The following is a 57,671-nucleotide window of genomic DNA, read 5'->3' on the forward strand; positions in this document are numbered from 1 at the left end:
TGTCCGAGTCGCAGGAGATCCTCGCCCGCCAGCTCCGGAATCTGCAGAAGCGGCAGGCGGACGCATTGGCCGCGCTGGAGGCGGCGCTGGCCCCGTGCGCGGACGAGGACCCGACCCTGCACGCGGTCCGGTTGGACAAGATGGTCACGTTCCTGGATGCCTTCGTGAACAGCCTCATCCAGGAGGCGAGGGATCAGCTCGTCATCCTCAAGGGCAGTGAGGCGCTGAACCGGGCGGACCAGGCCTTCGGCGCGGAGGCGGGCGTGGCCCGGCCGCTGGGCGTGGCGGCATCCGGAACGGACACGCTCTATCTGCCGCCGCTGACGGATGCCTCCGGGCTCACTTCGCAGGAACCGCCGGTGCGGCCAGGAGACTGGTTCGTGCTGGCCGAGGACGTGGAGCGCCTGGGCCCCGGCGGAGCGAAGGGCACGGAGCGGATCTACCGCGAAGCGCTGCGCGTGCTGCGAGTCCGCAAGGAGGTCCCGCCCGGTCAGCGCACGCCGATGACGCAGGTGACGTTCCAGCCGCCGCTGTCGCGCGCGTACGCATTGGACCGCGTGGTGCTCCTGGGCAACAACACGCTCGTCAGCGAGGGCGCCATGGTGGAGGAGGTCGCCGTGCCCGCGTTGGATCTGCGCACGGTGCCCCTGCTGCATGCGCCGGTGACGTGGCTGCGCGACCCAAGCCGCGCGGGAGGCCGCCGGCCGGAGGTGTCCCTGACGGTGGGGGGACGCGCGTGGCATCCGGTGGATTCGTTGTTGGACGCGGCGCCGGATGAGCTGGCCTTCGCGGTGGAGTCGCTGCCAGCCGGGGCCGCGAGGCTTCGCTTCGGGGAAGGGGAGCACGGTTCGGCGTTGCCCCTGGGCGCGGAGGTGAGGGTCCGCTACCGGGTGGGAAGAGGAACGGGAGGCAACCGGACCGCGCTGCGCCTGCTCGCAATGGCGAGCCCGCACCCGTGCGTGGAGAAGACGTTCAACCCGTTGCCGCTGGCCGGAGGAACGGATCCAGAGGCACCGGCGCTTTCGCGCGTGAGAGGGCCCGCCACGGTGGGCGCGATGGACCGCGCCGTGTCGCTCCCGGACGTCCTGGCGCTGACGTTGGTGTTCGACGGAGTGCACCGGGCGAACGTGTTCCGGGATGGCGTGCGCCGCCGTTCCTTGAAGGTGGTGGTGTCCGGGCCGGAAGGAGCGGCCCTGGGCGCGTCCGACCTGGAAGCGCTCCACGCGCACCTGGCGGCACGGGTGGCGCCGAAGGTTGAGTTGCACCTGATCAACCGGCAGCGCGTGGAGGTACGGCTGCGGGTGTTGCTGCGGGTGGTGAAGGGCGCGGATCCGGTCGCGGTGCTCCAGGAGACGCGCCTGCGGCTGGGCGTGGACCGGGACCCGGAACGCGACCTCGGCCTGCTGGACCAAGACCGCGTGGAGTTGGGACAGGACCTGCAACTGTCGGACGTGTACGGAGCGCTCGCGGGAATCACAGGCCTGCGGTCGGTGGTGGTGCAGCGGCTGCATCGCGAAGGCACGCCCCCAGCCCTCTTCGAGCGCATCGTCACAGCGCCCGGCGAACTGCTCGCATGGGCCCCGCCGTCCGGCGAAAGCGACGGAGTCGCGCTCACCTACGAGGAGGCCCAGGACCTATGAGCCCCGCCTCGATGCGCCAGAGCACGCCCCGGTTCGCGGACTCCGTGCTCTCGGATGAGCAGGTGTCGTCCTGGCAGGGCCGCCCCCAGTGCGGCACGCCGTACGAACCTGTCGGACAGTCGGAAAGGTTTGGATGGCTTCGGGCGGCTCCTCGGGCCCGTCTGGCTTCCCCGGACGTGGCCTATCGGACCTGCCGTGCCATCCGCTGTGGCTGGGGGGCGCCTCCTGTCCCGCCGGGCCGCGGAAACCTGTCCGACTGTCGGACAGGTTTTGACTCCTTCGGGCGGGAGGGGGGCCGCATTGGGGGCGGGGGGCCTGGCGCGCGACGCCATGCCGGGGATGACGCGCTGACCTGTCCGACAGGAAGTTCAGGACCTCTGAGCCATTCCTCGCCGTGCTGCGCCGATGACCATTGCGCGAGGACGGACCACCGCGGCTGCGACGAGACGCTGGTTCTCGTGGAGGCGCGGACCCCATGAGCCGGCCCTCCCAGCGACTGATCCAGCTACTCCCTGGCCTTTACACGGCGCGGGACTCCACGCTCGCGGACCAGCCGCTCCTCAAGCTGCTCGCGGTGCTGGGCATGGAGCTGGACGCATTCGCCCGGGCGGTGGAGCAGCTCTGGGATGATCATTTCGTGGAGCGCGCGGGCCCTGAGACCCTGCCGTTGCTCGCGGAGTTGATGGGCGCGCGGCTGATCACCGACGACCCTCGCGTGCAGCGCGGCGTGGTGGCTCGTGCGGTGGCGTGGCGCAGACGGAAGGGCACGCTCGCGTCGCTGGAGGAGGTGCTCTCCGTCACCAGTCTGTGGGACGCGGAGGTGGACGAGTCCTTCCGCTCCCTGCTGGAGACCCAGGACCTCAACGACCTGCTGCCCTGGCGCGGTCGCAGCGCTGTGTTGTGGGATCCCATCGGCCTCGCGGATCCGCTCACCCGCCGCTCGCCTGGCATCGAGCGTCCCCGCGAGGGTATCCCGGAGCGTGGGCCCTTCATCGGCATCGCGCCGGGAGAGACGCTCGACCAGGCCTTGCGCCGGCTGGGAAGCGCGGATGCGGGCCGTGTCGCCGCGTCGCCGCGCACGCTGGACCTGCTGGGCTGGGCGCGGCCGGACGTCGCCCTCATCCGCACCGCGCGCCTGACGCCGGTGGAGTTGGAGGAGGTCACCCCGGCCTCCGTGCTCCCGCTGCCCAACGGCTACCGGGGGTTCCGCGTGGATCCGCTGGACCGGGATGGTCCCCTGGTATGGCTCAAGCCGCTGGAGCGCGCGGACCTCACCGGAGGCCTCACCGCGCGTCATGAACCCGCGCCTCCGTCGCTCGCCACTGGACGTACGGCGGCGATGCTGCTCACCCCCACCGCGCTGGCCGAGGATGCCGATGCCGCCGAGCGCGCGGATGCCATCACCGTCTCCGTTGACGGCATTCCGCTGGTGGGACCGGAGACCCTGCCGCTCCTGCGCGGCCCCCTGCCCACCGCGCCCGTGGGGCCTTCGCCCACGCTGCGGTTCGCGGACCGGAGCCGGCCTTCACCTGGAGACACGTGGCGACTGACGCTGCTCGCCGCACGTGAGAACTCGGACACGGTGCTCCTGTCCACGGAGCTGGTACCGGGCGCCCTGAACACCGTCACCGTCACGCCGGAAGCGAACCAGATCCTGGGCGGCACCACGGCGGCGCTGCTCGTCGAACGGGTGAGCGGCGAGCCTCGGCTGCGCGACGTGGATGGCACGTGGCGCACTCTCGCCGCCGGTCTGCGACAGGGACTGCCCCGCAGCAATGCCGTCCGAGTGGACCTGGCCGGTGCGCCGTGGGTCGTGCGCATCGAGCAACATCTCGCGGACGGCAGCCTGCGTCTTGCCCGCTTCGATGCCAGCGCCGACGGTGCTCCATGGCAGGTCACGGAACTCATCAACGCACTGCCTCCGGACGGTCCAGGCATGTCGCTGGCCACCGCTGGTGGTTCGCTGTTGCTGGTGGCACCGGACGGCACGGGGAAGTTGGGCGTGTGGTCGGTGACAGGCCTGGACAGCGCGACTCCGACGGGGACGCGGCTGGACACCGCGAGTCCCCGGCAGCCCGCGGCGCGACTGGCCCCCAGTCTGTGCGTGCGCGGCGGCCGGCTCTTCGTCTTCGGCGGTGACCTGGGCGGCGCGCCCACCGGAGATCTCTGGTCGCTGCCGGTCACGGGCGGACCGTGGCGGCCCCATGCGGTGCGCAACCGCCAGGAGCGCAAGGCCGCGACGCTGCTGAGCACGGCGCAAGGACTGATGCTCCTGGGCGGCGAGGCCGTGACGGGAGAACTGGCCGTGCCGGTGATGTCCTGTGACCCGGCCTCCGCGAGCCCGGCCTGGCGTCCCCTGGCCCCCCTGCCCATCACCGCGAACCTGCCCGGAACGCTCGTGGCCACCACCACCGCCGATGGCGCGGAGGCGCTCGTCTGGGCGGACACGACGCGTCCTCAGTTGATGACGCTGAAGACAGGCGAGGGTGCCTGGATCGCGGGAGCGCTAGAGCCTTCGGGGTCGAACCCGCCGGTTCCGGGCGAAGCGCTGTACGTCGATGGTCGCGTGCTCCTCGTGGAGCCAGTGCCGCTGCCCGCGTCGGAGGTCGTCTTCTCTCTGGGCGGGCGCGGCTACCTGGCCTTCCTGCCGGAGCTGGCCCTGCTCCCGGATGAGCTCCTGCGCTTCAACGTCGCCAACGACGGCGCCGTGTTCATCGAGCCTCGCGAGGGCCAGCCGCTCCCACTCGATTCCCGGCCCGGTGGCGCGTACCACTCACGGGATGCCTCCGTGGCTGGCGGCGCGCGGCGCTACTCGGTGCCGGGACGGCTGCGGCGCCACCCGTTCACGTTGCGCCAGCGAAGCCTGGGCCCGTGGACGACGCTCGCTCCGAGCATCGCGTCCGGCATCGTCGCGGTGGATCCGCGCCTGGGCCGCGTCGTGCTCCAGGACGACGCGCCCGTGGGCCACGTCACCGTCTCCGCGCGGGTAGGGCGGGGCGCTTCATTGGGCGCGGGGCTGCTGCCGCCGGACCGCCGTCCGCCCGCCGCGTGGGCGGAGCCGGACTTCCCGTTCAACGACCCGCCGGACCGTCCAGGCGACCGATCCGCCACCGGCCTTCCTGTCACCGCGTGGATCTCCCCAGCGCGGGCGGGCGGAGTGCTGGCGGCTGGAGGCCAGACGCGGCCCATCGTCGCGACCATCGCGCAGGGGCTCAACGTCGGCGCGCCCTCGGTGCTGGCTATCGGAGGCCAGGCGCGGCCCGGCGGCGCTACCGGCTCGCAAGGTCCTGGCGGGCCCCCGGTCCCGGCGACTGGTGGCAAGGCGCGGCCTGGCGCGCAAGGCCCCAACTTGGGCGTGCCCTCGGTGCTGGCGACTGGTGGCAAGGCGCGGCCTGGCGCGCAAGGCCCCAACCTGGGCGTGCCCTCGGTGCAGGCGACTGGAGGCCAGGAGCGCCCCGGCGTCGCAACCAGCGCGCCCTCGGTGCAGGCGACTGGCGGCCGGGCGCCGTCGGACATCGCGAACATCACGGAAGGGAGCCTGGTCGGCGCGCCCCCGGTGCTGGGCCTCATCGGTTCGCCGCGTCTGGCTCCGGAGCGTCTGTCTCAGGGACTGGACAACGGGCTGTCCCTCTTCGCCGCGGACACGGGTGCGGCGCCCTGCATCGGCGCGGATGAACATGGCCTCTCGCTGGCGCTCTATCCGGGCTTCGGCGGCAGCGCGGCCACGCGCGTGTGGCTCGCGGGCCTGTGGCTCGCGGGTCGGCTGGACCTGGTGCTCGCTCGGGGGCAGACGGACCTGCGCTGGTGCAATCTGGGCGTGCCCGGACAGGTGGGCCTGTGGATGCCGGGCGGTGGGCACCAGGACATCAGCGCGCGGCGTTCACTGCCTCCCGCCGACGTGGAGCTGCGTCTCTACGGCTGCATGGTCGGCATCATCGAACTGCCGCCGTGGGTGCACCTCATCGCCGCGGGCTGCACCTTCGACGCGGGAGACCGTGACGCCGTCGCCATCCGCGCCGCGGGCGCGAGCGTGCGGCTACGCCACTGCACGGTGCTGGGCGCCACGGAGGCGGGCGTGCTGGAGGCGTCCTCCTGCGCCTTCGCCGGTGAGGTGCGCACGGACCGGCCGGACCTGGGATGGCTGCGCTACAGCCTCCATGCGCGCGGCGGACAGCCTCCGGTGTCGCACCAGTCGCGGGTGCACACCGTGTCCTTCCAGTCGAACCGCCAGACGGACCCGGGCTACCTCGTCCTCGGCGACAACAACGGCCCCGAAGCGCTCCACGCCTCCGAGCGCGGCGGAGTCCCCGGTGCCCACGACGAGCGCTCCGATCACGAGCGCGAGCTGTACGCGCGCACGGACGACAGCATGCCCATTGGCATCACGCCCTTCCACGCCGACCGCAGCCAGGACGACCTCATTCGGATGAGCCGACCATGACCGTGAAAGCGTACACCTCCAGGTCCCGCTTCGACGAAGCCCGTCGGTTCTCCGGCGTCTATCAGCAGATGGGGCGCATGAGCCTCGACGCTGACTGGAACGAGGAGGTGCGGCTGCGCACCGTGGACGCGCGCCGCCGCTCCGCCGACGTCGTCGAGGGCTCGCCCGACGACGGCTTCCGCATCGTCGACACGTACCTCGTGGACCCCATCCGCAACGTGCTCGGCTGGACGGGGCAGGGCCTGCCCGCGGACGACGAGCGCACCATTCCGCGCGAGCTGCGCCTGGACCGCTACGACACGGAGACGCTGCCCTTCGTGGTGCGCAGCCGGGGCCACATCGCGCTGCGACGCACGCTGCCCACGCCGTTGGATCTCACGGCCGTACCGCGCTCGGACGGAACGGCTTTCACCGCCTCCGCGCTCGTCATCAGCCTGCGCTTCGAACGGCCGCCCACCGACGACGAGTTCATCAACCTGCAAGTGGTCGTCGCGGACACGGACGGGAACGAGACGGTTTTCTCCGCCGGCCTGGGACAGCGGCCCACGGGCTGGAACGACGTGCGCTTCCCCGTCGCCGCGTTCGCGAGCGTCGACCCGTCAAAGCTGCGCTCCTGGGGTGTGCTGGGCCTGCCGCCCGTGGCCCGCACGTGGGTGGCCGCGCTGCGCGTGGAGGACGCGGCGCTGGGCGCCGATATCATTATCAGGGGCGGTGACGGGACGCTGCCGGGCGCGGGCCGCATGCTGCTCGACGGCGTGCGCGTCTTCCTGGAGCAGGACCTGCGCTACTCCGCGCAGCCAGACCTGCCGGAGGCGGATCCGCTGGCGGCGCTGCCCACGGACGGCTCAAGGCATCACTTCTTCTTCCTCGACTGCTGGGAGCAGACCACCACCCAGTACGACGACGCGTTCCTGGAGGAGCCCGCGCTGGACGGCCAGGACACCACCGTGCGCCTGCGGCTCGTCACCCAGGTGCGCGCACTCCAGGGCCTGGCCGCGACCGACGCGGAAGACCTGCCCACGCCCACCAGCGGCGCGCGCCTCACCACCAACATCCCGAAGGGCGCGCTCCCGGACCGTTTACCACCCGAGCCGCTGGACCCCTGCCGCGACCGCTGCCTGTCCACGGAGAACGCCTCCACGGGCGAGGGCTACACGGGCTCCGACAACCTCCACTTCCGCGTGGAGTTCTTCCGGGGCGGAGCGCAGCCGGTGGTGCTGTGGTCGCGAGACAACGGCTCCACGGTGCTCCCGCTCACCGCGCCCGCGGCGGCGGATGCGATGACGCTCCAGGTCTCCCCCGCGAGCGCCGCGAAGCTTCGCGCGGGAGACCTCGTCGTCATCGAGGACCGGGTCACCCGGCTCCAGCCGGAGGGCCCCTCACTGCCGGTACTGCGGAGGCTGCGAGGCGTCCAGGCGGACACGGGCAAGCTGGAACTGGCGGACGCGAGCGACGTGCTCACCACGGACCCCGTGCCGCTGCCCGTGGGAGGCACGCTGGGCCGGGCCTTCAGTCCGGAGCAGGGCGCGGTGGTGCGCCGGTGGGACGGCGGGGACCTGCTGGTGCCCAACGTGCGCTACCGCTTCGAAGACGGCATCACGCTGGCCTTCGGCAACACGGAAGGGCGCGCGACCGAATACTGGTCCTTCACCGTGCGAGTGCGCGCGGCGGACGGCGCGGCCAGGGGCGAAGTCGAGCAGCTCACCGACGCGCCCGTGCACGGCCCGGTGCACCACCGCGTGCCTTTGGCGCGAGTGACGGGCGGCGCGACGCGAACCTTCGAGGACCTGCGCCCGCGCTACCTGCCGCTCGCCCAGGTGCGAGACCGGTTGGTGGAGCTCTCCGAGCGGGTCATCGGTCCGGGAGTCTTCACGGTGGTGGTGGGCGACGGCGTGCGCAGCTTCGGCGATGTCGACCAGGACCTGCTCGAAGGCATCACCGGCGACGAGGCGCTCCAGGCCGCGGTGGACAGCCTGGGCGGGCAGGGCGGCTCCATCTTCGTGCGAGCCGGCCGCTACAAGCTCGAGCACCCGGTGCTCCTGCGCAACCTGTCCTCCGTGCACCTCCTGGGCGACGGCGAGGCCACCGAGCTGCGAACCCAGGGCTCCGGCGGCGCCTTCTTCGTGGACCGGTGCGGCCTGGACGGCGACCTGCGCATCGAGGACTTCAAGCTGGTGGAGGCTCCCTTCGAGGATGTCGTGATTGGCGGCGGCCTCCAGCCCGTGGTGAAGGCCGTGAAGGCGAGCGTGGCCATGTCGAACGGTCAGCGCTTCGTGCCGTTGGTGGAGGTGGACGACGACCGGGTGCTGGAGGAGGACGACGTGAAGCACCCGGCCGCCGAGGCCGACTTCGTGGACGTGGTCGTCGACCGCATCAAGGCCATCGTCCCGGGCCAGGGCCGAGCGGCGGGCTCCGTGGTGGCCACGCTGGTGCAGTTGCGCAAGCTGCAACGCCAGCATCCGGGCCAGCCGCTGGAGGACGTGCCGGAAGCGAAGCCGCTGCTCGACGCGCTGGCGACGCTGCCACACGGCGTGGTGACGCTGGCGGACTCCAGCGGCGTGACGCTCCGCCGCTGCCTCATCCAGGCGAACCAGGCAGGCTCCGAGGCGACCGGCGTGCTGGTGACGGGCACCTGCGCGCGCATCGTCATCGACGAGAACCGCGTCGGAGCGGCGACAGGCATCGCCGTGGCGCCGTATGCCCCGTACCTCGCGGAGCGCTTCCTCGCGTCCTTCCCGCGCGCGGGCCTCTTCGTGGACGCGCTGGCCATCACCAACAACCGGCTCCAGCCGCTGGGAGACGCGACCACGGGCATCCACGTGGCGGACGGGCGGCTGGCGGGCGTGGAGGTGCGAGGCAACCGCATCCAGGGCTTCCACGTGGGCATCCTGGTGCAGGACCTGGCGGAAGGGGGACTCGCGGGGCCGGTGGACCGCGTGGTGGTGGCGGAGAACCAGATCCTGGGCTCCGCGGCCGTGGGCATCCAGGTCGCGGGCGACGGCGTGGACATCGTGGGCAATGAGATCCGCAACGCCGTGTCGGACGGCCTGTTCCAGGTGGGCATCCAACTGGCGGGCCGGGCGCTGCGCGTGCGCGAGTCGTGGATCTCCCTCCCGGCCATGCCCGCCGCGTCGGTGCTGGGCGTGGTGGCCGGCATCGTCGTGGGTGACGGCCTGGATGACGGCGCGTCCAACGGCCGCCCCGCCTCGGACGTGGAGGTGGTGGACAACCGCATCGAAGGCGACGGCGAGTCCACGCCGGGCTTCGGCATCCTGCTGGGCGGTCCGCAGCCGGTGTTCGACGTGCGCATCCGGGGCAACGTGGTGCGCGCGCTGGGGGACTCGGCCGTGCGCACCTGGGGCACCGGCGGCGCGGTGGGGCGCCTGCGCGTGGAGGACAACCGCTTCGAACAGGTGGCGCTCGCGGACGTGCCGTCCCAGGAGGACAACACGCTGGCGCTGTCCCGCCTGGACCCGGGCCTGGAAGCCGTGCTGAGCGCGGACGCGAAGGCCCGGCCCCGGCCGCTCGTGGAGGCGCTGCTCGCCAACGCCACGACCCGCGTGCGAGCCCCCCTGGACGCGGCGCTGCGCTGGCTGGAGCGGCTGACGCTCCGGGGCGCGGTGGTGCTCGCGGGCGTGGACGAGGCGCAGGTGCGCGGCAACCGGCTGCTCCAGGTGGGACGCACGGAGGCCTATGCCGCGCCCGGTCTCCCGGACGCGGAGGTGCGGGCGGCGGGCATCGCGGTGGTGTCCGGCTCCGGCATCACCGTGGAGGGCAACGAGGTGGACGGCGTGCACGCGCCGGTGACGACGACGCAGCCGCCGCCGGTGACGGGGCCGGTGAAGCTGCCGCCCATCACCGTGGTGCTCCAGCAACTCAGTGTCACGAGCACCGCCGTCCGCCCGGAGCGCGCGGACGTGCACGGCGCCGTGGTGGGCATGTACTCCACCGTGTTGCAGTACACGGGCGCGAACGTGGACGGGCGCCAGAAGATCGGCCGGGGCCTGTACGGCCCGCTCGACACCCTGGTGGTGGCGCTGGAGGACCTGGGGACCGTTCCCGACTCCGTCCTCGATGCGCTGGTGACCGACGTGGCGGAGCTGCGCACCGCCCAGGGCTTCAACGATCACACGCAGACCTCGCACGCGGTGCGCTCGTCGCTGGCGCGCGCCTCCAGCTTCACCGCGCCGGACCCTTTGTCCCAGGAGGCGTGGGACATGGTGGCGCAGTTCGACCTGGCCACCGTGTCCGGCAAGGACGCCGTGGCGACCACGGCGGACCGCATCAAGGGCGCCTTCGACTCGCTGGTGCAGGGACTGCCCTCCGACACGCAGGAGTTCCTCCTCAAGGCCCTGGCCCGGGTGCAGGGCGGGCCGGGGGAGCTGACCGCGCTCGTCACGCTGGCGGGGGCGTTGAGCCAGGTGGCCCGGCTGCGCGAGGCGCAGGCGCAGCGCGCGCGGCAGCCTGTCATCGGCCAGGCGGCGGGGCCCAAGAAGACCATCATCGGCACCTTCGCCCAGGCCGCGTTGCAACAACTGCCGCTCCAGCCGGGCACCCGCGGTGCGCAGGCCAACACGGACGTGCTCGTGCAGCTGCGCCTGTCCAAGGACGCCCTGACGGATCAGCTCCAGGAGCTCCACCCCGCGCTGGCCTCGCAGGTGGAGGCGGACTACCGCGACGTGGAGCGCACCGGAGGCCAGCTTCAGCCGGTGGTGGACCGCATGCGCGCCACGCTCAAGCAGGTGCTGGACTTCACCACCGGCGTGCTGCCCACGTCGGACGTCACGCCGGAGGACGGCGCGCGCGTCGCGGCGCAGGGGATCACCGCCACCATCGGCCTGTACGCCACGAACCTGGACCGGCAGGCGGCGGGCCTCGTCACCGAGTCCGACGACACGGTGCAGAAGCAGCTACGCGCCTTCGGCACCGCGGTGGGACAGCTGGGCGAGCTGGTCAGCGGCGACGCGGAGCTGTCCGCGCTCTCGTTGCAGGCGCACCAAGCGGTGCTCAACGCCATCGCCCAGCCGCAGAATCGGCTGGAGCAGGTGTCCATCGCCCGGGGACTCCTGGACCGCATCCGGGTGCGGACGCTGGACGTGCTTCCGGTGCCCACGCCCCTTCCGCCCGTGCCGGTGAAGGCGGAGCCGCTGGAGCGCTGGGTCTCCGCCCTGGGCGCGCTGGTGCTGGCGGTGCGCGGCATGGCGCCGGGGCCGGTGCTCAGCGGCTCGTTGCAGCTCTATCTCTCCCAGTACGACCGCGTGCTGGACATCGTGGGCATCCAGGGGAAGCTCCGCACGCTGGCGCTCCAGCGCGTGACTGACGCCATCACCGCGCTCACCAGCGGCAACGCCGGTGTGCCCGCGCGCCAGGCCCTGCACCTGCTGGTGGACGAGCCCGCCACCACCGCCGCGGAGGCCGTCGCCAAGTCCAGCGCGGTGACGGCCGAACTGGACGCCGCCGCGGTCCTGCTGCGCGCCGTGGAGCAGGCCCTGGACCCCGCGGAGGACGACGCATCCCGAGTCACCCGGCTCCAGGAGTACCTGCGCCAGCGCGCCGACAAGGTCTCCGCGTCGCTCGTCGCCGTCGTCACCGGCATGCAGGAGCTGGACACCATCCTGGACATGCTCCGCAAGTCACTGGAGCAACTGGCTCGCGGCGAGGCCCCGGACCCCGGCGACCTGGTGGACCCCGTCTTCGACACGTTCCCGCTGCCCGCGGACGGCCTCTTCGTGTCCGGCGTGCAGGGCCGCGTGCGGCTGGCGGATAACACCGTGCGCGACACCGTCACCGGCATCACCGCCCTGGGCGCGGCGGGGCACCTGCTGACCGAGGCGCCCACGGATCCGGGCTCGCTGCTGGACGTGGACGGCAACCGGCTGGAGGGCTGCGCGGTGGCGGGCCTGCGGCTCTTGCCGGACCTGTCCGTGACGGTGGTCTCCGACAATCACCTCTTCGCCTGCGCGGGCCTGCCCACCGCGGGCGAACCTGGACTGGGTCAGGCGGTGGCCTCCTTCGTGGGCTCCGGCGAGCTGGTGGTGAAGGGCAACGTCTTCCTGGAGAGCGGCAACACGCTGCCGCAGGCGGTGCTCCACGAAGTCGCCATCGACTGGCGGGGCGAGACAGTGGTGCGCGGCAACACCGTGCGCCACGCGGGCGGTGGAGGCGGCGGCGCGGGCGTCCTCGTCGTCACCGACACGCTGCCTCCGGACCTGGTGGCGAAGCTGTCGCGCGTGCCCTTCCTCGCCACGGATCCGGTGCCCAAGCTGACCACGGATGGCCGCGCGGTCCTCGGCAAGTCCGCGCCATCCGCAGTTGCCACGCTGGCGTCGGTGCCTCGCGTGGAGGACCTGGTGCAGCTGGGCTCGCTGAAGCAGAAGTTCGCCACGGGGCCGGTGCTCAACCGCGCGCTCACGGTGACGGCCGCGGACTTCGCGTCCACCCAGAGCGCCAGCGCGGCGGCCTCACGCTACCTCACGGCGGCGACGGCGCAGGTGCAGCCCGCGCTGGTGGACTTCCTCGTCAAGCCCATCCCCATCCTCCCGCGCCCGCTGGTGAAGGCGAAGCGGGGCGTGCAGGTGGAGGGCAACGACATCACCGCGCGAGGCCCCGCGCTGCTCCTCCTGGGCAACGGCGGCGCGGTCATCTCCGCCGCCGTGTCCGGCAACGAGCTGCGCAGCGAGGGCGGCGTGGGCGCGGTGTACCTGCGCCGCGCGGACTCCACCGTCTTCAGCGGCAACCGGTGCCAGTGCCTGGACGCGGTGAACGTCGTCGTCCTGCGCGTGGAGCGCGCGCCGGTGACGTTCACCGGCAACGTGGTGCTGGGCGCGGAGACGGTGACGCCGCCCCGCCCGGTGCTGCGCCCGCAGTGGACGATGCCCGCGGACAAGCTCACGCTCCAGATTCCCGTGGGCGGAGGCTCCACCCTGGGCGTGCCCCTGGATCAGGAGCTGCTCCTGGGCGGCCTCCAGCGCCGCCGCGACGTGGCCAGCGACGCCTTCTCCACGCTGCTCGCGGAGCTCGTCACCCGGCCCGTTCCCCTCCCGCCCCAGGCCGTGCCGGAGTTCCCCTCCAAGGGCGTGCTGGACGTCCCCACCATGCAGGACGTCCGCTCGAAGCTGCCCGCGACCATGGACGTGACCCTGGCGGCGCGGACGCTCTACGGCATCGCGGTGACGAAGGATGACTCGCCCACGAGCGCGCTCAGGGATCTGGTGGACCGCGTCGCGATGCACGCGGAGAAACCCGAGGACGTGCAGGGCCAGGTGCGCTCCGTGCTGGCCGCGGCGGAGGGCGACCCGAAGAAGGCGCTCCAGTTGGTGGACAAGAGCGTGCTCGGCATCGACTCGGCGGCGTCCACCGTGAAGGAGAGCATCCTCAATGTCTCCGTGCTGCACGAGGTGCTGGCGGACTCGTTCTACACGAACGGCTCCACCGGCCCCAAGCCGGTGCAGGACCTGGGCATCCAGCCCCTCCCGCTGGAGCCGCCGCCGGATCCATATGCCCACTCCGTCATCATCCTGGGTGGCTCGCGCGTGGCGGCCGTCGGCAACGCGACCACCTCCGGCGTGCACGTCCAGGAAGCCGACGCCGTGGTGGAGCTCAACCCGTAGCGCTGGAAGTGCCTTCCACAAGGACACCCCCATGCCCGATCCCTTCGCCCTCAGTGGCCGCGTCGCCCTCCAGCGCACCGCGCTGCCCGAAGTCACCCTCTCCGCCACGCCGGACGCGCCCGACGCGAAGGCCGCGGCGCTGGAGAACCTGGCCGGCACGCGCGCGAAGCTGGACCTGGACACCTCCGTGCTCCGGGCGCTGGACGTGCGCATCTCCCGCCTGCCACCGGTGCCCACGGTGCCCGTGACGCTCCAGGACCTGGTGCGCGCCGCGCGCCGCAGGCTCGCCTCCGAGCGCCAGCGCGACGTGGGCATCTGGGTGGACACGCGCGTGAAGCTGGCCACGCGGCTGGTGCAGAAGCTGGAGGAGTGATGCGCAAGCTGCTCGAAGCCAGCATGGGGCAGCGCTGCTACCTCTTCACCACGCTGGGCCAGGTGTACGTGGGCCTGGTGGTGGAACTCATCGACGACGTCGTCCACCTCACCGGGCCGGATGGCGCCACACCCGTCTACATCAACCTGTCGGACGTCTCCGGCGTGCGTCAGTACGACGAGGACGACGACCTGCGGAGCGCGCGATGATCGAACAACTGCTGCAGCAGCTCATCGAACGCACGGAGAGCCGCTACTTCGGCAAGTACCGGGGCTATGTGACGAACGTCTCGGACCCCCTCAACCTGGGGCGCATCCAGTGCGTGGTGCCGCGCCTGATGGGGGACGTGGCCACGGGCTGGGCCATGCCGTGCACGCCGTACGCGGGGCCGGACCAGGGACTCTTCGTGGTGCCGGACGTGGGCGCGGGCGTCTGGGTGGAGTTCGAGGGCGGAGACCTGTCCCAGCCCATCTGGAGCGGCATGTGGTGGGGGCAGCCCGCGCTCGCGGACCTGGGCCAGCCGGACTCCACCGCGCGCGTGGCCCCGGACGTCAGTGAGATCCCCAAGCACGACTATCCACCGCAGGCCGCGGTGCCGGGCGTGCGGATGCTCAAGTCCGCCACGGGCCATTACATCGTCCTGGACGACCGGCCGGAGACCGCGCGCGTGGAGATCCACGACCGGCAGGGCAACCGCGTCATCCTGTCCTCGGAAGGCCTGGACAGGCTCATCAGCAACGAGCGCACGGTGAACGAGGGCAACCGCTCCGCGGAGGTGGACGGCGACGACCGGCTGGAGGTCGCGGGCAAGCAGGACGAGTCGGTGGACGGCAGCCACACCCGCGACGTGGGCGGAGACGTGTCGCTGCACGTGACGGGGTCGCTGACGGAGAAGGTGGACGTGGCGGGCTACTCGCGCACGGTGGGAGGCAGCGGCCTGAAGGAGGTGGTGGGGGGCCCGCGCGAGGACCGCATCCAGGGCAGCCACACGCGCGTCATCTCCGGCGCGTCACAGGAGACGGCGGTGGGGGGCTACGGCCTCACGTCCGGAGGCAACGTGAACATCGCCGCGGGCAAGGCGGTGAAGGTGGCCTCGGCGATGCCGGACCTGCCGGGGCCATCCCTGAACGCGGTCTCCATCGACGCGCTGGCGGGCAACGTGTCCATCAACACGATGCTGGGCGTGTGCCAGGTGGGCGGCATCTCCGCCATCTCGCCCATGGTGTTGGGGGACGGGCTGGCCATCCACTTCACGATGCTGGCGCAGATCCTCAAGGCGGTGAACCCGCTGACCGTGGCCGCGTACGGGCCGCTCCTGGATGTCTGGGCGGCGATGACGCCAATGCTGGACTGGTCCTACTTCGGCTTCGTCAAGCGCATGCCGGTGGGGTGACGCGATGAAGGATCCCGGCTGGAAGCCCCTGGAAGCGTCCGTCCTGCGCGAGCGGCTGGAGGAGGTGAAGGCCTTGCTGCTCCAGGCGGCGGCGGTGGGCGTGGCCCAGGACGCCGAACGGCTGGAGAGGCTGATGGAGCTGGAACAACGCACCCGGGAGGACGCGCGTGGCCGAGTTCAACGACGCCGCTATCGCTGAGCTCCACGGCGCGCTGGAGGCCTGCTGCGAGGATCTGGCGAAGGCGCTGGAGGAGGCGGAAGGCACGGACGCCACCGGAACCGGGGCCGCGCCCGCGTGGCGGCCGCTCTTGATCGGCGTGCCGCCGGGGCTTGAGCAGCTGGTGGGCATCGTCAAGCCGCCGCTGCAGATCATCATCGCGGTGCTCCAGTTCGTGCAGGCGCTGCTCCAGGCGCTGGCGGCCATCCTCCTGGGGCTGCCGGATCCATTCCGGGCGCTCATCCTCGCGGCCTACGAACTGCTCAAGGACATCATCAACGACCTGCTCAACGCGGGCGCGTACCTCTACGCGGACGCGCCGGGCATCGGGCCCACGGAGACGAACCTGGCGGAGACGGGCTTCATCCCGAACATCCCCAAGGACTTCAAGGCGGGCTTCGCGCTGGAGCGCCCGCCGGTGACGCCGGACGGCTTCGCGCGCTGGGCGGGGCGGTTCGTCGCGTCCTTCGATGATCCGGGGGACGACTCACGCCCGACGGTGACGGACGGCGCGCCGGTGCAGGCGGTGTTCATCGTGATGGCGGCGCCGTCGCTGGATGCGCTCCGGCAGGCGCTGTACCTGCTGGGCAAGCTGCTCAACATCACCGCGTTCAAGAAGGCGTTCGAGAAGTACCCGAAGGGCGCGTTGGATCCGCGTCGCAGCCGGGCGCGGGGCCGGTCGGTGAAGCCGGACTGGAAGTCCGCGCGCATGCGCGACCTGTTCCCGGACATGGAGAAGCTGCTCATCCTCCCGGAGGCGCTCAGGGCGCTGCTCCTGTCGGTGGACAACCTGGCCACGCTGCTCCGGAGCCTCGCCGCCGCGATGCAGGACAAGGTGCAGGTGTTGATGAAGCTGGCGCAGGCGGTGCAAGCCATCATCGACCTGCTGAACGCGCTCAAGTCCGCGGGCATGTACGCGCTGCCGGTGTCCACGACAGGCGGCGTGGCGGGGTTGAAGGAGGCCTTCCTCACGGCGACGAACCGGCCCCCGGGCGGCTACGTGGGAGGCATCTGCCTGCTGGCGGCGGGGCCCAACCTGGCGAAGGCCGCGATGCTCTGGGAGCTGCTGGGCCTGTCCGCCGCGATGGACCTGGCGTCGGGGGAGCTCACGCTCCAGGACGTGAAGACGGCCCTGGAGGAGAGCAAGGCGGCGCAGGTGCTGGAGGCGAGCGCGGACGAGGTGAAGGACGCCTGGGGCAACCTGAAGACGACGGCCCAGAAGCAGGCGGACAAGTTCGTGAACGCGGTGGAGAAGGCGCCTGAGAGGTTCGTGAAGGCGGTGGGCCGCACGCCGGAGGAGCTGAAGGCCGCCGCGGAACGGGGCCGCTCCACGCTGGTGGAGGTGCTGGACCAGTCGAAGGAGCACGTGGAGGAACAGAAGGAGATCCTGGAGGGCATGCTGTCCACGAAGCACTCCCAACGCCGGGGAGGGCGTTCGCTGGCGATCGGCTTCGGAGGGCCCGGCGCGTCCGAGCGACCGCCGGGTCCACAGCCTCCCGCGACTGACACGACCCCGCCGCCGAAGAAGGGAAACAGCCCGTGAGCGCGGTGACGCGCCTGAGCGCGGAGCTGGACGGCTGGCAGGCGGCCTGGAAGCAGTTGGAGGCGTTCCTGGACCGCATGGACGGCGTGGCGGATCAGGACGCGCCGTACGTCCAGACGGTGTGCGCGCTCCTGCCCGTGTTCAACGTCATCGAGCGGGCCCGCCGTCGCGCGGTGGGCATCGCGCTGGCGCCAGCCCTGGCCGCCGCACCCCGAGGCGAAGGACTGCCGACGGTGTCCGTCGGTTCGCTCGTGGGGAGCGAGAGCCGGCTGCCGGGAGTGGAGGAGCTGGAGTTCGCGGTGGGCACCATCGGAGCGGATGGAGACGGAAAGCTCACGGGAGCGGCGTCGCTCGCGGGAACGGTGACGCTGTTCGCGTTCCGAGACGAAAAGCACGGCGGCGAAGTCGCGGTGCGAGTGCCCACGTATGACTTCGGGCCCCTGTCGGCGAGCGGCACCGTGGACGACGCCATCGACGCGGGGCTCTTCACCACGGACCAGCGGAAGGACGCGGCGGAGAGCGGCGTCGCGGAGCTGGGGACCTGGACGGGCCTGCGCACCGCGAGGCGGGCGGAGCTGAAGACGACGTCGGAGACGGTGTCCCTGAGCAGCGTGCTGGATGGGCTGTCCGTCTCTTCGGCGTCCACTGCGTTCGATCCGGTGGCGTCAGGGGCAGCAGCGCGCCAGGGCGAGTGCCTCTCGGACCGGAACGTACTGCTCCAGGCGAAGGCCACGTTGGAGGAGCAGGGCGCGGCCCCGGAGCTGACGGATGCGCTCCAGCGAGCGGCGGATTCACTTCAGGCATCCGCGACGGACTACGGAGCGGTGGCCACGGCGCTCCAGCCGCCACGCACCGTGATTGCGTCCGTGTCGGGGCTGGCGTCGTTGAAGACCACGCTGAGGAGGGCGGATTCCCCTGGCATCCCGGGCCAGCTGTCCAACGAGCTGACGACGTTGGACATCCAGGCGGGGACGGGAATGGACGAAGCAGTGGCGTCGCGGCTGGCGTATCCGGACGGGTCGCTGCGGATGCTTCGGACGTTGGAGTGGTCGCTGCGCTTCCACTGGGTGTTCCGTCAGCGATGGTTTGACGCACGCAACCGGGCCGCGTTGGCGCCGCTGCTGCGGCAGGTGCTGAAGCCATTCTGCGACAGCCTGACGCGGGTGCTCGCGGGACAGCCCACGGGAATCCCGCTGGTGGGACCGGTGGCGCTGGTGAAGGACGCGCTCACGCAGGCGACGGCGTTGTCGGTGACGCCCACGGTGGACCTGGGACTGGTGCAGCCAGGGCACGTGGCGAACGTGGGAGGAGACCGGCCCACGCTGGCGCTGGTGCTGGGCTGGGAGGTGAAAGGGGCCGAGAAGCGCCTGCGAATCGCCCCCCTGAATGTGTCCATCGCGACGGACGCGAAGCTGCCGGGGGTCGCGGGGCTGGTGAGGAGTGGATCGCCCGTGAGTGGAAACGCGGTGTCCATCTCCACGCAGGAGTTGTTGGACGGGCACTCAGCGGCGGGGCCGCAAGCGGATGGCGTGGTGCAGGAGGTCATCGCCCAGGGCGCGAAGCTGAACCTGATCCTGGGGCAGGACGGTGGCGCGCTGGGTCTGGTGCCTCCGTCAGTGGCGGCGCCGTATGCAGGCCAGACGTTCAAGCTGCTACCGCCGGTGGAGGTGGGAGCGACGAGGCTGTTCCTGGACGGCATCCCGCTGGCGAGCACGTCCGGTTCGAGCAAGCCGGTGCAGGTGGCAAGGCCCGGGGAGCTGCTGCTCGTGCGCGGAGCGGACGACGAAGGAACGTGGTGGCAGGGCGTGGCCACCGTGGACTCGGTGGACCTGCGCACAGGAGCGGCGGCCCGAGCGGATGACGAGGTGACGACGACGCCCACGCCGCAGTGCTGCGAGGACGACGCAGAAGTCGTGGTCATCACGCTGCGAGACCTGCGGATGCCCAAGGCGCTGGTGCGAGACGTGACGCTGCGGCGCGACTTCAAGGGCTTCGGAGGCCCCAGCCTCGCCACGGGAGTCATGATCCCCATCGAGCTGGATCCGGGCACGGCGAACATCACGGTGCAGGACAGCGGCGTGACGAAGACGGTGCTGAGGGACCCGGAGCTGAGGGCCGCGACCACGGTCCTCAAGTCCTGGCTGGGAGTGCCGACATGAGCGAAGCAAGAGACGACCTCTTCGCGGTGGCCGCGCTGCTGGCGGAGCTGGACCGGGTGCTCCATCCCCTGGAGCGGGGAGAGAGCGGAGACTTCAAGGTGGACCCGCCGCTGCCACCGTCCCTACCGACGCCAGGTGCGCAGAAGCGGGGAGGGGAGACAGGCCGCGCGATGAAGACGGCGTCGGCCCCGTCAGGTCCCAGGTCCATGGGGCTCACCGAGCCAGAGGACATGACGCCACCCGTGCTCAATCTGCCCGCGCGGCTCGAAGTCCCGGCTGTCACGGAACCCATCGCACCCATCCGCCGTCGAGTGCCAAGGCCTGTCGGTTCGTCGGCACAGCCCCAGGAGCCACGGCCACCAGTCGAACCCGTGACCCGGCACCAGGAAGGAAGGCCTCTTCCCACGTTCGTGCTTCCCGTAGCCCCAAGCGCTCCAGAGCTGCCATCGGAGGTCTCGAAGCCACGACCCTCTCGTCCTCGCGCCCAGCCCCAAGATGTTCCCTCACAAGCAGGCGACCGGACCGAACCTGAAAGCCAGAAGGTCACTGAGGTCCCTCCCACCGTCGAAACACGCGTGAAGGCACCAGGTCGGAGAAGGAGCCGGGTGCCGAGACCCGCCGTGGAGAAGATCTCCGCGCCCCCACGGATCAGCGCACGGGTGCCGGAGTCCCCAACACGCCGCCATCGCGTCGCGCGCGCCACCACACAAGTGCCACCACAGGCTCCCCCAGAGGAGCAAAGGGAGACGCCCGCCAGGGCACCGCCACGGAGGAGAAGCTCACCCCGCCCCCTGGACCGGCCGCCAGCACCGGACACACGAAAGGTCCCATCGTTCCAGGAGGAACCCGGGCCACGTCGTAACGACAGACCTGAATCACGGACCGCGCGTCCTGCCCAACCGAAGGAACGGGGAGAGTCCATCCACCCTCCATTACGGGACACGAGACACACCGCACCAGAACCGGTGCGCATCGAAGTGAAGACGTTGCTTCCTCCACCGCGAGTCGAAGCACCCCTGCGCCCCGAAGCCCTGAATGAAGAACCTACGTGGGAAGAAGCACCGGATTACGAACTGGATATCAACGCACGGGCCTTCTTCATGAACGGCCGTCGCCTCACGGCGAGGGACGCCGAAGCGCTCCAGCAAGCAGAACAACGGCTGCGGCGACGGATGACGGGCAGGTCGCTGTGGAGGAGGCGAGGATGAGCACACTTCCTCCAAGACAGCGATTGGGCCACCTGGTGCGCTCCCTCGCGAAATCTCTCCCGGGCCAGCTCGACGGCCTGCTGAAGAACGCCAGGTTCGAGGACGGCGCCGGGGCACTCCAACGGTTGTCGGACCCGGCGCATGTGGAGAAGGCCTTGGCCCGCATGTCGCCAGAAGAAGCCAGCTGGCTCGCGGACCTGCTCACCGAGCGCTGGTCCTGGATCGCCGACGTCCAACTGGAGCCCGAAATCGCCATCGTCGTACCAGAGGAAATCTGGCTCGGCGCCGAGCCCATCCGCGTGCCGTTGTCGCTCGCGGCGGTAGGGCTGGACGAAGGCTTCGAAGCCGTCTGGGAGGGATCGGTCCTCCCAGGCCCGCCCGCGCCCACTGCCACGCTCCTCGCGAGGCCTCCCGAAGGAAAGGCCCCCGGAGTCGCGAGGATCCGGGCCCAGGTCCGCGCGAGCGTGAACGGCCAGCGCTGCGTGCTCATCGCCCAGGCGCAGGTCGCGCTGAGAAGACCCTCCGTGGTGGTGAGCGACGACCGGCGCAGGCTGCTGGCCCAGGACCACGCGGGGCGCCCAGCGGTGGGCTGCCGCCTGGAAATCGGCCCGGACGTTCACGTGACCGGAGCAGGAGGCCTGGTCGAACTGGAGGTCCCAGCCCCATCCGGTGTGTCGCTCAAGCTGCAAGGCATCCCCGCCGGACGCATCCCCGGAGGCAACCTATGAAGACGATGACGCCCCAGACGCGAAAGACACCTGACCGCAAGCCCGCCATGAACAAGGCCATCGCGCCGTCGCAGCAGCCCAAGACGGACACAGCCAGGGCCCAACTGGGAGCCACGGCCAAGGGGCCCACGATGAAGGCCGCCGCCGGTGGCAGCTTCAAGGCGAAGAGCGCGCCCCGAGTCGCCACGAACCCCAGCATCCGGATGCCAAAGAAGTAGCCGTTCCGAAGCGATGGCCGAGGACCATGGCCAGTGGTTCCGAGGGGGCGAGCCTTGGACCTGCGGCCTCGGGAAACCTGTCCGACAGTCGAACAGGTTCACTGCGTATCGTCCTGGAGGTGGCTGGCAGCCTCAAACTCCTCGACTTGGGGAGGAGGCTCGGGGCGTCGGCCTCGGAAACCTGTCCGACAGTCGGACAGATTTGAAGCGCTTCGTCTTGGGGAGGGGCCTGGCGGCTGCGACCTCGGGAAACTTGTCCGACAGTCGGACAGGTTCGCGGCGCTTCGTCCCCGGAGGCGGCCCCGCACTGCCAATCAGCGTCAGGAGGCCAGCACCCATCTGACGGCGCCCACCGCCGCCGACACCTCAAGGCGCGAAGAGCACAGCGGCTGTTCCCGTCCCCCGCACAGCAGGCCTTCCCGAGCCCACTGCGGAAGCGAAGCCACGAGCTTCTCCACGCCCCAGGGCGAAGCACGTGCAGCCCCGTCATCCCGCATCGAATTGCCCCAGGGGAACAGGCGCCCGTCCGGCCCGCGGGCCGCCATCTCCCATTCCTCACTGGAAGGCAGCCGCAGCTCCACGCCCTCGATGCGCGACAGCGCCGAACACACCTGCTCCGCCTCCACGAGAGTGCAGGGCAGAGGCTCCTCCGCGTCTGGCCCCGCCGTGCCCACCGGTCCCTGCGACGCCGCCATCGCCCAGGCCGCCGCGGCCCGGCTCACAGGCACCCGAGCAACGAAGAACCCCGGCGACTTCACCCGCCGCAGCGTCGGCCCCGTTCCCACCCAGTGCTCCACCGGAGGCACCCAGCGAGCCTCCAACCCTGAGCGACGCAGCCGGTACGTGCCTTCCCGTTCCACCACCGCTTCCGGCAACGAAGCGGGACGCGTTCCCGGATCCACCGGAGTCGTCAGCGCATGCAGCAGCAGCGTGGGATCATCCCGTACGTCCGCGGGGCCAGCCAACGCACGCAGCAGCGGAGCCATCCGCTCGCGCTTCGGTGAGCCCTCCGGAGGCAAAGGCCTGCCCGCGAGCACCTGGGCCACCAGGTCCCGCAGGTTCGAATAGAACAGCCGGTCCCTCGGGTCCGCACCCTCCCGGGTCGACGTAGGCATCCGCGCCTCACGCAGCGCCGGCAGCACCTCCCGCGCCTGAAGCCGCGCCGCCGCCATCACCGCCGTCACCCGCACCTCCGCGTCCTTGTCCACCAGCGCGGAGCGCAGCACCGCGTCGATGTCCGGATTCGAAGCCGCCTGATCATGGATGAGCCAGCGCAACACCTGCCGCCGCTGCTCCTCACTCGGCAGGTGCGCGAACAGCACGGAGCGGTCCGGATGCGCCTCCTTCTCCTCCTTCAGTCGCGCGAACGCCTCCTCCGTCCCATCCGGCACCAGCGACGCGAGCACACGCTCCGCGGTCCGCGACACGCTGAACTCCGGATGGAACCGCAGCGCCGCCACGCGCTCCATCGACGAGCGCTCTCGCAGCACCTCCGTGGCCAGCAGCCCCAGCAGCACCTCCTGTGTCTCCGACGACGCCAGCAGCGCCGCGAGCGCCGGGGCCTCCATCACCAGCACCGCCTTGCGCACAATCGCCCATTCCCCCACGGCGTCAGGTCCGGAGAACTCCAGCACCCGCAGCCGGAGCACCGGGTTGAACGTGTAATGGAGCGCCGACTCCGTCGCGCGCTTCACGTAGACCGCCAGCTCCGGCTCACCGGGGATGAGCGGAGGCGTCTGGCTTTCGGACTGGAGAAACCACCCCAGCGCGGACAGCACCCGGTCCATCGCCTCGAAGGAAACGTCCGGCCGCGCGACGAGGGAAGGGGAGCGCATCAGGCCGGCTTCACTCGCGCATGCAGTGACTCACCCACCCGCGCCACCGGCCGCCCCTCCAGTCCCGCGAAGTACGCGCGCGCCGCCCAGAAGAGGTCCTTCCACTCCAGCGTGCCCGCCGCGGCTTTCATGGGGAAAGCCTCCACGAATTCCTCCCACGCCGGGCGCACCTCCTGGGCCGGTGCCTTCCCAAGCCGCGCCGTCGCCAGGTAACGCACGAAGCCCTGGACGTTGAACCCGAACGTCTGCCCTGGCGTGAAGTCCTGCGTCAGCGCTCCACCGCCCACGAAACGCGCCGCCAGCTCCGGCAGGCCCAGCGCCAGCGCCACCAGCCCACACCGGTACGCCAGGTCCTCGTGCAGTGTCCGGCGCACCTTCATCAGCGCCTCCAGCCACGCCTCCACGGGCGAGCCCACCAGCAATCCGTCCAGCGCGCCCGCGCACTCCTGCGCGTTCACGAACGACAGCACGTTGATGACCTGCGCGGGCCGCAGGGAGTCGAACTCCCTCGCGACCTGCTGGAGCGCGGGCCCGGCCAGCCGTGACAGGGGCTCCGCCAGCGCCCGGCCCTCCGAGGGCTCGCACAGCACCAGGGCCTGGGTGAGCGTGTTGCTCAGCGGCCCCGCCTCCCGCGCGGGGACGTTCACGTTCTTCAACGCGGAGGGCGTCAAAAGCCTCACCGTCTCCTTCGCGTTCGCGCACTCACGGCCACTGGAGAAGAGCGCGCTCCAGGTGGTGGGGATGTCGACCGGTTGCTCCGCCATGCGTCCTCCCTCTCCCGTCATCGCTGCTTCTGGCGCTTCTCGAAGATCGCGAGGTGGCGCTCCCGCCGTTTACGGTACACATCCTTGACGTGCTCCGCGGCCTGCCGCAATCGCCCGGGAAGCTCACCGTTCTCCATTTGTGCCTGGAGCTTGGGCAGGACGCGCGACACCGCCTGCACGCGAGGGTTCTTGCGCCGGGCCAGCCGCTGCGCGTTGTCCTCGGCCCACGCCGCGAAATCCAAGCCCTCCGCCACCGCCACCAGCGAGTCGATGTCCTTCTCCGTCAGCGTGAACTCCTCCAGGTAGTCCTCCAGCTTCCCGTACTCCTTGACCTCATCCGGAAAGCCCGCCGCGAGCAGCACCAGTCCCTTGGCCTCGCCTTCGCCCAGCTCGCCAATGGTCTTGAGGGGCGTGTCGCAGTACGGGCACGCGTCCGGGTCCGGCACCACTTCCGTGTCGCGCTTCGTGACCACCAGCTTCTGATGCACGGTGAACTTCGAACCGCACACGTAGCAGGTGACTGTCCTGGACGGAGGACCACGCATGGCGTCTCTTCCTCATGGGGGCCACCGCCCCGGTAGCAGGTCGATGAGACGGCGGCCGAACGTCTCCGCGTCCACCTCGATGGGTTGTGTAAAGTAACTCGGACCCGCGATGTAGTACGTGCCGCCGGAGCCGGGAAGGTTGCCTGCCCACAGTGCCGCGAGCGGATGCGCGGATTTGCGCCCCAGCGACAGCTGATACGCCTGATAGGCCTGATAGTAGTGCCGGGTCTCGTGGACGATGGTGCCCACCGCTTCGCCCACCGTCAGCCCCTTCGCGATGACCAGCCGGCCCCGCTTCCGGTAGGGCTTCAGCCGCCCGCTCTTGAGCTTCTGGAAGTTCCAGGTCATGTAGCCATAGTCCCCCTTCAAGCGCTTGAAGAGGACGTCCGGCCGCCGTGACTTCGGGATGCCCAGCGCCTCCATGGTGGCTTCCGCCGCCTCGCGCAGCGCCATCTCCTTGTCGATGGGCGACAGCCCGGCGAAGCGCTTGGGGTCGAGCTCGGGAATCTGCACGAGCCGGTCGCGGATGTCGCTCAGTTGCGCCCGCTCGAAGGCCAGGAGCTTCCGCGACTTCCACTGGAGCGACTCGGTGATGTCGAAGCCTCCCCAGCCCAGCACCGAGCCCCCCACATACGTGCGGACCCGTTTGGTCTCGTCCAGCCCCGTCGCCGCGTCCACCACCTCCTCCACCGAGGCCGTCTTGACGGCTGGAGGAGGCATGAACTTCTCGTCGATGCGGACGATGGTGCCCGCGACCTCGTCGGGGTTCAGGCCGCGCACCAGGGGAGGCCGGGCCTCCTGTTTGAGGCCGTGCTTCGCGAAGAGGCCGGTGCCGGGTTCGGCGCCGTTCACGGCTTCCTCCACCCGCTTGAGCGCCTGATCCGCGACGCCGAGGTCCTTCGACTTGAGGGCCGCCTTCAGGTCGGCCTGGAGCTGTTTGACGAGCGCCCGGTCCTCCGCGTCCACGGGCAGTTGCTGGGTGAGCAGATCCAACTCGCGCCACGCGCTGGCCACCCGCTCGACGCGCGCGGACAGGGTGCTGGACGGCATCTTCGTCTTGGGCCCGACGCGCAGCTCGATTCTCACCCGCCACTCGTCCAGGGCGGTCTTGATCGCCGCGACGTGCGCCGGGCCCAGTTGGTGGGCGCGCGTCCAGTTGGGGTCGTCCAGCGCCTCACGCAGCAGCTCGAAGTTGCGGGGCAGGGTTCCGCCGGTGGAGGTGAATTTGCGGAAGCGCGGCTCCTCCTTGCCACCCTTGACCTCCATGATGTGGAGGTCCGCCTTGGTCGGGTTGACGCCATCGTCGAACTGCAACAGCAGCTCGTCGAAGCCGCTGCCCTGCTCGCCCTTGGGCTTGAAGGTGACGCGCTGGAACTCCTTGCCCGGCCCCAGCCGGTCGCCCAGGTTCTCCTCGGTCATGCGCAGGGAGGCGACCTTCTCCAACTCGTCGCCTTCCATGCGGATGAAGTCGCCGCGTGTCTCCCAGCGATTGCCCGGGCGGGCGGAGAGGATCTCCTCGATGAGGACCTTCTGGCCATTCGCCTGGGTCTTCTCGATCAGGCGGTAGTAGCGCTTCTCGTACTGGCGCGTCTTCTTGTTGAACTTCAGCTCCTCCCAGGTCGGCCCCACCTGGGCCAGCGACTCGCCTTCGGCCAATTGATGGGTGGTGCGCTGGAGCAGCTTCTCCGTCAACGGCGTGCGCTCCATCGAGCCGATCTTCGGATCCTCCAGGTCAGGCCGCTGGAGCGAGTACGGGCCCACGTCCGCGTTCGCGTGGACGTGGGACGTCTGCGGCCAGTCGCCCTCGGCCAGGTCTCCCTTCGGCGCCTCGGGCTCGCCGGTCGGTTTGGGGGCTTCCACGTCCGGGGGCTTCGTCTCCGGGACCACCACCTCCGGCGGCTTGGGCTCGGGGAACTCCATCTCCAGCTGCCTGGGCGTCGGAGCCTCCGGAGCCTCGGGCGCTGGCGGCTTCGCCGGACGGAACTCCATCTCCAGTTGCTTGGACTCCGGAGCCGGCGGAGTCCCGGGCGGTTCCTTCTTGCTGAACAGCCGTGGAGGCTCATTCAGGTACTGCGGCTTCGAGCGCACGCCCTGGCCGAACTCAGCCATCTCCACCGGCGTGAACGCATCCACCTCCTTCATGCGCTGGCGCAGGTTCTCCAGCGTCTTCTTTCCCTGCCGGATGCGGCGGGTCGCCTCCGCGGGCTCCAGGGTCACGCCGCGCTTGCCCTCCAGCGACGTGAGCAGCGATTCCTGCGCCGCGATCTCCAGGCGCAGCTTCTTGCGGTACAGCTCGAACTGCTTCTCGATGGGAAGCTGGTCCCAGTGCCGCAGCGCCGTTTCATCCAGCGTCTTCACCAGCTCGCGCGTCGCCTTGTCGTGGCGCTGGAGCAGGTGCAGCCCCTCCTCGCCCAGGTCGGACAGGTCCGCGCCCGCCTTGATGAGGATGGTGGGCCTGCCGCGCCGGAACACCGTGACGGCCTGCGCGGACTTGCTGCCGGTGAGCGACTCGAAGTCGCTCTCTGAGAGCATCTCGATGGGCGTGTTCGCGAACGCCTTGCGCTGCGCGGGCGGGATGTGATCCAGCAGCTCCTTGCGCATCACGCGCTGGAGTTGCTTGCGGTCGAAGTCGCCCGACATCTGCTTGAGCAGGCCGTCGTCGAACTCGCGCAGGAACTCCTTCATGTTCCCGGCGGGGTTCTCCGCCTTCCACTTCTTGAAGAGGGTCAGCCGCTCCTTCGGCGTGCCCCGGAAGTGGAGCAGGTCCTGGGTGCGCGGCGGCACGTGGGGCTTGGAGATGCCGCCCAGCGCACCCAGCCCTCCGGCCATCACCGCGCCAGGGGCCGCCTGCAGCGCGGTGCCCGCCAGGACGTTGAGCAGGGCATTGCCGCCCTTGTAGTTCTCGTCGTTGAGGACGTTGCCCAGGAACGCGGAGGGCACGGACTGCGCCAGTCCTTCCGCGCCCTGGGCCAGGCCGTGTGCCGTCATGCGCGCCAGCACGCCGCCTTCCTCCGCCATGCGCGCCAGGAACCCCAGCTTGAGCAGTTTCGTGCCCATGCCGGCGGTGGCCGCCGCGGTGAGGGCATCCACCGCGCCCACGCCCGCGTCGACGGCGGCCTCCTCCCAGCCGTAGGCGCTGCCCTTCATCGCGGCCTTGGTCAGCATCGTCACGGCGGCCGTCGCCACCGCCATGCCCACCAGCACCGGTGTGCTGGCCATGAACGCGCCGAACGCGGCCCAGAACCCCGCGCCCGCGGGCGGGGCGAAGATGCTGACGATGACGCCGATGATGACCACCACCGCCATCACCACCACGGCGAGGATCGTCACCAGCCGGTCGGTGATGAAGTCCACCTGCTCGCGGTGCATCTGCACCGACTCGTCGGCGTATTCGCCCTGGCGCTGCACGCGCTCGGACTTCTTCTCCCAGTCGTCCTGCCACTGGCGCAGCCCGTCGACGGTGTAGTTCTTGTCCCCGGGCTTGGGGCGCATCCGCTCGTGCAACTCCAGCGCGCTCACCTCGGCGTCGAGCGCGGACGCCTGGTCCAGCACCAGCTGGTACTCCGACGACGCCAGGCCGTTGGTGGAGCGCGCCTCGAAGTGCACCCGGCGCCAGGCCCGGTCCGCCTTCTCCCGGGGCGTGACGGGCTCGCCGTAGTCCACCATGTCGAGGATGTCGAACTCCTCGCGCCCGCCCAGCTCCTCGTCGATGCGCGCGCGGAAGCGCTCGAAGGGCGTGCGCGTGTCGCCAGGGTCGGCGGGGTGGTCCTGGGCCCACTCCTCGGCCATGGCCTGGATCTCCGCCTTTGTCTTCCCGGCGAAGACCTCCTTGAGCGCGTCCTCGTCCGTGCCCACGCCCTGCACGGCGTACTGAACGATCTCGGCGTCGGTGAGGTAGCCCTTCGCCAGCATCGCCGCGACGGCTTCCCGGTCCGCGCCGGACGTGTCCATCAGGACGGCCTGCTCGAAGGACGCCTGAAGGTGCGTGCCCTCCACGTAGGCGCTGTCGTACTCGGCCGCCAGCGCCTTCATGTTCGCGGGGGCGTCGGCCTGGGCCTGGGCCTTCGCCTTGACGTCCACCTCCTTGCGTTCCTTCGCGATGCGGGCCTGGACCTTCTCCGGGCTCCATTTCTCCAGGAACTCCAGCTCACTGATGCGGCCCTTGCGGCGGTCCTCCTCGGTGAGCGGGCCTTCGCTGGCGGGCTTGACCTTCGCCTCGTCCAGCGTGCGCTCGATGTCCAGCCGCTCCTGGATGTCCAGGTAGCCGTCGCGGCGCGCGTCGGCGATCTGCCGCTTGCCCTGCGCGGACATGGCGTCGCGGATGGCCTTGTCGTCCGCGTAGAAGACGCTGGTGTGCTCGATGCGGATGCGCGCGGCATCCACCTGGAGCCCCTTGTCGTCGCGGAGGCCCTCGATGAGCTTGAGGTCCTCGCCCTTCATCTCGTCGTGGAACGCGGCGCTGAGCGCGCTCTCCCCGGCGGTGCGCTCGGTCCAATCCGGGCCGTATTGCTTCTCATACGACGCGTCGATGGCCTGGTTGCGCTTGAGCAGCTCCGCGCGGAAGGTCTTGGTGTCCCAGCCGTACTGCTGGGCGTCGGCCTCCGTCTCCTTGCGGATGCGGTCGTAGACACCCTCCATGGCCTTGCGGTCGGTGCCCAGGCCGAAGAACCACCCGCCGCGCATGGCGCGGTCCATCTCGATGGCGCGCGCGTCCTCGGTGCGGCCCTCCACCAGGGCGTGCATCTCGTCCACGTCGTGCGTCTTGAGCGCGCCGCTGCGCAGCTCGTCGTCCATCTGGGCGACGAGCTCCTTGCCGTACTTCTGCTGGTAGGCCTTCTTGATGGCTTCGATCTGCTCCGGCGTCTTGCCGCGAAGCAGGGTGAGGATGGCGGCCTCGTCCGTGCCCCAGCCGAGGCCGAACATCGTGCCTTCCATGGCGTCGTTCAGCTCGACGGCGGCGGCCTTGGCGGCGTTGCCGGAGAGCAGCGCCTCCGCCTTGTCCCAGTCATGCGTGGTGGTGCTGAAGAAGTCGTCCAGCTCGCTCTTGAGCCGCTCGCGCAGGTTCTGGCCGTGCTCCTTCTCGTAGAGGACCTCGATGTAGTGGCCCTGGAGCGGGTTGAGGTTGGCGAGCGCGTCGAAGATCTTCTTCTCGTCCGTGCCCCACTGGTCCACGCCCTCCCAGACCTTGAGGGAGATGTTGCGCGCGCGGTTGCTGAAGAGGGGCTCCTGCTGGTCGACGACGACCTTCAGCCGCTCCAGGTCGGTGGACGCGAGCAGCTCCTTCTCCAGGGCCTCCATGAGCGGCTTGCGCCGCTGGCCGGAGATGCGCACCGCCAGGCCCTCCGCGAGCGCCTGCACCGCGTCCTTGCCCCCCTTGCCGTAGTAGGAGAGGAGGATGGCCTTCTGCTCTTCGCTGAGGGCGTTGTTGCCCTGGATGGCCTCCGCGTCCAGCTCCTCGCCCTGGCGCAGGCGCACCTCCGCGAGGAACAGCATGTTCTGATCCAGCGACGTCTTGTTCTCCGCGGCGCGAGCGGCCTCCCACGCGCGGCTCTCGTCGTGAGCGGCCTCCAGCCAGTCGATGATCCACCCGAGCAGCCGGTCCCAGAAGCCGCGCTCGTAGCCGATCTGCTTCGCGTGCCAGTCGCGGATGACCTCGCGGGCCTCCCTGCCGGCGTCGCGCAGCTCCTGCTGGTAGCGCTCCACGCTCTGGTCGATGTCGCGCTTCGCCTTCGAGACGACGGCGCCAATCTCCTTGCGGCGGTCGTCCAGCCACTTCTTGGTGGGGCGGTACGCTTCCGTGGCGGCCTTGAGCTTCACCGGATCATCGCCGGCGTCCTTCTTGAGCTCCCACTCGTCCTGGAGCGCGGCGAGCTCGTAGGCATGCATCTGGTCGCTCGCGGCCTTCGCGAAGGCCTCCTTGAAGCGCTTGCCGTTCTGGTCGTACCGGACGACCCAGTTGCTCACCTTGGTGTCGACGGCGGCGATGAGCGCGTCGCGCTTGCGGCGGGCCTCGGTCAGGTCGACGCCGCCCTTGATGGCGGCGGCCTTGGCCTCGGACTGCGCGTCCAGCGAGGCGCGCATGCGCGCCAGCGAATCCGCGAAGGACCTGCCGCTCTCCTCCAGGCTCTTCTTCGCCTCCTCGTGGGCCTTGCTGAGCGAGCCGGTGGTGGCGGCGTGCGAGTCCACCAGTTGCTTGCGGCGCGCCTCCACCTTCGCGTCCAGGTCCGCCTTCTTGATCTGCGCGGCATCCGCGACGCGCTGGAGTTCCGCGGCGAAGATGGGGCGCTCGGCGGTGACGAGCGCCACGCCCCAGGACGCATCCAGGCCGCCCGGGACATAGGCCTCGCGGGCCTTCTGGACGGAGGCGTCGGCGTACTTGTCCGGAGCGGCGAGCAGCCGTGCCAGCACGTCGCCAATGTCCACGCGAGCGAAGTCGGGGACGTTGATGGGCGCGGGAGCAGCCTGCTCGAGGACGGTGATGCCCTTCGCGGGTTCCTTGGGCTGGACCTTCGCCTTCTTCTGCTTGTCCGCGGCGGCGGTGATCTTCTGCTGGAGGAGCGTCCAGTCCTTGAGCTTCTCCGGGTCGGAGGGCTTGGGGCCGCCGGGCTTGTAGACGATGTCGCCGAGCGGGCCCTTGATGAGCATGTGCCCGCCGTCGTCGCGCATGAGCTGCGCGCCAATCTCCGGCACATGGCCCAGCGGGCTCTTCTGCAGGTCGGGGAGTTTGGCCTCCTTGACCTCCAGCTTCCGTTCGCACTTCGCATCCACCAGCGAGGAGGCCTTGCCGGTGGGGTCGTCCGGGATGGCGGGAAGGTCCTTCGGCTGCTTCGCCGGAGTGATGGCCTTCTTGCCTTCGTCCTCCAGTTGCTTGAGGCGCGCGGCGCGGACCGCGTTGGGGTCCACGGCGGCCTGGGTGATCTTGAACGTGTAGCGAGGAGCCGGAGGAAGCTTGGGCTCCGGCACCTGCGCCGTGCTGCTGGCGATGCGGCCCTTCCATGCGGCGACCGGATCCGCGTCCGTGCCCGTCGCGGGTGCGGTGGGGATGGGCCCTGCCATGGCAGGTGCCGACGGAGCAGGAGGCGGAGCGGGAAGGAGGGCAGGGGGCTCCACCGCCGCGACAGCACCCGCCGGATCCGGCGCGGTTTCGAGACCCTGCTTGATGCCCTGGACGCCCTGCGCGTGGGCCGTGGCCAGTTGCTTCTGCCAGTCCATCGCGGCCGAAGCCACGGGCACCGTGGGGCCCGTGTCGGCCGACACATCCGTCCGGATGGGCGGAGGCTCCAGGAGCCCTGTTCCAGAGGGAGCCTGACGGACGGCGATGTGGACCTCGCTCTGTCCCGACAGCGCCGTCACCAGCGTGTCGATGCGAGCGGCGTCGTCCATGCCGCCAGGAGCCGTCCCCGCTGGGATGGAGGCGGGGGCGGGAGCCTGATCCGGCGTGGCCAGTTGACCGCCCGCGCTGGGCGCATCGACGGTGGTCGCTGAGAGATCATCGGGCGCAGGGGACGTGCTGCCCCCAAGTCCTGCCGTCTCGGACTCCTCATGCCCGGTGACGGGCGTGAGGTCTGACTCACGGGCCTCGGCGAGCCGCGCGGCGGTGTCTCCGAGCTGTTCCGCGGAGCCTGGAGGCAGGACGGCCATGCGCGCCGCATCACGCTGTCGAGCGTCCTCCTCCTGCTGTGCGAGGGTCGCGGACTGGGACGCACCGGCCGCCTGTGCGAGCCCGGTGTTCGGTTGTGGCGCGAGTCCGTGAACGCCCAGCTCCGCCTCGACGGCGCCGGGCGTGGAGAGCAGCGCGACCTCCGGAGGATTCACCGGGCACGGCTCGAAGAGGTGCGAGCGCGGACCGCCCAGCGTCCGCCATGCCGGGTCGCTCCATCGGCGCTCCATGTCACGCGCGGCATCGCGAAGCGCGGGCCCATGGAGGGCAGGGGCCGCGCCCTTCAGTGACGCGAGCCGCGCCGCCAGCTCACGTGCGGGATTGGACGAGGAGGGGCCCCGGGGAACGACACCCGGAGCACGAGGAAGGGCGGCGGAGGACGAGGGACTGCGCCCGGAGCTCTTCCGGAGCATGGCCTTGGCGGAGGCCTTCGGGCCCTGGTCACGGATGCGCACGGTCCCCCCCGCACCATCAGCGCGAGGGACGCTAGGTCATCTCCACATCCAGAACCAGCGAGGCACGGATGGGATGTCCATGACTGCTCCAGAAGCGATGGAGCAGGTCGAAGTCATAACTCTCCTGGACGCGAGGTGTGATCTTGCGGCCATCCAGCTCGTGCGGCAGTCCACGTGAGAGCAGCCCATGCAGCACGCCAAGCAGCTCATGTTCCTCCTCCGCGCGGAGGGACCACGCGGAGACGATGAGCCCCAGCCGCAGCGCACCGTTCTGCGCGACAGCCAACCGGTAGAGCGCGAGCGACACAGCGGGCCGCTTCCCCGCGAGCGCCTCCCGGGTGGGAGAGCCATGGAGGATGTGGACCTCCTTGAGGAAGTGTTGTCTGAGCTGCGAGTCCAATGCCTCCTGGAACACTTCCGCCACGCGCCGCAGGCGTGTGCCCGCATCCGAAGGAGCATCCGCCTCCGGACGCCGCGAGAGCCGGCCCAGCTCATACAACTCCAGGGCGACGGCGCGCTCCAGGTGCTCCTGCGCCAACGGGGCACCGGCCTGTTCAGCGAGGAAGATGGCCTTGAGCGCGGCGTTGCGGATGTCACCGCCCGCCAGTCGATACCGCTGCGCCAGTCCTGCCAGGTCGAGCATCCCGGCACGAGGCACGCCCTCCGGAAGCATCAGCTCCCAGATGCGGCGGCGCTCGTCGACTTCGGGGAAGGGGAACTCGATGCGCGCGTGGAAGCGGCGCAGGAAGGCTTCATCGATGGCCGTCTGGAGGTTGGTGGCGAGGATGATCAACCCGTCATGACGTTCGATGCGCTGGAGGAGGAAGCCGACCTCCAGGTTGGCGAAGCGATCATTGGCGTTGCTGACCTCCGTGCGCGCGGAGAACAGTGAGTCCGCCTCGTCGAAGAACAGCACGGCGCCTGAGCGCTCGCCGTGGGACAGCACCTCGTCGATGTTCTTCTCCGTCTCGCCCACGTACTTGCTGACAAGCCGGGACAGGTCGATGACATACAGAGGCCGGCCCACCGCATGGGCGATGACCTCCGCGGCCAGGGTCTTCCCCGTACCAGAGCGTCCGGAGAACAGCGCCACCGGGCCCGTGTGCAACCGGAAGCGGCGGGACAGACCACGCTCCTCGGCGACGCGGTCGCGTTGGGCCACGTAGAACAGCAGGCGCTCCAAGGCCGCGCGAGTGGTGTCACGCACCACGAGGTCCGCGAACGTCCGAGAAGTCTCCAGCCGGTAGCCATGGCGCAAGGGCACCTGGACGAGCCGCGAGGCCGCGGCGCGAAGTGCCTCCGCGTCCCCACCAGGAGCCGAGTCGAACACGCGGCGGATCTCCTGAAGCCCACCCCGAAAGCCAGACGCCAGCCGTGCCGCTTCCACTTCCGTCAATGACAGTCCCCGGGCCCCGGCCTCCTCCAGCCACAGGGCCCGACGCTGGACGAAGCCCAGGGCAGGAGCCTCATGGTGCTGCACGGCGACAGGCTGCGCGGAGTCCGCGAGCACCAGGGCCTGCCCACCAAATCGTTGGCACAACCCGGACAGCGCCTCCGTGACGGAGAGTGCCAACCCACGCTCGGCACCGGACATGTCCACGGCCAGCAGTGCACCGCGCACGGAGGCCAGACGCCACAGGGCCCGGGCCATGGGAACGGGCTCCGGAGCGCCCGTCCACCGGGCGACGACCAGCGGCACACCGGCCTCGGCGGCGAGCCCCATCGCCACGCCCAGCCGTTCGCCCTCGCCATGCACGACGGCGAAGGTCCCGCGCGAAGAGGAAGGCAACGCCTCCGGCCCATGCCACTCCAGGGAAACCTCACCCAGCACGGAGGGTCGGGGCAGCTCCAGCAGTGCCTCGCGGACCTCCGGAGCCAGGTCCACGGGCCGGAGCATGGGAGGAAAAGCACCGGCCCCCGTCTGCACCCATCCACCGCCCACCAGGAGCCCGCTGTCGGTCAGCGACGCCAGCAAGCGCTGCGCGCGAGCAGGCGTGCGGCCCAGGACGGTGAGCAGCAGCCGCTCCACGTTCCAGCCCTGCGCGGTCTCGTCCTGGAGCACGGCGAACAGGCGCGAGTACCGAGGCTCCAGCCAGGTCGCGAGCAGGAGCAGCAGCGCCTCCTCCTCCACGGTGTCCAGGCGAAGCGAAGCCCGCAGCCGGGCGAAGGGAAGGGGAGGAGAGGCCCCCAGCAGCGGCGTCTCCGCGAGCGCCGAGCTGAACGCGAGCTCGGCGGTGGAGGGGCGCACGGTGGTGCGCACGGCATCCCAGCCCGCTTCCTGCTCCCCCCGGAGCTTCGACGCGCGGGCCTCCTCCAGGTCACACACCTGGACGAGCAGCGCATCCAGACGCCTCAGCGTCTCCCCCCACAACGGATCCATGGGCGCCTCCAGCCGGCCAGCATACGGAGGGCGGGTGGATCCGGCCATGGACGGGCCCGGAGGGCAGGTGCCACTGCGTTGGTATTCCGCCAATGGATTGGAGGAAGTGCTGACCGGGTGGCGGGCCGGGTGGTAGAGACCGGCACATGACTCAGAGCGGTACTGAAGGGGTGTCGGCCCTGGACTTCCGGGAGGCGATGTCCCGGTGGGCGAGCGGGGTGGCGGTGGTCTCCGTCCGTGACGCGGACGGGATCGCGGCGACGACGATCAGCTCCTTCAGTTCCCTCTCCCTGACGCCTCCGCTCATCGTCCTGGCGCTGCAGCAGTCCTCCCGCACGCTTCCGCGGGTGGAGGTCGCCCGCCGCTTCAGTGTGAGCGTGCTGTCCACCATCCAACGCGACGTGTCGGTCCGCTGCGCGAAGGGGGAGGCCGAAGGCCGGATGTTCGACGAAGGAGCCTTCGTTCAGGACAGCCTGGTGGGTCTGGCGTGCACTCTGTTGGATGTGCACCGTTACGGCGATCACCTGTTGCTGGTGGGCCGTGTGGAGCGCATCCAGCGGGGAGTAGACGGAGAACCGTTGCTCTACTGGAACCGGGCGTATCGAGCGCTGACAGCGCACCCGGAGCCAGGGCCCGCCCCGAAGTAGCGAACGCGTAGCTGAAACCTCACTGAACCCGGAAAGGACGCACCCCAAATGCCCTTCACGCTGCCCGAGCTCCCGTACAAGAAGGACGCGCTGGCCCCTCACATGAGCCAGGAGACGTTGGAGTTCCACCACGACAAGCACCACGCGGCCTACGTCAACAAGCTCAACGAGCTGACCGCCGGCAAGCCCGAGGCCACCAAGTCGCTGGAGGACGTCATCCTCAGCAGCGACGGCGCCGTGTTCAACAACGCGGCCCAGGTGTGGAACCACACCTTCTTCTGGAACTGCATGAAGCCGGCCGGCGGTGGCAAGCCGACGGGTGAGATCGCGGCCGCCATCGACCGCGACTTCGGCTCCTACGACGAGTTCAAGAAGCAGTTCACCGACGCCGCCATCACGCAGTTCGGCTCCGGCTGGGCCTGGCTGGTGAAGGACGGCAACAAGCTGGCCATCATGAAGACGTCCAACGCGGACCTGCCGATGAAGCACGGCAAGAAGGCCCTGCTCACCGTCGACGTCTGGGAGCACGCCTACTACATCGACTACCGCAACCTGCGCGCCAAGTTCGTCGAGGTCTTCCTCAACAGCCTCGTGAACTGGGACTTCGTGAACGAGAACCTGAAGAGCGCCTGATGTGAAGTGAAGTCACGGGAACCGCGCGGCCCGGCTCGGCACGGTCCGGAGCGGCGCGGTTCTCGGATGCATTCAGCGCCGCCCGGCAGCCAGTCCCTCCACCAGGAACAGCCGGGAGAGCGCCTCGTTGTAGCTGTATGCGTAGGACCTTCCGTCCTCGGAGATCGCCAGCGTCATCACGGAGATGAGGCCCGGCATGACGCCTCCCGCCGGAAGGGTCAGGTGCGGTGTGCTGGCGCCAGTCTTCACGTCGACCCTGGAGACGCGCACCGGGAGCGAGACGCTTCGCAGGTAGAGCGCCGTTCCGCTCGCGTCCCAGCCCACCACCCATTGATCCGTGAACCGGCCGGGGACCGTGCCTTGCGCCTCGCCCGTCGCGGAGAACACGCGAAGGTCTCCCGCCGCATCCACCGCCGCGAGCCGTGAGCCGTCCGGAGAGATTGCCGCGGTGAATCCCATGCCCTCCGCCGTGATGGGCCTGGGGGCTCCGGCGCCGGGTTCGAAGACCCAGAGCCGGGCAGGGCGTCCCTCTTCGTGTGCGCGCAGGAGCAACCGCTTCCCATCCGGGAACCAGCGCGCGGTGAGCACCGTGGCGACCGGAGCGAGCGACAGGGACCGGGGCTCTCCCGCGCCCGTGGGCAGCAGCAGGAACTCCATCCGCTCGCCGTAGCGCACCGTCAGCACCTGCTTGCCGTCCGGAGACAGCGCCATGGGGATGCCGTCGCCCAGGCGGACCGGAGGAGCACCATCGGTGGTGCGCAGATAGGCGCCGTAGGTGGGGCCCTCCACCTCCGAGCCCTCGGCGAAGAGGAGCGTCTTGCCGTCGCGGGACATGTCCGTCATGAACGACGAGTCCGACCACGTGAGGTCCCGCTCCGCGCCCGCGTGCCCGAATGACAGCCCCGTGCGGATCATCGGATGGTCCACGAGGACGGATCCGTTCTGGGAGATGTCATGCAGCACCATCCGCCCGGCGATCCGATCCACCGGCCGCATCGTGCCGAGCAGGTCGACCGCGAACAGCTCGGAGTCCGCGCCTGTACGCGAAGCGGTGAACCACACCTCCTTGCCATCCGGAGCCCACGCCAGCCCCCGGATGCTCGCCCAGTCTGAAGAGAGCTCCCGGGGCGGACCGTCCTTCTCCAGCACCCAGACCCCGCCCCGGTCGTCCTTGGGATGCTCATGGAACAGGAACGCGATCCGCGCGCCGTCAGGGGATACCCGTGCGTGGCTGATCCACCCCTGGGATTCGAAGCGCACCGTGCCCGGAGGCCGCTCCAGTCGGAAGTTCTCGCCCACACGGCGCACGACCGCGAGCGGTCCATCCGAACGCCCCCAGTCCGCCTCCAGCACGCCATCGAGCACGGCCCGGGGCGCGCCGCCCGCGAGCGGCATCAGGCCCAACGTCCCGCTGCCATGGTCGGCGTCGAAGAACCGTGGCTCCAGCAGCACCGCCAGCTCCCCCTTCGAGGACGCGGCGAGCACATCCGCGCGCTGTCCCAGTGGCTGCGACACCGGACGCTCCGTACGCGCGCTGTAGAGCTCCGCGGGGCCTCCCTCCCAAGCCGCGCCATAGATCAACGTGTGTCCGTCCGCGGAGAATCGGGCGTTGAGCACGTGGCCACGGCGGAACGTGACGGGGCGATACGTCGGACGGGACGACTGCGCCGCTGGGGCAACCGGCCCGCGCCCGAACACCAGGAATCCACCGGCGACAAGCAGCAGCAAGACCGCCGCGGCCGCCAGAAGGGCAGGGCGTGGGAACACACGGTGCCGCAAGGCCAGGGGCGCACCGCGAGCCGCGATGGACTCCAGGGCGAAGGCCAGGTCCTGCGCGGACTGGAACCGTTCACCTGGGTCCTTCGCCAGACAGCGGGCAATCACCGTCCCCAGCTCTCCCGGCAGCACGGGAGGCGCATCACGGAGCGCGGCGCTCATCCGCTCCACCGGGCTGTCACCGCCAAAGGGGGCACGGCCACTCACGGCCTCGTAGAGCACCGCGCCGAGCGAGAACACATCCGCGCGAGCATCCACGCCCTGGCCGCGGATCTGCTCCGGAGCCATGTACCCGGCGGTGCCCACCACCGCGCCGCTCTGGGTGAGCGAAGCGTCCTCGATCCGCTCGGTGAGCCGGGCCAGTCCGAAGTCGAGGATCCGCGCGCTGCCGTTCGAGCACAGGAAGATGTTCGCGGGCTTGAGGTCGCGGTGGATGACGCCACGCGCATGCGCGGCCGCGAGCCCCTGCGACAACTGGATGCCCAGCCGCAGCGCCTGCTCCGGTGGCAGCGGCCCACGCATCAGCCGGGCCCGCAGGGTGACCCCCTCCAGCCACTCGGTGACGAGGTACGGCACGTCCTCATGGGTGCCCACGTCAAACAGGGTGAGCAGGTGGGGATGGGACAGCGCGCCAGCCGCACGGGCCTCCTGTCGGAAGCGGGCCAGGCGCTCCGGATCCTGGGCGAACCGGACCGGGAGCACCTTCAGCGCCACGTCCCGTCCCAGCCGCCCATCGCGAGCCCGGTACACGTCCCCCATCGCGCCACTGCCCGCATGGTCGACGATGACGTACGGCCCCACCTGCTCCCCAGGAGCGAACGAGCGGAGAGGAGGAGCCGCCTCCACGAACCGGCCCTCCGCGTGCCACGTCGCCGCGACGGCCGCGAGCAGCGACCCGCAGGAATCACATCGGGACAGGTGCGCCTCCGCGAGGGCGCGCTGCTCCTGCGGCAGGCGGTCCTCCACGAAGGCGAGAATCGTTTCCTCGGACGGACATCCCGACATGGTGGGACGCGACTCTATGAGCGTTCGCGCTCAAGGCAGAAGAGGGGGCACCGCCACCCGGTACGCGCGGAAGGGCAGGGCCGGGGTCCCCGGCGTGCCGAAGAGGAACCCCATCTGCGACTCCAGCACCCACGCGCCGTCCTTCGTGATCGCTGCGGCGGTCGGCTCCACGAAGCCGTTGGCGAGCACCTCCTTCGCGCCAGCGCCCTCACCGAGCGTCACCAGCGAAGCCCGACCGGCCGTGTTCTCCACGACGAACAGCCGGCCCGAATCCACCCACTCGACCCCGTCCGGCGTCTCCAGCGCCGGCGTCACCGGGATGGTCACGGGCACCGCCGCGCTGCCATCCGGCTGGATGTCGATGGCGAACAGCGCGCCCGTGTCGCTCTTCACGACGTAGAGCCGGTTCGCCCCGTCGTAGGCGATGCCATTGAGGGTGATGAGGCCCGGCTCGGAGGGCTCGTACGCGGCATCCGCGGACCACGTGTCGAGCGCCGTCCCACCCACGGCCAGCCGGAAGACCGCGTTCCCGAACGAGTCCGTCACGTACACGTTGCCCGCGGCATCGACGGCGACGTCGTTGCAGAAGCTGACCTCGCTGGGCATGGCATGACTGGCCTTCAGGGCACCGGTGGAGAGCGCGTACCCGTTCAGGTACGAGGGCTGCGCGGGCAGCAGCAGGTCGTCGTAGGTGCAGGCCCAGAGCGTGTCGTGCGCCTCGTCCACCTCGAGCCCGTAGACGCCGAACGCGGCCCGGCCCGGGACGAAGACCTCTGCCCCCAGCGCGCCCGGCTTGACGCGAGCGATGGCGCCGGTACCTAGGCTGCCTGCGTAGAGCGTGCCGTCCTTCGAGGCCGCGATGCCCTCCGGAAAGAAGTCCTCGCCGGGCCACTGCACCTCGGTGGGGATGGAGGGGACATCCTCGGGGAACGGCTCGCAGGCGGAGACAGTGGCGGCGAGGGTGACGACAGACAGCCAGGAACGAACGCGCATGAGGCTTTCCTCGGTGAGGCCCGGAAGGGGCCTTTCGACGCCCTGACACCGGCCGGGAAAAGCCTTGCAGCGAAAGTTCAGCCCCCCGGACCGAGCAGTCGCGTCAGGCTGAGGTCCACCTGGCTCACGACCAGCGCCGCGATGCTGTCCACCGAGGATGCCCCCACCCCCAGGCGCTCACAGAGCCGCCGCGTCGTGGTCTCCGCCACCTGTTCCCGAGCCCGGCTGAGCCACCGGGACACGGTGGACATGTGGACGCGGTAGAGCGCCGCGATGGCGTCCAGGGACAGCGCCTCCACGTGGTACAGGCGCATCAAGGTGCGGTCCCGGTCGGACAGCTCCCCCAGCGCCGTGCGCACGGCCTCCGTGAAGGCCTCGCGGTACCGCGAGCGCAGATGTTCGAGCTCCGGCCCCAGTTGTTCACCGAACGCGGACTCGACGGAGTCCTGAGCAGCGGAGTCGGCCCGGGCCTCGGAGCGCTTCAAGTTGAGCGCGATGCGCAGCGCCGCGACCCGCACCCAGCCGCCCAGCGCGCCGCCACCGGTGAACTCAGCGATCTTCGGCTCACCGCCAGCGGCAGCCGTGAACAGCTTCTCCCGAAGCCCCTGTCGCACCTCCGACACGAAAGCCGGCGAGCGGTCCACACCAGACACGAACGCGCCGACGTCGCGGAGGTAACAGTCCTCGAAGAACTGGAGCGCGGCGCGGTCATGCCGCAGGCACCCAAAGGCCAGGTACAGCTCCGACAAGGCAGGCGAGGCCCCTTCGAGCGCCTCCAGGAGCGCCGTCGGAGACGTCAGCCGCTCCGCGACGAACGCCACGAAGGCGAGCGGCTCCAGCTCCACCCCGGGCCAGCGAGACCGGGCGCGGTCAATCGAAGCGCGGAGCAGCTCCTCCAGGCGCGAGGGCTCCGGAAGCGAAGCAGGCGCGCGGCCAGGGGCCGCGAGAAAGGCGGAGGCCAAAGGAGTAGGGGACACACCCGGGACGCTACCACCCCCACCGGGCGGACGAAGGCCACCGTCGGACAGAGCCCACGTTGCTGATGACCCCCGGAGCCCCACCGGCGAGAATGCCGGAGCGCTTCACTTCCCAGAGGACAAGCCATGCGCGTCATCAACTTCAATCCCGGCCCGGCCGGTCTCCCCACGGCGGCGCTGGAGCGGGCCCGGGACGAGCTGCTCGACTTCCAGGGCACGGGGATGTCGATCATCGAGCACAGCCACCGGGGCAAGGCGTTCGAGGCCGTGCACAACGAAGGCATCGCCCTGGTGAAGGAGCTGCTGGCCGTCCCGGACACGCACGAGGTCCTCTTCCTCCAGGGAGGCGCCTCGCAGCAGTTCGCGCAGGTGCCGATGAACTTCCTGCCCCAGGGAGCCTCCGCGGACTACGTGGTGACGGGAGGCTGGAGCGAGAAGGCGGTGGACGAGGCGCGCTACTACGGCACGCCGCGAATCGCCGCGAACACGGTGGACAAGGACAAGCGCTTCACGCGGATCCCCACCCAGGCCGAGCTCCAGTTGGATCCCAAGGCTGCCTACGTCCACATGACGAGCAACAACACGCTCTTCGGGACGCAATGGCACACCTTCCCGGAAGTGGGGCAGGTGCCGCTGGTGGCGGACATGAGCTCCGACATCCTCTGGAAGCCCATCGACGTCAGCCGCTTCGCGCTCATCTACGCGGGAGCCCAGAAGAACATCGGGCCGTCGGGCATCGTCCTGGTGCTGGTGAACAAGGAGTTCATGGCCAAGGGCCGCAAGGACATCCCGAAGATCTTCCGCTATGCGACCTACGCGGAGAACAACTCGCTCTACAACACGCCCCCGACCTTCTCGATCTACCTCTGCCGCAACGTGCTCGCGTGGATCAAGGGCGTGGGAGGCCTGAAGCAGATCGAGGCCTGGAACCGCGAGAAGGGAGAGCTGCTGTACGCGGCCATCGACCGCAACGCGGGCTTCTACCGGGCCCCGGTGGAGAAGGCGTCACGCTCGTACATGAACGTCGTGTTCCGCCTGCCAGACGAAAAGCTGGAAGAGGCCTTCGTGGCCGAAGGCGCCAAGGCCGGCATGGTCGGAATGAAGGGCCACCGCATCACGGGCGGCATCCGCGTGTCCCTGTACAACGCGGTGACCGTGGACCACGTGAAGACGCTGGTCTCCTTCATGGACGACTTCGCGAAGCGGAACGGGTAGTTCCCAGCGTTCGACAAGCGGCTCATCACAGGCTGGAGTACCGCTCCGGCGCGAGCACCTGGCGCGGGTCCAGGGCGCGCTTGAGGTGCTCGGTGAGCCGCCATGCCTGGGGAGCCTGCTCGGCGAGCCAGCGCATGGTGTGGGTCCCCACGCGGTAGGGCAGGAGTCCCTCGCGGCGGCAGGTGTCCAGCAGTTCCTGCTGACAGGCGAGCGCGCGGGCGGACTCGTCCGGATCCGCCCGGTCGAACAGCAGCGGGATGGAGCTGTCGAAGCAGCGGTCGGACAGCGAGGTGAGGGTGATGAGCGGCTCCATGCGGTGCCGAGCGGTAACCTCCCGCACGGTCCGCACGTAGGTGCGCACCAGCTCCGGCACCATGGGGACGAGCGGAGAGGTCCACAGCAGACCGCAGCCATCCGCGTGCGGGTTCAGGGGAACCCCTTCCGGCGGGCGCTGGCCTGACTTCCAGTAGGCCAGCGGCAAGGCCATCTGCGTGGGGACACCCTCCAGGACGCTCACCACGTTGGACAGGGTGCGCGCCTGCGGAGTCAGCTTCGCGCCCAGTCCCAGCGGCAGCCGGGGAAGCCACCGGCCCAGCATGCGGGCCCGATCCGACCCCAGGAACATGAGGCGCCGCGCCACCCGCCCCAGCCTCCGCCGGAGGGTGCTCCGCGCGGCGCGCACCACTTCGCGCGTGCCGTACAGGCCTCCGGTGCCCGTCCACGCCGCCACGCCATGCCGGGAGGTCAGCTCGGCCAGGAGCTCCGGGGAGAGCACCTCACCGCGCGGCACCCGGTCGCGCGGGTAGGGCGCGACCATGGACAGCACGCGCTGGGGGTTGAGGAGGTTGATGGCGCCCACCACCCCGCCCAGGTCTCGCAGCGTCTCGCGGATGGCACCCACCGCGTCCTCCAGCCCCGTGTCGTCGCGCACCCAGAAGAAGAAGGCCTCCAGGTGCTCGGGCCTCCGGGCGAGCACGAAGGTGAGCTCCGTGACGATGCCCAGGTTGCTCTGGGAGAAGAGCCCGTCCAGGTACGGGCCAACGCCCCACTTGAAGGCTTGATCCACCCGCTGTCCCCCCAGGTCCCCGTGCGCGGACCGGTACAGCGAGCCGTCCGGCAGCACCGCCTCCAGCCGGGTGATGGCGCCGAAATGATCCGCATGCGGGGTGATGCCGTAGCCGCGCTCCAGCGCGTTGCCCAGCAGGCTGCAATCCGGGCCGGCCCCCGTGACGGGCACCAGGAAGGGAAGCTGGTGCTCCTGGAGGTACTGACTCAGCATCCCCTGCGTCACCCCGGGTTGGACGGTGACGAGGCCCAGCTCCGCGTCGAGTGACACGATGCGGTTCATCCGCGACAGGTCCACCACCACGCAGTCATCCCGCACGGGCGCCCCGCAGCCGTAGCCCCAGTTTCGGCCGGTGCTCACCGGGTACAGGGCGAGCCCGCGCGCGTTGGCCAGCTCCACCAGGGCCACGATCTCACGCGTCGACGCGGGGAAGACCACCGCCGGGACACGCCTGCTCACGGACGTGGTGCTCGTGCCCCGCTTCCAAGCCTCCTCGCCGGTGCGGAGCCCCTGCGGGCCGACGATTCCGGCCAGCGCTTCCAGGGTCTGCGCGGACAACTCGGCGGAAGAAGGCTGGGACATGGCGGTGGACCCGGGAGCTGACGGAGGGGGAGGGACGCGGCAGGGCCGCAATCACTCGCGGCGGCACACTGTGGATGTGTTGGTCTAGAGATGCATTGAAGAGCACGCCGGGTGCAATGGAAAAAAGATGAAGGGAGGTTCATGTCTGGCGACCTCTCTGCCTTTCGGATCCGGCGTTTCGTGGGCATTGCCCAACAGACTGTGGGGAACTGTCCACGGCTCGTGGGCTGACGCGCCCGCCGCGCAAGTTGGGAGTCTCCACAAGGAATGAGTGTAATTCGGGGGTGGTCCAGGAGTTGCTCAGCGGGCCGGCATGCGACATCTCGTCCGACAATGTCTGCGGTGGCTTCCCCATGAAATGCAGGAGCGGCTGGTTCGCTCGATGTCTCGCATCGACCCCGCGAGCCTCGCGTGCGTGACCGTCAAGGTGGCGGAGAGCCCCGCGGAGCTGGAGGCCGCCGCGCGGGTGCTCCATGAAGGCTACGTGCACCGCGGGCTGATCAGCCCGCGCCCCGAGGGCGTCCAGGTGACGCCGCACCTGCTGATCCCCTCGACGGTGATCCTCGTGGCCAAGGTCGCTGACGAGGTGGTGGGAACGGTGTCACTGCATGTGGACTCCCCGCTGGGGGTCCCCTCCGACAAGACCTTTGGGGACGTCCTGGGAGGCCTACGGGCCCAGGGGCGGAGGCTGGCGGAGGTGGGGGCGCTGTGCATTGCCCGCCGCCACCGGAGTGTGGGCGTGGTGCACCTGCTCAACAAGATGGTGTACCGGACCTCGGCCCTGCTGGGCGTGGACGACATGGTGCTGACCGTTCACCCGGACGTGGAGGTGCTGTATCGCAGCTTTCTCCCGCTCGAACGCGTGGGGGAGCGGCGCAGGTACCACGGGCTGTCGGAGAAGGCCCTGGCCATCTGCCTGCGATTGCGAGTCAAGGACGCCCCGCGCGAGATGCTGCAACGCTTTGGCTCCCGTCCCTCCAACACCAACCCCTACCAGTTCTATTGCGTCCGGGAGGAACCCGGCTTCCAGTTCCCGGCGGAGCCGGACTTCCTGGCGCGCTTCCAGGGGCCTCGGGCACGCGCGGTGGCGCACCTGGCCCGGCTGCGCCCGGATGTCATTGCCGCCCTCTCTCCGGATGAGCGGAACCACCTGGGTTCGGTGCTGCCCTTCGCGCTCCCGCACCCGGTGGCTTCCACCCGGCCGTCCCGTTCCATGCCTGCCCTGGCCTACTCCTGATGCGAATCGAACTCAGACTCAAGGAGTTGAGACCGCTTCTGAGCGACCTTATGGAGCCGGACATGAAGGTGTTCTGGAGGTATTTCCTGCTGGCTGCCTTCTTGGCCTGGACCTGCCTGGGTTTCCTCATCCACAAGGCCAACAGCCATCAGTTCGACCTCATATTCTTCTGCGCCTTCGGTGTTTCCGTCATCTGCGTCTACCACGCCGTGACGTTCACCCACGAGCTTGCCCACCTTGACCAGAGGAAGTTCGGCTCGTTCTTCTGGGCCTGGAACATCCTGGTGGGGGGCCTGTTCGCGATTCCAGCTTTTATCTACGGCGACAACCACCTGGACCATCACTCGAAGAAGTACGGAACGAACCTGGACCCGGAGTACATCAACTTCAAGAAGGCCCCGACTTTGGGCCTTGTTGAATTCCTGGGCATGAATCTGTTCCTCCCGTACCTGGGGATTCTCCGGTTCTGCATCCTGACGCCCCTGAGCCATCTCCACGCCAGACTCCGGCAGCTGGTGCTGAGAGAGGCGTCCTTCATGGGGATGAAGTCCCGGTTTGCGCGTCGGGTCAGCGAAGATGCGTCCGTACTGAAGTCCTGGTCGCTCCAGGAGATGATCACCTTTGCCTATCTCTGGGCCCTGGTGATCCTCGTTCTATCCGGCGGGCTTCACTGGAGCGCCATCATCGTCTGGGCATCGATCATCACCTGCGTGGGCGTAATCAACGGCATCCGGGCCCTCGCGGTGACCCACAAGTATTTCAGCATGGGGGATGCCCCCATTCCCTGGAGTGAGCACATCGATGAATGTGTGGAGATTGAGAAGAGAGGCCTGAGCACTCTTCTCTTTTGTCCGGTGGGAACGCAGTACCACATGACCCATCACATGTTCCCCGCGATCCCTTTTCACCATCTCCCGGAAGCCAGAAGGCGCCTGGCTCCTCACTTCGAAAAGGATTCGTTCTTTCACGCGAACGTTCGCGAGGGGATCATCGACGGGCTGAGAAGGTTCCTGCAGGGAATCTACGTCAAGAACGGTCCTGCTTCTTGAGCGCTGATCATCGCTCGAATTGACTTCTGACCCTGCGCCACGGCTTCTTGGTACGGGCGGGTCTGGACTTCTTCAATCGCCTCCAGCAAGTCCTTCTCGGTCCACCGGGTGGGGTGCAGGCCCCGCCCCCATTTGAGGCTCTCCACGCGCTCGAGATTGATTTCCTGATCGTGGAAGGTGGCGATTCCAACGACAGGAACGCCCTCGTGGATGGACTGATAGACAGTCCCGGAGCCGCCGTGACAGATGACCACGCGGCTCTTCTGGATCAGCTTCGAGAGTCGCGCCAGGGGGGCTGACAAGACGCCCTCTGGCATCTCTTCGCTCTTGGAGCCAATGGCCAGGACCTGCCAGCCGTTCTGGATCAGGGTCTTGCAGATCCTCTGGAAGTTCCCTGCGTCTCCGGTGCTCCCCTTGGCGACGAAGGCCACCGGCGCCTGGGGGGCGATCTCGCTCAGCCAGTCGGGATCCGGAAGGGAAGGTTCCCAGAGGAGGGGACCAATGTACTGATCCGTCTCCCGGAGGTTTTCACAGGGAACGTACTCGGGAAGATCCGCGATGTAGTTCCCGTGGGGAGACGTGATGACATCAAAGAGGTTTGTGACCTTCGGCAGACCCAGTTGGGCTCGGTAGCGGTTGAAGTTCCGTGCATAGAACTTCAAGGTCATGCTCTTCACCACCGGGAAGAGACGCCTACCAAGACTCTCTCCGAGGACGCTCTCCAGAACGCGTACCGCGGGCAGGGTCTTGGGCGGATTCATCGGGAGGGCGTAGTAGTTCGTCGTGTACCCACTGACGATGGCCCTGTATTCGACCTTCGCGATGGCGGAGGAGACGTTCAGGGAAAGCCGCATGTCGCTGATGATGAGGTCGGGCTTTACCTCCTGGATGACTTTCAAGTCGGAATCGACATAGGCCTTCAACGTTTCAAATGAAAAGATATGCGTCCCTTTTCGGACCTGCTCATAGGCGAATTCAGGGGGGACGCAGAAGAGCTCAATCGGGTCAAAGCCTTCGTTACGAGCCAGTTGCAGATGCGCAGGCCCTGTCGCGAAGAGAACCTGATGTCCGTCGCGAATCAGTTTCTTGGCGACAACCATCGCTCGCGCCACGTGCGCGAGAGACATGCTGTCTCCCATGACCAGAATCTTCTTGCTCATGGTCAGATTATAGGGAGGTACAGGGGGGCATCCCGCAGCCCGATCAGGGCCGCATCGGAAATCCCCAAGGAACATGGCGGTAGGGCACGGGAATCGAACTCGCCAGGGACTGCTCTCGCAGCCCCTCACCGGTTTTGAAGACCGGGCCGGCCACCAGGTCCGGAGGCCCTACCGCTTCCGATTACCGCCGCTCCGCCCCGGTCCGTCAACCACGGTCACGGCTTGCGCGCGAAGACCACGGCGTACTCGTCGCAGTTGAACAGCGCGGGCCACTGGAGCTGCTCCGTCGTCATCCGCATCGCCTTGTGCACGTCCGCTCGCACCTGGTGAAGGGACGTGCTCCCCGGCTGCCGCTCCAACTGCGTCATGCCTCGCAGCGCCACCAGCGCCGTGTTCACCGCCGGGTACACGTCGTCCGCGATGGACTCCACCTTCGCGTCCTGAAATCCCGCCCGGCGCAGCTCCGACAGGTAGCGCTCCGTCGACCAGACGTTCTCCTCCGGGAAGGCAATCAGCCCCCGCCAGTAGCGGTAGCGCAGCCGTGCGCGGAGTCCTGCTCCAGCCTCACGGTCCGTCTTCTGCGCCATGTCCGCCATCACCAGCCGGCCTCCCGGCTTCAGCACCCGGAAGGCCTCGCGCAGGAAGTCCTGCCGCGTCCGGAAGTGCATCGCGGACTCCAGCGCGAACACCACGTCGAACGCTCCCTCCGGCCCCGGCAGCGCCGTCGCGCTCCCCACCTCCAGCCGGACCACGCCCTCCAGCCCCGTCAGCTTCACGCGCTCCCGGCCCACCTTCACCTGGTTCGGCGTGATGTTCACCCCGAGGATGCTCGCGGGCTTGAACTCCTCCGCCCACAGCAGGTCCTGATCCGCGTACCCGAAGCCACAGTCCAATACGGCATCGCCGGGCCCCAGCTTCGCCGTCCTCGCCAGGAGGCGCGCCATCTCCGCCTGCGCGGACCGGAAGAGCTCCCCCACGCGCTCCACGTTGGAGTCGTCCACCTTCTCCACGTGCTTCCAGTAGCCCAGGTTGATCCAGAAGGGCTCGCGGCCCGTCGTCACCCGGATGTCCTTGGGCGTCGGCATCCCCGCGACCCAGGCCCCTGTCTCCTTCGTGTAGAAGCGCTCCGGGTCCGCCAGGAACGCACTCTTCAATCGCGTCGCGACCTGCCTCACGTTGACCATTGCCAGCCTCCTGGGCCTTCCATCCGATGGCCGGAACCCTAGCCTGTGTCACGGCAATTCCAGAGTTGGCGCGCAAGGCGGTTTTCACTGGTGAAAAGACGCGCGCCGCCTGACCCGGTCAGCCGCCGCTGGTCGACTGGCAGATGCCCGGGCAGTCCGCGCTGCCCCCGGGCTGGCACGTGTCGGACGGATCATCCACGCAGGTGTTCCCGGACACGTTCCCCGCGCAGCCCCCGAAGAGCCCGCCGCAGCACTCGACGTACCCCTCGGGCACGTCACACGGCGTCGGGAAGGACTTGCACGTCTCGGTGCCCGAGCGCGCGAACACCACCACCTGCGGACACGTGCGCGGCTCTTCGTCGTCGTCGCCCAGGCAGCCCGTCAGTCCCAGCACCGCCGCCATCAACCCCAGCTTCGTCCATGCATGCATGGCGCGCATCAGGGCAGGGGAGAACGGCGCTAGTCCAGTCCCCGCTCCCACAGGTCGTCTTCATCCAGACCCATCAGGTGCCCGACCTCGTGCATCACCGTGATGCCAATCTGTTCGATCAGCTCCTCACGGGTGCGCGCGAAGCGCTCCAGGTTCTTCTGGTACAGCACGATGGAGGGCGGGAAGTGATCCGCCGCGTCCATCACGCTGCGCTCGCCCACGGGCGTGCCCCGGAACACCCCCAGGATGCACGGCGACAGCGGCGGCTGCTGACCCAGCAGGTCCTCATCCGACGGCAGGTCCTCCACCGCCAGCGTCACGTTGTCCATGTACTGCTTCACCTGCGAGGGCAGGGCGCGCATCGCGTCCTCCACCGCGCGGTCGAACGCCGCCTCCTCCAGGGCCACCGGCGGCGGCAGCTCCTCCGGCGCCAGCGCCTGCGCCCGGGCGAAGCGCTTCTTCGCCTCCTTCGCGTCCCCGCGCCGCTCGGCGACGAGCCCCAGGTAGTGGTGCGCCCACGCCTCGTCCGGCGCGTCCTTCAACACCCGCTCGAAGGCCTCCTGCGCGGGGGCGAAGCGGCACAGCTCGAACAGCGCGATGCCCCGCTCCAGCTGCGCGTCCGGCGAGCGCGGCATGTGCGTCAGCGCCTGGTCCAGGATCTTCAGCGCGGACTCGCACTCCCCCAACTGGTTGAGGCCCATGCCCTCCAGGAGGAGGAATTCGTAGACCAGCTCCACGTCGTCGGACCGCTGCGCCAGCTTCCGCCCGCGGCCACACCACTCCAGCCCCTCCTCCACCGCCTCGCGGTCCTCGCCGGTGCGGCACACGAGGAATTCCGCCGCGCCGAAGAGGATCTCCAGGTCTTCCGGGGCCATCTTGAGGGCGGCGCCATAGGCCTTGCCGGCGTCCTCCAGGCGGCCCACCTCCACCAGTGCGGCGGCCCGGTAGTGCAGGGCTTCTGGTGAGTCCGGAACGTCCCGGAGCAGGGCGTCGGCGCTGGCGAGCGCGGCCTCGAAGTCCCTCGCCTCGAAGGCGTCCGCGACCCCCTCCAGCCGCGCGTCCACGTCCCGCGCCTCCCCTTGCTTCGCCATGCGCTTCGCCATACGGGCTGGCAGCTAAGAAGCCGCCCTTCGCGTTGTCAACGACCGGCGTCGCTGTTACCTTCCAGCGCCCCGTTTCGGCCCGAACCCCGTGAACATCCTGGTCGTCGACGACGATTACGAGCTGTGCACCATGCTCTCTCGCTACCTGGAGATGCATGGCTACACCGTGTTCTCGGCGTCGGACGCGCTCCAGGCGCTGGACATCATGGAGCGTCACCCCGTGGGGCTGGTCATCACCGACTACCTGATGCCCCACCTGGACGGCATCCACTTCACGGAGATGCTGAAGGCGGACCCCCGCTTCCAGAACATCTCCGTCCTGATGATGACCGCCAGCACGGACGAGAACATCTCCGACCGGGGCCTGCGCAAGGGCGTGGCCATCACCCTGCAGAAGCCCCTGGACATGGGGCAACTGCTCAACCTCGTTCGCTTCGCGGAGTAGGGCCTTCCCGGGCGCTCCAGGCCCCCCACCCGGGCGGGCCGGAAGGCGTCCTCAGGCCCACACGCCTGCCCCTTTCCGTTGACATCGTTGATGCGACCCTTATGTTGGCGCTCGACATGGCCGAGTGCTAACGGCCATCCCCATTCGTAGAAATTCCCCAAGTATTCTAGGAGGTTGCGATGGCAGCGAAGGAAATCTTCTTCCATCAGTCGGCGCGCGATTCCATCCTGCGCGGCGTCCGGATCCTCGCGGATGCGGTCGCGGTGACGCTCGGTCCCAAGGGCCGCAATGTGGTCATCGAGAAGAGCTTCGGCTCGCCCACCATCACCAAGGACGGCGTCACCGTCGCCAAGGAGATCGATCTCGAGAACCGCTTCGAGAACATGGGCGCGCAGATGGTGAAGGAGGTCGCGTCGAAGACCTCCGACAAGGCCGGCGACGGCACCACGACGGCGACCGTGCTCGCGCGCGCCATCTATGAGGAGGGCCTGAAGCTGGTGGCCGCCGGCCACAGCCCCATGGACCTCAAGCGCGGCATCGACAAGGCGGTGGAGGTGGTGGTGGCGGAGCTGAAGAAGCTCTCCAAGCCCACGTCCGACAAGCAGGCCATCGCGCAGGTGGGCACCATCTCCGCGAACGGTGACGAGACCATCGGCACCATCATCGCGGACGCGATGGAGAAGGTGGGCAAGGAGGGCGTCATCACCGTCGAGGAGGCCAAGGGCCTGGAGACGACGCTCGACGTGGTGGAGGGCATGCAGTTCGACCGCGGCTACGTGTCGCCGTACTTCGTCACGAACCGCGACCGCATGGAGGTCGTCCACGACGACCCCTACATCCTCATCAGCGAGAAGAAGGTCTCGTCGATGCAGGACATGATCCCCGTGCTGGAGCAGGTGGCGCGCTCGGGCAAGCCGCTGCTCATCATCGCGGACGACATCGAGGGCGAGGCCCTGGCCACCCTGGTGGTGAACAAGATCCGCGGCGTGCTGAACGTGGCCGCGGTGAAGGCGCCGGGCTTCGGTGACCGCCGCAAGGAGATGCTCAAGGACATCGCCACGCTGACGGGCGGCATGGTGGTGAGCGAGGAGCTGGGTCACAAGTACGAGAACCTGACCCTCAACGACCTGGGCCGCGCGAAGCGCATCACGGTGGACAAGGACAACACCACCATCGTGGACGGTGCCGGCCAGAAGGCGGACATCGAGGGCCGCATCAAGCTCATCCGCACGCAGATCGAGACGGTCACCAGCGACTACGACCGCGAGAAGCTCCAGGAGCGCATGGCGAAGCTCGTGGGCGGCGTGGCGGTCATCAACGTCGGCGCGGCGACCGAAGTGGAGATGAAGGAGAAGAAGGCCCGCGTGGAGGACGCGCTGCACGCGACCCGCGCGGCCGTCGAAGAGGGCATCGTCCCCGGCGGCGGTGTGGCCTACATCCGCAGCCTCAAGGCCCTGGACACGCTCAAGCTGGGCGGCGAGCAGGACTTCGGCGTGGACATCATCCGCAAGGCGCTGCAGGAGCCCCTGCGCAAGATCTCCAGCAACGCCGGCGTCGAGGGCGCGGTCGTCATCAACAAGGTGAAGGACGGCACGGGCGCGTTCGGCTTCAACGCGCGCACGGAGGTCTACGAGGACCTGGAGAAGGCCGGCGTCATCGACCCGACGAAGGTCGAGCGCACCGCGCTGCAGAACGCCGCCTCCGTGGCGTCCCTGCTGCTCACCACCGAGGCGATGATCGCCGAGCGCCCCAAGAAGAAGGCCAAGGGTGCGGCCGGCGGCGGCGCCATGCCGGAGTACGGCGGCGACGACATGGACTACTGAGCCGTCTGACGGCTCGGTAGCTCCGTGAAGGGTTTTCCGGCCCCGGTGGGCCTCGCGAGAGCGGGGCGCCCGGGGCCGGAGTCTTTTTCAGGAAGCGGTCTTCTTGAAGGCCAGGCCCAGCTCGCGGCTGAGCGCGGTGGTGTCGGAGAGCAGCTTGGGCAGGCACGCGGCGGCCCCGGCGCGCAGCGACGCCAGCGCCGTGTCCATGGTGAGGTGCTCGGCCAGGACGACGAAGGGCGCGCCCTGGCTCAAGGCCCGGGCCAGCTCCAGCGCCTTCTTGCCGTAGGCCGGCGCGAAGTCCCACGACACCACCACGCCCACGGGCGGATCCATCGTGGCCACCTCCGCGCCCGCGACGATGCGCGCCTCCAGGCCCAAGAGGGTCAGCGCCTCCGAAATCAGCCGCGCGGTGGCCGGGTTGTCCTCCAGCACGTCCACCCGGCGCACGCCAGCGCTGGGGGCGGGGACGGGCGGCGCGGACGGCGTGTACAGCGCCTGCCGCAGCAGCGCGCGCACCTGGCGGATGTCGTCGAAGGGCTTGAGCAGGTAGTCCACCACGCCCAGTTGCAGCGCCTGCTGCGTCGTCACCAGCGAGGGGTAGCCCGTCATCAGGATGACGCGCGACGCAGGGTCCAGCTTCCGCGCGTGCTGCGCAAGCTCCAGGCCGGAGATTCCAGGCAGGTTCTTGTCCGTGACGATGAGGTCCACGCGCGACGAGCGGAGGATCTCGAGCGCGGCCTCGCCCGTGGCCGCTTCAATGACCTCGCACTCCTTGTCCATCAGGTCCTTGAAGACCATCCGGATGATGCCCTCGTCGTCCACCACCAGCAGGCGCTTGCGCGGCGGGCGCGGCGCGTCCGTGGGCGGGAAGAGCACGCGGAACACCGTGGCCGGGGGCGGCACCTCGCGCAGCGTCGTGGGCGGCACCAGGGCGATCTGCGCGTGGTGCTCCTGCGCGATGCGGCGACAGACGGCGAGCCCCAGGCCCGTGCCGCGTTTGCTGGCGGAGACGTAGGGCTCGAAGATGCGCGTCTTGAGCTCGTCCGGGATGCCGGGTCCCCAGTCGGACACGTAGAGGGCCGCGGAGGCGCCGTCGCGCGCGAGCGTCACCTTCACGCGGCCCCGGCCGGACATGGCGTCGCGGGCGTTGTTGAGCAGGTTGAGCGTGAGCTGTTCAATCAACCGCGCGTTGCCCTGGATGGTGAGGTCCTCGGGGGCCTCCACCTCCAGGGAGATGCGGGCCGAGTCCGGGTTCACGCTGAACACCTTCGCCGCCGCCCAGATGGGCGCGGCCAGGGACAGCCGCTGCTGCGGGGCTGGCCGCTCGCTGGCCAGGCGGATGAAGTCGGAGACGATCTGCTCCATCCGCTCCACCTGCGCGAGCAGCAGCTTCAGCGGGCCGCTGGAGCCTCCCTCCTCGGCCAGCAGCTGGGCGTAGGCCTTCGCGCCCAGCAGGGGCTGCCGCAGCTCGTGGAGGACCTCCGCGGCGACCTGATGGGTGTGGGCGTTGGCGCGTTGCAGCGCCACGGCCGCGAGCCGTGCCTTTTCCAGGTCCCCCGCGTCCAGGGCCTGGAGCAGCTGCGCGAGCGGCGAGGGGGTCTCCATGCGCGGGAGCATGGCGGAGGCAGGTGTTCACGCGCAACGCACCCCCAGCGGGAATCGGTTGACCGCGCTCGCGACCGAACGGATGCTCGCGCACGCCCTCCAGCCCGGCCCTGGTCGCCGAGGTCCTCATGCCGCAGACGAACCCGTTCCACTCGCTGGTGCCCCGGAAGCTGACGGACTCCGAACTGGCCCGCTCCATCCGGCTCAACATCGAGGCGGAGCTGGACGCCATCAACCTCTACGCCGCGCACCTGGACGCGACGGACAACGAGGAGGCGAAGGCCATCCTGCGGCACGTCATGGACGAGGAGCGCGAGCACGCGGCCCTCTTCTGGCAGCTCATCGCGCGGTTGGATCCGGAGCAGGCCCAGCACGACCGCGAGGCGTCGCAGAAGTACCGCCTCATCACCACCGGCGCCTCCCACGAAGAGGTGGAGGCCGTGAGCGAGGGCGGCGGCAGCGAGCCCGCCGAGGTGGAGCTGCCCAAGCGGCTCACCGTGGGCAGCCTGCGCAAGTAGCGCGCGTCCGGCGCTTCAGCCCTGCCCCTGCGGGGGCGGGGGATTCTGGCGGCGCTCGGCCGGGGTGGCTTCCAGGTCCTGCGCCGCCATGTAGACGACGTTCCGGGTGCCCCGCTTGCCCCGGTACATGGCCCGGTCGGACAGGTCCAACAGGTGGTCCTTGTCCTGGGCATGCTCCGGGAAGCTGGCCACGCCGATGCAGGTGGTGAGCTTGAGCGCCAGCCCCTCGCGGCCCAGGAACTGATGGGTCTCCATGGTGCGGCGGATGCGCTCGGCGACCTTGAGGGCTCCGCCGGAGTCCGTGCCGCGCAGGAGCACCACGTACTCGTCGCCGCCGAAACGCGCCACCACGTCCGGGTCGCGCACGCAGCCCTTGAGCACGCGCGCGGCCTCCACCAGCACGCGCGAGCCCACCAGGTGCCCGTGCGTGTCGTTGATGGCCTTGAAGCGGTCCAGGTCCAGGAACAGCAGGGAGAAGGGGCGCTCGGTCTGCAGGGCCTCGTTCACCTCGCGGTCCAGCACCAGGTGCAGGTAGCGCGTGTTGAACAGGCGGGTGAGGTCGTCGACGTAGGCCAGGTCCTCCACGGCGGCGAAGCGGCCCAGGTTGCGCAGGGCCAGCGCCCAGTTGCGCACGAGGAAGCCCACCGTCTCCGCGTGGTGCTCCGCGGGAGCGCTGTCGTGGAAGAGCACCGCGTGGCCCAGCACCAGCTCTCCGTCCACGGCGGGGAAGGAGAGGGTGCGCGGCCAGGGGACCTGAAGGCCGTCGAGCTCCACGGGCGTTCGCGTGCCCGAGAGCCGCTCGATGAGCTGCGGGACGAGCGCCTCGTGCAGGTCCACCGGCAGCCCGCGCATGCCGTGCGAGCGGAAGCCCGTGCCGCTGGGGTCGCGCTCCAGGAGCATCACCGCGGAGGCGTTGGCCATGGACTCCAGCGCGTCCGACGCGGCGATGGACAGCCGCTCGCGGTCGAGCGTGGTGGCGATGCGCTGACCCGCCTCCAGCAGCGCGACGTGCTGGCGCAGGGACGCGTTCTCTCGCATCAGGTCGCGCGTGGTGAGCGCGCGGCGCAGCGCGTGCTCCAGGGCCTCCGGCGCCACGGGCTTGACCAGGTACTCCGCCGCGCCGCTCTTGATGGCGCGCACCGCGGGCGCCACCTTGTCCAGGCCGGTGATGACGAGCACCTCGACGCCGGGGTAGCGCTCGCGCACGTGGCGCAGCACCTCCATGCCGTCGCCGCCGGGGAGGATGAGGTCCGTCACCACCGCGTCGAACCGCTCCGCGGAGAGGGCGGCCTTCGCGTCCGCCACGGTGGGCACCGCCGTGACGAGATGTCCCGCGGCCGTGAGGTAGTCGCCGTAGAGGTTGCGGGCGATCTTTTCGTCGTCGACGAGGAGCAGTCGCGCCATGACTGTTCAGGGCTTAGCACCCAACGCTGGAAGGCTGCTAGGGTCCCTGGCCGTGCCCTTTGAAAGCGGACGGCGGCTCTGCCTGCTGGTGGAGGCCGGTGAGACGCGCTACGCGGTAGAGGCCACGTCCGTCATCGAGGTCGCGATGCCGGGCGCTCGCGGCGCGAGTCTGCGCGGCGTACTGGAAGTGAAGGACCTCTCCACGCTGCTCGGCGGCCTGCCCGAGGACGTGCCGGGCATGGTGGTGGTCCTGGATGTCAGCCCCACGCTCGCGGTGCGGGTGCGCTCCGTGGTGGAGGTCGGGGATGTCGCGAGGGATCCGTTCTTCCTGCTGCCTCCGGGCCTGGCGGACTCCCTGGCGCCGCTGAGCCGGGGCGCGGTGCTGCACAAGGACCGGCTGTACCTGGAGCTCATCGTGGAGGCACTGCCGCACCGGGCAGGCCCGCGCGCGGCCCCGCCGGAGCCCCGGCCCGTGCACTGGGCGGACGAGCCCCCGGAGCGGGCGCTGGTGCTGGAGTCCCAGGGGGTGCTGTTCGGCGTCCCGCTGGGCAGCGTCTCCCAGGTGGTGCCCCGGGGCGAGGCGTTCAGCGTGCTCCCGGTGCAGAGCGGGCCGGTGGCGGGCGTCTATCCGCACGCGCAGGCGCTCTGGCCCATCTGTTCGATTCCAGCGCTGCTGGGCGCGCCGGCCCGGGTGGAGGAGCTGTTCGTCCTCACGGAGCTGGGGGGGCGGAACGTGGGGCTGGCGGCCACCCGGGTGCTCGGTGTGCTGCAGAAGTTCAAGCCGGCCGAGCTTCCCGGAACGTTCCGGGCGCCGGGGCTGCCGGATCCGGTGATGTTACTGGACCTGCAGCGCATGTTTTCTTGATCGGCCCAAAGCGCGAATCCTAAGCTTCTCCGATTGACACAGGGCGTGCAGGCAGGCTTGCTCGCCCGAAATCTCAAACGAATTCAGGGGGGTATGCGCCCCCCGAGGCCGGAGCCGATGCCCAAGAATCTGCTGATCGCCGACGACTCGCTCACCATCCGCAAGGTGATCGGGATGATCTTCGCGACGGAAGACTTCCAGGTGACCGCGGTGGACAACGGGCTGGACGCCATCTCCCGCACGCGCGAGCTGCGTCCGGATGTGGTGCTCGCCGACGTGATGATGCCGGGCAAGAGCGGCTACGAGGTCTGCGAGGCGCTCAAGAGCGACCCCTCCACGCAGGGCATCCCGGTGCTGCTGCTGGCCGGCACCTTCGAGGCGTTCGACGAGAACCGCGCGAAGGCCGCCCGGGCGGATGACCACATCACCAAGCCCTTCGAGAGCCAGATCCTCCTCGACAAGGTGAAGGCGCTGGTGGGCCAGAAGTCCAACACCATGCCCGCGTCCGCCGCGACGCGCGTGCTGCCCCAGACCGCCGCTCCGGTTGCCCCGGCCGGTGCGCCGCCCGCCGCCGCCGCGCCTCCGGGTGCGCGTCCCGCGGGTGCGCCGCCTCCGGGAGCCGTGCCGCCGGGTGCGCGTCCTCCGGGACCGGGCGTGCCGCCTCCGGGTGCGCGTCCTCCGGGCGCGGGTGTGCCGCCGCCTCCGGGCGCAGCGCGTCCGCTGCCGGGCGCTGTTCCTCCGGGCGCGCGTCCTCCGGGTGCGCCGCCTCCGGGCGCCGTGCCGCC

The 57,671-nt window shown here is 69.8% G+C and carries 36 protein-coding genes and 1 tRNA gene (2 of these 37 cut by a window edge); 21 read left to right on the top strand and 16 right to left on the bottom strand.

Annotated elements, in window-relative coordinates:
• The 11 genes from ACX114_RS16335 to ACX114_RS16385 all read left to right on the top strand — a co-directional run.
• A protein-coding gene (locus ACX114_RS16335; protein ID WP_459299015.1) for a baseplate J/gp47 family protein crosses the window boundary here: on the top strand, nt 1-1,640 show its 3' portion. It extends 931 nt beyond the left edge of the window; only the last 1,640 of its 2,571 coding nucleotides appear in the window; its start codon lies off the left edge, out of view; it ends in the stop codon at nt 1,638-1,640.
• A 475-nt stretch (nt 1,641-2,115) separates the two neighbouring features.
• Nucleotides 2,116-6,081: a phage tail protein gene (locus ACX114_RS16340; RefSeq protein WP_459299016.1), complete on the top strand. Its 3,966-nt coding sequence runs from the start codon at nt 2,116-2,118 to the stop codon at nt 6,079-6,081.
• The gene (locus ACX114_RS16345; protein ID WP_459299017.1) at nt 6,078-13,691 is read left to right on the top strand and encodes a hypothetical protein; all 7,614 of its coding nucleotides are present in this window, start codon (nt 6,078-6,080) and stop codon (nt 13,689-13,691) included. The genes ACX114_RS16340 and ACX114_RS16345 overlap by 4 nt, the downstream gene beginning before the upstream one ends.
• 31 nt (nt 13,692-13,722) lie before the next feature.
• The gene (locus ACX114_RS16350; RefSeq protein ID WP_459299018.1) at nt 13,723-14,064 is read left to right on the top strand and encodes a hypothetical protein; all 342 of its coding nucleotides are present in this window, start codon (nt 13,723-13,725) and stop codon (nt 14,062-14,064) included.
• Complete coding sequence (locus tag ACX114_RS16355) at nt 14,064-14,273, top strand: hypothetical protein (protein ID WP_014396093.1); 210 nt, start codon at nt 14,064-14,066, stop codon at nt 14,271-14,273. Before ACX114_RS16350 ends, ACX114_RS16355 begins: the two co-directional genes overlap by 1 nt.
• Nucleotides 14,270-15,457, top strand: a complete 1,188-nt coding sequence (locus ACX114_RS16360; protein ID WP_459299019.1) for a phage baseplate assembly protein V — start codon at nt 14,270-14,272, stop codon at nt 15,455-15,457. Before ACX114_RS16355 ends, ACX114_RS16360 begins: the two co-directional genes overlap by 4 nt.
• Before the next feature lie 4 nt (nt 15,458-15,461).
• Nucleotides 15,462-15,656, top strand: coding sequence for a hypothetical protein (locus tag ACX114_RS16365; RefSeq protein WP_459299020.1), 195 nt, complete (start codon nt 15,462-15,464; stop codon nt 15,654-15,656).
• Complete coding sequence (locus ACX114_RS16370) at nt 15,625-17,217, top strand: hypothetical protein (protein ID WP_459299021.1); 1,593 nt, start codon at nt 15,625-15,627, stop codon at nt 17,215-17,217. The genes ACX114_RS16365 and ACX114_RS16370 overlap by 32 nt, the downstream gene beginning before the upstream one ends.
• Nucleotides 17,214-19,376, top strand: a complete 2,163-nt coding sequence (locus ACX114_RS16375; RefSeq protein ID WP_459299022.1) for a hypothetical protein — start codon at nt 17,214-17,216, stop codon at nt 19,374-19,376. The genes ACX114_RS16370 and ACX114_RS16375 overlap by 4 nt, the downstream gene beginning before the upstream one ends.
• Nucleotides 19,377-20,580: 1,204 nt before the next feature.
• Nucleotides 20,581-21,312, top strand: coding sequence for a hypothetical protein (locus ACX114_RS16380; RefSeq protein WP_459299023.1), 732 nt, complete (start codon nt 20,581-20,583; stop codon nt 21,310-21,312).
• A complete protein-coding gene (locus ACX114_RS16385; protein WP_459299024.1) occupies nt 21,309-21,530 on the top strand; it encodes a hypothetical protein in 222 nt (73 codons plus the stop codon). Before ACX114_RS16380 ends, ACX114_RS16385 begins: the two co-directional genes overlap by 4 nt.
• 320 nt (nt 21,531-21,850) lie before the next feature.
• Here ACX114_RS16385 and ACX114_RS16390 read toward each other — a convergent pair whose 3' ends face one another.
• From ACX114_RS16390 to ACX114_RS16410, 5 genes are read right to left on the bottom strand one after another with little or no spacing between them, the layout of a single operon-like run.
• Entirely contained in the window at nt 21,851-23,365 is a 1,515-nt protein-coding gene (locus tag ACX114_RS16390) for an SUMF1/EgtB/PvdO family nonheme iron enzyme (RefSeq protein ID WP_459299025.1), read from the bottom strand.
• Nucleotides 23,365-24,129, bottom strand: a complete 765-nt coding sequence (locus tag ACX114_RS16395; protein WP_459299026.1) for a hypothetical protein — start codon at nt 24,127-24,129, stop codon at nt 23,365-23,367. The genes ACX114_RS16390 and ACX114_RS16395 overlap by 1 nt, the downstream gene beginning before the upstream one ends.
• A gap of 17 nt (nt 24,130-24,146) precedes the next feature.
• Complete coding sequence (locus ACX114_RS16400) at nt 24,147-24,674, bottom strand: hypothetical protein (protein ID WP_459299027.1); 528 nt, start codon at nt 24,672-24,674, stop codon at nt 24,147-24,149.
• A gap of 12 nt (nt 24,675-24,686) precedes the next feature.
• The gene (locus tag ACX114_RS16405; RefSeq protein WP_459299028.1) at nt 24,687-32,789 is read right to left on the bottom strand and encodes a hypothetical protein; all 8,103 of its coding nucleotides are present in this window, start codon (nt 32,787-32,789) and stop codon (nt 24,687-24,689) included.
• Between the two features lie 31 nt (nt 32,790-32,820).
• Nucleotides 32,821-35,169 (bottom strand): AAA family ATPase, encoded by a 2,349-nt coding sequence (locus ACX114_RS16410; RefSeq protein WP_459299029.1) that lies wholly within the window; start codon nt 35,167-35,169, stop codon nt 32,821-32,823.
• Between the two features lie 146 nt (nt 35,170-35,315).
• On the opposite strand from ACX114_RS16410, the gene ACX114_RS16415 reads away from it, so the two are divergent.
• Entirely contained in the window at nt 35,316-35,816 is a 501-nt protein-coding gene (locus tag ACX114_RS16415; protein ID WP_459299030.1) for a flavin reductase family protein, read from the top strand.
• A gap of 48 nt (nt 35,817-35,864) precedes the next feature.
• Nucleotides 35,865-36,449, top strand: a complete 585-nt coding sequence (locus tag ACX114_RS16420; protein WP_459299031.1) for a superoxide dismutase — start codon at nt 35,865-35,867, stop codon at nt 36,447-36,449.
• A 72-nt stretch (nt 36,450-36,521) separates the two neighbouring features.
• Here ACX114_RS16420 and ACX114_RS16425 read toward each other — a convergent pair whose 3' ends face one another.
• The 3 genes from ACX114_RS16425 to ACX114_RS16435 form a co-directional block, all read right to left on the bottom strand.
• Nucleotides 36,522-39,230, bottom strand: a complete 2,709-nt coding sequence (locus ACX114_RS16425) for a protein kinase domain-containing protein (protein ID WP_459299032.1) — start codon at nt 39,228-39,230, stop codon at nt 36,522-36,524.
• Nucleotides 39,231-39,260: 30 nt separating this feature from the next.
• Nucleotides 39,261-40,223, bottom strand: coding sequence for an SMP-30/gluconolactonase/LRE family protein (locus ACX114_RS16430; RefSeq protein WP_459299033.1), 963 nt, complete (start codon nt 40,221-40,223; stop codon nt 39,261-39,263).
• Nucleotides 40,224-40,300: 77 nt separating this feature from the next.
• Entirely contained in the window at nt 40,301-41,185 is an 885-nt protein-coding gene (locus ACX114_RS16435) for a sigma-70 family RNA polymerase sigma factor (protein ID WP_459299034.1), read from the bottom strand.
• 141 nt (nt 41,186-41,326) lie between these two features.
• Here ACX114_RS16435 and serC point away from each other — a divergent pair, with 141 nt between their 5' ends.
• A complete protein-coding gene (gene serC / locus ACX114_RS16440; protein ID WP_459299035.1) occupies nt 41,327-42,415 on the top strand; it encodes a 3-phosphoserine/phosphohydroxythreonine transaminase in 1,089 nt (362 codons plus the stop codon).
• 25 nt (nt 42,416-42,440) lie between these two features.
• Here serC and ACX114_RS16445 read toward each other — a convergent pair whose 3' ends face one another.
• The gene (locus ACX114_RS16445; RefSeq protein WP_459299036.1) at nt 42,441-44,063 is read right to left on the bottom strand and encodes an FAD-binding oxidoreductase; all 1,623 of its coding nucleotides are present in this window, start codon (nt 44,061-44,063) and stop codon (nt 42,441-42,443) included.
• 382 nt (nt 44,064-44,445) lie between these two features.
• Here ACX114_RS16445 and ACX114_RS16450 point away from each other — a divergent pair, with 382 nt between their 5' ends.
• Together ACX114_RS16450 and ACX114_RS16455 are read left to right on the top strand one after the other, a co-directional pair.
• Nucleotides 44,446-45,300 (top strand): N-acyl amino acid synthase FeeM domain-containing protein, encoded by an 855-nt coding sequence (locus ACX114_RS16450; protein ID WP_459299037.1) that lies wholly within the window; start codon nt 44,446-44,448, stop codon nt 45,298-45,300.
• Complete coding sequence (locus tag ACX114_RS16455; protein WP_459299038.1) at nt 45,300-46,349, top strand: fatty acid desaturase; 1,050 nt, start codon at nt 45,300-45,302, stop codon at nt 46,347-46,349. The genes ACX114_RS16450 and ACX114_RS16455 overlap by 1 nt, the downstream gene beginning before the upstream one ends.
• On the opposite strand, the gene ACX114_RS16460 is transcribed toward ACX114_RS16455, so the two are convergent.
• The 5 genes from ACX114_RS16460 to ACX114_RS16480 all read right to left on the bottom strand — a co-directional run bounded on the left by ACX114_RS16460 (nt 46,322) and on the right by ACX114_RS16480 (nt 50,226).
• The gene (locus tag ACX114_RS16460; protein ID WP_459299039.1) at nt 46,322-47,509 is read right to left on the bottom strand and encodes a glycosyltransferase; all 1,188 of its coding nucleotides are present in this window, start codon (nt 47,507-47,509) and stop codon (nt 46,322-46,324) included. The two genes, ACX114_RS16455 and ACX114_RS16460, sit on opposite strands and share 28 nt — an antisense overlap.
• 74 nt (nt 47,510-47,583) lie before the next feature.
• Nucleotides 47,584-47,682 (bottom strand) — tRNA-Sec (locus tag ACX114_RS16465).
• 42 nt (nt 47,683-47,724) lie between these two features.
• A complete protein-coding gene (locus ACX114_RS16470; protein ID WP_459299040.1) occupies nt 47,725-48,693 on the bottom strand; it encodes an SAM-dependent methyltransferase in 969 nt (322 codons plus the stop codon).
• 118 nt (nt 48,694-48,811) lie between these two features.
• Nucleotides 48,812-49,123 carry a hypothetical protein gene (locus ACX114_RS16475; protein WP_459299041.1) on the bottom strand — a complete coding sequence of 104 codons (312 nt, stop codon included), beginning with the start codon at nt 49,121-49,123 and terminating at the stop codon, nt 48,812-48,814.
• Nucleotides 49,124-49,152: 29 nt separating this feature from the next.
• On the bottom strand, nt 49,153-50,226 hold the full coding sequence (locus ACX114_RS16480; protein ID WP_459299042.1) for a metallopeptidase family protein: 1,074 nt from the start codon (nt 50,224-50,226) through the stop codon (nt 49,153-49,155).
• A gap of 88 nt (nt 50,227-50,314) precedes the next feature.
• Between ACX114_RS16480 and ACX114_RS16485 the strand changes: the two genes are divergently transcribed.
• Nucleotides 50,315-50,671: a response regulator gene (locus ACX114_RS16485; RefSeq protein ID WP_459299043.1), complete on the top strand. Its 357-nt coding sequence runs from the start codon at nt 50,315-50,317 to the stop codon at nt 50,669-50,671.
• A gap of 179 nt (nt 50,672-50,850) precedes the next feature.
• Entirely contained in the window at nt 50,851-52,494 is a 1,644-nt protein-coding gene (gene groL / locus ACX114_RS16490) for a chaperonin GroEL (protein ID WP_459299044.1), read from the top strand.
• A gap of 87 nt (nt 52,495-52,581) precedes the next feature.
• Here groL and sinK read toward each other — a convergent pair whose 3' ends face one another.
• A complete protein-coding gene (gene sinK, locus ACX114_RS16495) occupies nt 52,582-54,099 on the bottom strand; it encodes a hybrid histidine protein kinase/response regulator SinK (RefSeq protein WP_459299045.1) in 1,518 nt (505 codons plus the stop codon).
• A 128-nt stretch (nt 54,100-54,227) separates the two neighbouring features.
• Between sinK and ACX114_RS16500 the strand changes: the two genes are divergently transcribed.
• Nucleotides 54,228-54,617: a demethoxyubiquinone hydroxylase family protein gene (locus ACX114_RS16500; protein ID WP_014396130.1), complete on the top strand. Its 390-nt coding sequence runs from the start codon at nt 54,228-54,230 to the stop codon at nt 54,615-54,617.
• Nucleotides 54,618-54,632: 15 nt separating this feature from the next.
• Here ACX114_RS16500 and ACX114_RS16505 read toward each other — a convergent pair whose 3' ends face one another.
• A complete protein-coding gene (locus ACX114_RS16505) occupies nt 54,633-56,021 on the bottom strand; it encodes a GGDEF domain-containing protein (RefSeq protein WP_459299046.1) in 1,389 nt (462 codons plus the stop codon).
• Between ACX114_RS16505 and ACX114_RS16510 the strand changes: the two genes are divergently transcribed.
• Together ACX114_RS16510 and ACX114_RS16515 are read left to right on the top strand one after the other, a co-directional pair.
• Nucleotides 56,020-56,886: a chemotaxis protein CheW gene (locus ACX114_RS16510; RefSeq protein ID WP_459299047.1), complete on the top strand. Its 867-nt coding sequence runs from the start codon at nt 56,020-56,022 to the stop codon at nt 56,884-56,886. The two genes, ACX114_RS16505 and ACX114_RS16510, sit on opposite strands and share 2 nt — an antisense overlap.
• A gap of 117 nt (nt 56,887-57,003) precedes the next feature.
• On the top strand, nt 57,004-57,671 hold the 5' portion of the coding sequence (locus ACX114_RS16515) for a response regulator (protein ID WP_459299048.1). It continues 589 nt past the right edge of the window; only the first 668 of its 1,257 coding nucleotides appear in the window; the start codon lies at nt 57,004-57,006; the stop codon falls past the right edge of the window.

It is taken from the genome of Corallococcus sp. M7 (assembly GCF_054512695.1).

Excerpts from the sequence above, each read along its gene's own strand:
- ACX114_RS16340 (WP_459299016.1), top strand. The coding sequence starts at position 2,116 with ATGAGCCGGCCCTCCCAGCGACTGATCCAGCTACTCCCTGGCCTTTAC.
- ACX114_RS16345 (WP_459299017.1), top strand. The coding sequence starts at position 6,078 with ATGACCGTGAAAGCGTACACCTCCAGGTCCCGCTTCGACGAAGCCCGT.
- ACX114_RS16350 (WP_459299018.1), top strand. The coding sequence starts at position 13,723 with ATGCCCGATCCCTTCGCCCTCAGTGGCCGCGTCGCCCTCCAGCGCACC.
- ACX114_RS16355 (WP_014396093.1), top strand. The coding sequence starts at position 14,064 with ATGCGCAAGCTGCTCGAAGCCAGCATGGGGCAGCGCTGCTACCTCTTC.
- ACX114_RS16360 (WP_459299019.1), top strand. The coding sequence starts at position 14,270 with ATGATCGAACAACTGCTGCAGCAGCTCATCGAACGCACGGAGAGCCGC.
- ACX114_RS16365 (WP_459299020.1), top strand. The coding sequence starts at position 15,462 with ATGAAGGATCCCGGCTGGAAGCCCCTGGAAGCGTCCGTCCTGCGCGAG.
- ACX114_RS16380 (WP_459299023.1), top strand. The coding sequence starts at position 20,581 with ATGAGCACACTTCCTCCAAGACAGCGATTGGGCCACCTGGTGCGCTCC.
- ACX114_RS16385 (WP_459299024.1), top strand. The coding sequence starts at position 21,309 with ATGAAGACGATGACGCCCCAGACGCGAAAGACACCTGACCGCAAGCCC.
- ACX114_RS16390 (WP_459299025.1), bottom strand. The coding sequence starts at position 23,365 with ATGCGCTCCCCTTCCCTCGTCGCGCGGCCGGACGTTTCCTTCGAGGCG.
- ACX114_RS16395 (WP_459299026.1), bottom strand. The coding sequence starts at position 24,129 with ATGGCGGAGCAACCGGTCGACATCCCCACCACCTGGAGCGCGCTCTTC.
- ACX114_RS16400 (WP_459299027.1), bottom strand. The coding sequence starts at position 24,674 with ATGCGTGGTCCTCCGTCCAGGACAGTCACCTGCTACGTGTGCGGTTCG.
- ACX114_RS16410 (WP_459299029.1), bottom strand. The coding sequence starts at position 35,169 with ATGGATCCGTTGTGGGGGGAGACGCTGAGGCGTCTGGATGCGCTGCTC.
- ACX114_RS16415 (WP_459299030.1), top strand. The coding sequence starts at position 35,316 with ATGACTCAGAGCGGTACTGAAGGGGTGTCGGCCCTGGACTTCCGGGAG.
- ACX114_RS16420 (WP_459299031.1), top strand. The coding sequence starts at position 35,865 with ATGCCCTTCACGCTGCCCGAGCTCCCGTACAAGAAGGACGCGCTGGCC.
- ACX114_RS16425 (WP_459299032.1), bottom strand. The coding sequence starts at position 39,230 with ATGTCGGGATGTCCGTCCGAGGAAACGATTCTCGCCTTCGTGGAGGAC.
- ACX114_RS16430 (WP_459299033.1), bottom strand. The coding sequence starts at position 40,223 with ATGCGCGTTCGTTCCTGGCTGTCTGTCGTCACCCTCGCCGCCACTGTC.
- serC (WP_459299035.1), top strand. The coding sequence starts at position 41,327 with ATGCGCGTCATCAACTTCAATCCCGGCCCGGCCGGTCTCCCCACGGCG.
- ACX114_RS16445 (WP_459299036.1), bottom strand. The coding sequence starts at position 44,063 with ATGTCCCAGCCTTCTTCCGCCGAGTTGTCCGCGCAGACCCTGGAAGCG.
- ACX114_RS16450 (WP_459299037.1), top strand. The coding sequence starts at position 44,446 with ATGTCTCGCATCGACCCCGCGAGCCTCGCGTGCGTGACCGTCAAGGTG.
- ACX114_RS16455 (WP_459299038.1), top strand. The coding sequence starts at position 45,300 with ATGCGAATCGAACTCAGACTCAAGGAGTTGAGACCGCTTCTGAGCGAC.
- ACX114_RS16460 (WP_459299039.1), bottom strand. The coding sequence starts at position 47,509 with ATGAGCAAGAAGATTCTGGTCATGGGAGACAGCATGTCTCTCGCGCAC.
- ACX114_RS16470 (WP_459299040.1), bottom strand. The coding sequence starts at position 48,693 with ATGGTCAACGTGAGGCAGGTCGCGACGCGATTGAAGAGTGCGTTCCTG.
- ACX114_RS16475 (WP_459299041.1), bottom strand. The coding sequence starts at position 49,123 with ATGCATGCATGGACGAAGCTGGGGTTGATGGCGGCGGTGCTGGGACTG.
- ACX114_RS16480 (WP_459299042.1), bottom strand. The coding sequence starts at position 50,226 with ATGGCGAAGCGCATGGCGAAGCAAGGGGAGGCGCGGGACGTGGACGCG.
- groL (WP_459299044.1), top strand. The coding sequence starts at position 50,851 with ATGGCAGCGAAGGAAATCTTCTTCCATCAGTCGGCGCGCGATTCCATC.
- sinK (WP_459299045.1), bottom strand. The coding sequence starts at position 54,099 with ATGGAGACCCCCTCGCCGCTCGCGCAGCTGCTCCAGGCCCTGGACGCG.
- ACX114_RS16500 (WP_014396130.1), top strand. The coding sequence starts at position 54,228 with ATGCCGCAGACGAACCCGTTCCACTCGCTGGTGCCCCGGAAGCTGACG.
- ACX114_RS16510 (WP_459299047.1), top strand. The coding sequence starts at position 56,020 with ATGACTGTTCAGGGCTTAGCACCCAACGCTGGAAGGCTGCTAGGGTCC.
- ACX114_RS16505 (WP_459299046.1), bottom strand. The coding sequence starts at position 56,021 with ATGGCGCGACTGCTCCTCGTCGACGACGAAAAGATCGCCCGCAACCTC.